Genomic DNA, 57,671 nt, shown 5'->3' with positions numbered 1-57,671 from the left:
CTGCTTAGCGCCACTATAGGCAACACCTTGGGGGCCTTGAGCAGCTATCTACTTGGGCTCTTGGGGCGCAAGGCGGTCACGCCTGAGCAACTCGACAGCGGTCGCCACAAGCAGGCGCTGGCGTTGCTGAAGCGCTACGGTTATTGGGCCTTGTTACTTTCCTGGGTGCCGCTTATTGGCGATATTCTGTGCCTTTTAGCAGGTTGGATGAAACTTCCTCTTACAAAATCCACTCTGATGATTTTGACAGGCAAGGGCCTGCGCTATTTGATAATTGTGTTGTTGGCTTTAGAGTGGCTGCAATGAGTTTTTTGAGTTTGGTTTCTGGTTGAAGGAGTAACATTTTGAAGAAATGGTTATTGGCAGCGGCAATTTCGGCCGCATTGGCGGGTTGCTCAGTGCAAACCGACACAGGATTGACTGAGGTTTCCTCGGTACAACTGCCGGCAGGAGTGACTCTAGTCGAGTCGGTCACCCCAAAGGCCGGTGAAGTCGGTATCCCTTACAGCAAGTATCGCTTGGCCAACGGCCTGACCGTGATACTGCATCAGGACAATTCTGATCCTCTGGTGCATGTGGATGTCACCTATCATGTGGGCTCGGCCAGAGAGCAGGCCGGACGCAGTGGTTTTGCCCATCTGTTTGAACATATGATGTTCCAGGGCTCTGCGAATGTGGCCGATGAACAGCATTTCAAGATAGTCACCGAGGCCGGCGGCACCTTGAATGGCACCACCAACACAGATCGCACCAACTATTTCGAAACTGTTCCCAGTAATCAATTGGAAAAAATGCTTTGGCTGGAGTCGGATCGCATGGGTTACCTGCTTCCGGCCCTGACCGACAAGAAATTTGAAGTGCAGCGGGAAACCGTGAAAAACGAACGGGCCCAGCGTATCGATAACCGTCCTTATGGGCGGATGAATGAACGTTTCAATCAGGCGTTTTATCCCGCCGGTCATCCTTATTCCTGGCCTGTTATCGGTTGGCCCGAGGATCTCGACCGCGCCACGCCTGATGATGTAAGACACTTTTTTCAGCGCTGGTATGGCCCCAACAATGCCACTCTGACCATAGGCGGCGATATAGATACCACGCAAACATTGGCCTGGGTCAGCAAGTACTTTGGCGATATTCCCAAAGGGCCTGAAGTCGCAGCCGATGCCAAGCCTTTGGTAACGCTGGACAAGAGCCGCTATATCTCGATGGAAGATAAGGTCCATCTGCCACTCATCCGCATGGCTTTCCCAACCGTTTATGCCCGTCACCAGGATGAGGCTGCGCTGGATCTGCTGGCCAATATTCTCGGTGGCGGCAAGACCTCGCTGGTTTACAAGAATCTGGTGAAAGATGGTTATGCGGTGCAGGCCGGGGTCAGTCATCCTTGCCAGGAGCTTGCCTGTCAAATGTCCATCTACGCCTTGGCCAATCCGGCCAAGGGCGGAGCACTGGCGCCGATAGAGGCCAAGATCCGCGAATCGATCGCCGAATTTGAACAGCGGGGCGTCACAGATGAAGATCTGCAGAAGGTCAAGGTGCAGTTCCGCGCCGACAGTATCTTCTCGCTGCAGAGTGTCTCGGGTAAGGTGTCCAACCTGGCCTATAACCAGACATTCGCCGGTGATCCCAATCAGATAGCCAAAGATTTAGCCCGTTATGATGCAGTGACCAAAGAAGATGTGATGCGGGTATTTAAGCGCTATATCAAGGATAAGCCCAGTGTGGTGATGAGTGTGGTGCCCATGGGTGCCAAGGCGCTGGTGGCCAAGGCCGATAATTTCACCCCGCCTGAGCCAAGGGTTGCCGCCGAAGCCGTTGCCGGGTTGCAGCAGGCCGTAAGTGCCAACAGCAGTTTCGATCGCAGTAAGATACCCGCTGCTGGCAAGGCGCCCTCCATGCAGGTGCCCAAGCTTTGGTCTGCCCAGCTGAACAACGGTATCAGTGTCATGGGCACCGAAAGCCATGAAACGCCTACTACCGAGCTGGTTATCTATCTCAACGGCGGTCACAGACTGGTGCCGGTGGAAAAGGCCGGGCTCGCCGGTTTGACCGCGGCCATGCTTAATGAGTCCAGCGCTAAACGCAGCAGTGAAGAACTGGCCCAGGCGCTGGAGTTGCTGGGATCTTCCGTGATGTTTGACAGTAGCGGCTATCAAAGCAGCATCCGGATCTCGGCTTTGACCGAAAACCTGGATAAGACCCTGGCGATAGTCGAAGAAAGGCTGTTTGAGCCAGGCTTCAAGGAAGCCGATTTCGAGCGGGTAAAACAGCAACAGTTGCAGAGCCTGCAACATCTGGCATCGGATCCCAACTATCTGGCCGAAGAGGGATTCAGCAAGTTGCTGTTTGGCAGCCAGACCAGTCTCGGTGTCAATGATAACGGCACGCTTGAGAGTGTCAGCCAGCTGACGCTCGATGATATCAAGGCTTTCTATAAGGAGCAGTATCGCGCCGGTAACGCTCAACTGGTGGCGGTAACCGACCTGCCACGCGAGCAGTTAATCGGCAAGCTCAAGGGATTAGAGTCTTGGGGCGGTCAGGCGGTGTCTTTGCCGGCCTTGAGTGAGCTGCCCGAGAGCAAACCCGGAGTGGTATTCCTTATCGATAAGCCGGGAGCGGCCCAGTCGGTTATCAGCATAGGCAAGCGCGCCCTGCCTTACGATGCCACGGGCGACTTCTTCAAGGCTTACTTGATGAACTATCCTTTAGGCGGCGCCTTCAACAGCCGTATCAACCTTAACCTCAGGGAAGACAAGGGCTACACCTATGGTGCCCGCAGCTTCTTCAGTGGTGGGATTGAGCAGGGCTACTTCAAAGCGGGTGCCAGCGTTCGCAGTGATGTCACCGACAAGGCGCTGGCCGAGTTTATCAAGGAGCTCAAGGCTTATCATGATAAGGGGATGACGACACAAGAGCTTAACTTTATGCGGGCCTCCATCTCTCAGGGTAAGGCTTTGGATTATGAAACGCCTTATCAAAAGGCCGGCTTTATCCGTATGATCCAGAAGTACGGTCTGAGCGATGATTTTACCGCCCGTCAGGATGAGATTATCAATGATGCCACGCTGGGCAGCCTCAATGAATTGGCCAAAGAATGGTTGGATCCTGCCAGCATGCAGATATTGGTGGTCGGGGATAAAAATCTTATTGAGCCCGGGATTAAGGCAATGGGTTATTCAGTGATCAATCTGCCCTTGTAAAACGGCCACTTTGACCCCATATTGATCTTAACCGCAGCGGGTTACGACTCGCTTGCCACTACGCAAGGCGGTGATGCTTGAAAGGGCATCACCGCCTGTGTCTTTTAAATTACACTTGCCTGAAAGGCCGCTTAGGCTTTATTTTTGGGCAACCGTCACACAGAGCAGTCCTGTGCCTTTTGGTGCTGAATACCAAAAGATGAAAGCGGAGCAGGTATGCCCGGGTCTATTGGCCAGATAAAGGCTTAGGCCGCCCAAGCAGAGAACAAGAATTTGAAGTCATTTACCGAATCTGTCGCAATGCTCAAAGGAGCCGAAGGTCGCGCCGCACTTAAGGATATGCGCCGTGGGATTGAGCGAGAAGCCTTGAGAATTGATGCCAGCGGGCACCTGGCTATGGATGGTCACCCCAAAACTCTGGGCTCGGCCCTGACTCACTCGCGGATCACAACCGATTACAGTGAGGCGTTGCTCGAGTTCATTACGCCGGTCACCCACAGCATAGATGAGCTGCTCACCGGCCTCACCGAAACCCATGCTTTTACTCTCAATCAGCTTAAGGGACAACAGCTTTGGCCCGTGAGCATGCCTTGCTATGTGGGCGACGAGAAGGATATTCCCATTGCCCAATATGGCAGTTCCAATGCTGGGCGGATGAAGACCCTCTATCGCAAGGGGCTGACCTACAGATACGGCGCCTTGATGCAGATCATCTCAGGGGTGCACTTTAACTTCTCGGTTTCTGATGAGCTTTGGGATCTGCTCTATGCCCAGAGTGATAAGTCGGTTTCCCGTTGTGATTTTATCTCGGAACGTTACTTCGGCCTTATCCGCAACTATCGTCGTTTGGTGTGGGTGCTGCCTTATCTGTTTGGTGCTTCGCCGGCGTTGTGCCACTCTTTCATCAAAGAGCAGCAGACAGAGCTGGATTTTGAAAAAATGGGCCTTGGCACCCTGTATCTACCCTGGGCCACCTCACTGAGAATGAGTGATTTGGGTTACACCAACAAGGAACAGGAGCGGCTCAGTATCAGCTATAACTCGCTGGCGGATTACCTTCAGGGGATCCGTGCCGCTATCAAGATGCCTTCGGACAACTTTGCCAACATAGGGGTGAAAGTCGACGGCGAATATCGCCAGCTCAACGCCAATGTGTTGCAGATAGAAAATGAGTTCTATGCCCCCATTCGCGCCAAGCGGGTGACCCGTAGCGGTGAAAAACCCTCCGAGGCGTTGGCAAGAGCCGGGGTGGAATATATCGAAGTGCGGGCGCTGGATGTAAACCCCTTCAGTGCTATCGGTATTGAAGCCTCTCAGGTGCGTTTTCTGGATCTGTTCCTGCTCTACTGTTTGTTGAGTCCTTCGGCGACCACAGACGCCGCCGGTGAGCAAGAGATAGGCGCCAATCTTAAGGCCGTGGTGCTGGAAGGGCGTAAACCTGGTTTGATGCTGAATCAAAATGGCGTGCCTGTGGCGCGCGAGCAGTGGATGCTGGCTCTGTTTGCCGAGTTGCAGCAATTGGCCGAGCTGCTCGATGGAAAAGATGACGACCAATATCAGCAGGCGCTGGCCAAGTGGCATCAAGCCGTTATCGACCCGAATGAAACCCTGTCTGGGCAGGTGATGAAGACCCTGGCGGACAAGGGGCTGGATCACGGCGCCTGGGTGATGGCATTGGCAAAAGAATATCAGCAGCAGCTGCTGAATTATCCGCTGAGTGCCGCGGCGCTGGCTTCTTTTGAAGCTGAAGCCCAGGCCTCAATCGAGAGTCAGTTGCAGTTGGAAGCCGCAGAAGGTTTGAGTTTTGATGATTTTCTGGTTCAGTATTTTGCCGATGAACCAGCCAAGGAAGCAGTCAGTCAGTGAAGTCTTTGTTGTTAATCTCGGCCGCAGCAGTGTTGCTGTCGGCCTGCGCCAGTGCTCCTGAGCCCGGGCGCGAATGTGGTACGGTTTCAGGTTATCTGGAGCCGGATCGGGAGCAGCAGTTTTATCGCCTGGTGGTCACCCATCTTGATGGCCAACCTGTGATCTCTAAACCCAACTATCAGTTACCACCGGGTGAACACAGTTTTACCGTCTCTGAGCTGATAGATTCACCTGAGCTCAAGGTACGGCTGTCGGCCCGCACACCCAAGGAACTTAAGTTGCAGGTGGAAGCCGGGCAACGTTATCACCTGGCGGCCAAGTTCAATACCGACAGGCGCTATACCGGCAAAGATACCGACTACTGGGAGCCTGTGGTTTGGCAACAGGAAGTTCATGAATGTGAACTGCCTAAGACACAATAAAGCTCACTTTTTCAGAGGCTCAGGTTGCATTTGATGTTTGACTCGGGCGACACTTGAGCTCAAGTTCAAGCAAAGGCCTGGCCTTTGAAAGCCGTGAGATTTCTCGTGAAGCAACAGTTGTTATCCAAATTTGCCCCGGCGCTTATGATTGCCGCTTCCCTGTTTTTGGGCGGCTGCGCCACTTCGCCTCCCAAAGATCCCGATAATATCTGCGCCATCTTCAAAGAGCACAGATCTTGGTACAACGCCGCCAAGGATGCCCGCGAAAAGTGGGGCGTTCCCGTGCATGTGCCCTTGGCTATGATGTATCAGGAGAGCTCCTTCAAGCATAATGCGGCGCCACCTATGGAATATTTCTTGTGGATCATTCCCATCGGGCGCGCCAGTGACGCTTATGGTTATGCCCAGGCCAAGACCATGACCTGGGACGATTATGTGCGTGAGACCGGCAACAGCTGGGCCAGTCGCAGCGATTTTGATGATGCAATGGATTTTATGGGCTGGTTTATCTACAAGAGCCATAAGATCAATGGCGTGTCCAAGTGGGACGCCCGTAACCAGTATCTCAATTATCACGAAGGCTGGGGCGGCTACAAACGTGGCAGTTACCGCAGCAAGGCCTGGCTGGTGCGGGTGGCCGATAAGGTGGACAATCGCTCCCGTCGTTATGCTGCCCAGTACAATCAATGCAAGGAAGATTTGGACGCCTCTTGGCTTTGGCGTTTGTTCTTCGGTTAACGCCCTGAGAATACGAGTCGATAATTATTGGATAATCATTGCAAAGGATTGACCGCTTATCTGGGTTACTGCAACTGAAGTTGCAGTAACCCTTGCTATAACACAAGAGAACCCAGCTTAGCTGGGTTCTCTATTTGGGCGGGTTATGGCATCAAGTGTTTTCCATGTCATTTCTCAGCCTTTACTTTTGCCGAGACTTCCTCATTTCTCAGACTTTGAAGACACTTATCTGTTTTTTCAGTGCGGCGGCCAACTCTGTCAGCTCTTTGGCTGAGGTGACTGTTTCTGTGGCACGGATATCGCCTTCACGGGCCAGATCGGTTATCTGATGCAGGTTGCGGGTCACTTCCTCGGCTACAGCACTTTGTTGTTCGGTAGCGCTGGCAATACTGCTGACAGATACGGCCAGATCGGCAATTCGCTGGGCAATGGCAGTTAACTGATTGTTGGCTTCCTCTCCCTGCTCGGCGGAGCGATTACCCAACTGATGGCTCTGATCCATGCGCATAGCCGTATCTTTGACCTTGGCTTGCAGCGAAGTGATGGTCTGACCGATTTCCGAAATCGACGCCTGGGTGCGGCTTGCAAGGGTGCGCACCTCATCGGCCACCACAGCAAAACCGCGTCCTTGTTCACCGGCTCGGGCGGCTTCGATGGCGGCATTCAGTGCCAGCAGGTTGGTTTGTTCGGCGATACCATTGATAACTTCTGTAATGGTGTTAATAGCTTCACTTTCTTTGGCGACACCTTCGACCGCAATATGGCTTTCACTCAGTTGTATGCTGAGAGTTTCCAGTCCCTGTACTACCTGAGTCAGTTGCTGGTGACCTGCGCGGGAGGCTTCGTCCACCTGTTGGCTCTGGTTGGCGCTTTCTCCGGCGTGATTGGCGACATCGCGTATCGAGGTGGACATCTCCTCGATAGCGGTTGCGATTTGATCGGTTTGAGCCATCAGAGCCTGGGCTTCATCGCCGTTGAGACGGGCGACTTCCTGGGCTTGTTCTGCCTGGTATTCCAACGTCTGTACCGAGCCTTGCAGCGCCTGAAGCAGTTGCTTGAGCCCCATGGTCATTTCGGTGACGCTGTTGCTTATCCGCACCACTTCGTTTTCGCTGCGGCTGTCGAGTTTTGGCAGTGCTTGGCTGAAATCGCCTTTGCCCAGGTTTTCCATATGACGTTGCAGAGTTTGTAACGGCCTGACGGTGCGTACCAGTACGACAGAGAGCAAAATAGTGATAACCAAAATGCCAACCACGGCGACCATGGCATTGATCAGCAGCAGAGTTTGGCTCTCTTCATTCAGCTCGGCGGCCTTAACCTGACCAATAAGCTCCCAGTTCCAGCCGGGGATTGTGGCACTGTAGGCAATCATCTCCACGCCTTTGCCATTGAGGTAGCTTTTAACTCCCTCACTGTTCATTAGTTCATCAAGTGGCATGCCGTCCAGATCGGCCTCTGTGATGGTTTGACCCTGAGGTAAACTTGGATGAGCCACTACCACTTTGTCGGCGCGGCGCAGCAGCAGATAGGTGCCACTTTCCTCCAGGCGAAGCTGTTTGACCGATTGCTGCAGCTGAACCAGGGAATCGCTAATGTCGAAACCTATGTAGAGAATACCTATCACCGAGCCCTGAACGTCTTTGACCGGACGGTAAACTGTCATATAGTCGCGGCCGAACAGCTTGGCATAGCCCTCATAGTCCTGACCCTGAATAAGTTTTTGATAGCCCGGGTGTTTTGTGCCTAGATAAGTCCCCAGCGCGCGGCTGCCATCGGCCTTTTTCAGTGAGGTTGCTATACGAAGGAAGTCATCGCCGTCACGAACGAATACTGTGGCATTACCGCCGGTGAGGTTGGCATATCGGTCAACTTTACTGCGGGAAGAGTTGAGCTGTTCCTTTTCATGCATCAATGCAGGGGTATCCATTCCAAGAACTCTAACCGTCTTGTTTTCCGGTTTATGGAATTGGCCCGGATACATGGCCCTGAATACATCGGCATTGCGATGAGCCAGAGATAGCAAGCTCTCGTATTGCAATGCCAGCAGATCATCGACTCCATGGACCTGTTGCTCCATGGCGGTTATCGCTTTCTCTTTCAGGGTAGATGAGGCTGTCAGGTAGGAGATGCTACTCAGAACGCCAAACACCAAAATTGTCAGCACAAAAGCCAGTGTGCCGATCTGTTTGGCGATAGGCCAGTTGCGGTAATTCATTATCGTTATTCCTGTTTGACCGGTTTGTTGAACTTTATCTCATTCAGGTTAAACAAGTTTTGACCTGAATCTAACTATGGACCCGACCTTTTATTTTAGAAGATGCTTTATTATAGCGACGCCGCAAGGATAACTTTTTGTTTTTTATATTACATTCGCAAAATGTGTTACATGACGCTTGCAACTTTGTTTGCGCTGTTGATTAAACCATAAAGTGGGTAAATCAGATGATGGAAATAAGTGGTTGTAACTATCTGATTAATAAAAGAAGATTCCCAAGAAGTACGAGTATTACTCATGGGGCAACATACATTCCTGTCTGCAGAGACTTGGGAGAGGCTCGAACAAAGCGCTGCCGAATAGTTTGAGGCGCAAGCGGGTTGATACTAGGGCGATACGCGCAACATCAATAGCGACGACGATCCGGCCCGCGCTTGTCTTTTGGGGTTAATATTCATTTTTCAACGGCAAGTTGCGGGAACACTCGGGCTGCGGCTTCAACCACAGGGAGTAGACCACAGGTACCCAAACCAGAGACAAGAGGGTGGTCAGCGCTGTGCCCCCGGCAATGGCGATGGCAAAGGGCGGCCAAAAACCACCGCCGGCCAGGATCAGCGGCAGAAAGCCGCCCACTGTGGTGATTGTAGTCGAAGCGATATGGCGACTGCAGCGCATGACCCCTGCAAGAATCACGTCTGTGTTGCCCAGGCGCGCCATAGGCTCGGACTCGAGCTCCGCCAGGATCACTATCGCGGCATTGATGGCCAGGCCCATCAAGCCCAGCAGACCTATTATCACGGTAAAGCCAAAGGGATAACCCAGAGCCCAGACCGCCAGCAATCCGAGCCCTGCCGATTGCAGGGCGCTGAGCAGAATGATCCCTGTGAGTCTGAAAGAGTTAAAGGAGAGCACTAAGACGCTCAGCAATAAGGTGATTACCAAGACGATATTGGAGAGTAGATTACCCACGGCTTCATCGCGTTTGGCACTCTCACCGCCTATCTCTATCCGGTAGGAGGCGGGCAGATTGAGCTCGGCAAGCTTGGGTTTAATCCGCTCCAGTACTTTTTGCGGCAACACTCCTGAGGCGATATAGGCTTCGAGTATATTAACCCGCTGGCCATTATAGTGAGGAATGGCGCCGCGACTGGCATTGACATGGCTTTGACTCACGGCCGAAAGCGGAATCGACTCACCATTGGGCGACAGCAGGCTTATTTGTGACAGCCTGGATTGCTGTTCGCCGACACCGGCACCGAGCTTGACCCTCACCGGTAGCGATTCGGTTTGCTCCAGCAAACTGCCACCTGTGATGCCTGTGGTGGACATCTGGATCTGTGAGGCGATCTCACTCAAACTCAGGCCGGCCATCAGGCTGGCATCTTCATCGAGCTGCAGCCACACCTTGGGCGCCCCCGGGCTCAGGGTCGCCCGGGTGTGGATCACATCCCGGGTCTCTGCCAGCAGTCGCCGCACCTCATCTCCAAGCTCGGCCAGGCGGTCGAGGTTGGGGCCATAGAGCCTTAGCTCCACAGGGGCGTTGAAGGGCGGACCCTGCTCCAGTTTACGCACCAGGATCTGCGCATCCGGATAGTCTCTATCCAGCTGCTGTTGCAACTCGGGAATTAAGCGGTTAGCGGTGCGAAAGTCGCGGGTTGTTATCATTGCCTGGGCGTATTGGCTGGCGCCCTGCTGTTTTTGAGTCAGGTTGTAGTAAAAGGATGGCACGTTCCCGCCTATGACCCAATTGACGCTTTCTATGCCGTCAGTGCTGCGCAGCTCTCTATCGAGTTGTTTGACTCTCTGCTCTGTCCTCGCCAGGCTGGCATGGGGCGAAAGATAGAGCTCCAGCTGGAACATGTTTCTATCCGATGGCGGGAAAAACTGCTCTGTCATCTGCCCGGAGGCCACAAAGCCTGTCAGTGGCAAGATACCAATCAGCAGCGCGGCAGTTTTCGGGTAGTTGAGCGCCAGTTGCAGAGTCTGACTATAGGCTCTGGCCAACCTTGGCAGGTTTACCCCGTGGTGATACCAGCGATTGTCGTCCTTGGCGCGGCTGAAACGCCCGGCGAGACCGGCTATCAGGGTGTGGGAGATGAGGTAGGAGCCGAGCAGGGCAAAGATCACTGAAATAGCGATACCACTGACAAACTCGCCGGCGGCGCCAGGCATCAGCACTATCGGCGCGAATGCCAGCATGGTGGTGATGGTGGAGCCGGCAAGCGGCAGCCACAGGTGCCTGATGGTGGTGTTGACCGCCTGCAGCTTACTCATGCCCTCGCGGCGGCGCTGGGCAATGGCATCGACAATCACAATGGCGTTATCCACCATGATCCCCAGTGCCACCACCAAGCCGGTGACTGACATCTGATGAATGGGCAGGCCGGTAAACTTCATGCAGGCCAGGGTAAATAGTGCCGTCAGTGGCAGTGACAAGGCGACGATAAGCGCATTGCGCATGCCGACAGTCACCAGCAGCACCAGGAGAATGAGCACAAACCCCTGCAGCAGATTGAACAGCAGTTCTTGCAGGCGCTCGTTGGTGTAACCTTCCTGCTCAAACAGCCATTGCATGCGGATATTGGCGGGAAAACTTTGTTCCAACTCGGCTGTGATCCGGCGCACTTGTTCACTCCAGATATCCACCCGGGTGTTGTTGAGCATGCGGGCGGCCACCATAATACCGGGCTCACCGTCAAGCAGCGCCAGATTATCCCACGGATCTTTGGGCTGGCGGTTGATTGTTGCGATATCGCCAAGGCGGATCAGTTGCCCGAAACGGTCGGTTTTCAGCGGCACCTGACGGATTCGCTCCAGCGAGTCGAGCTCGCCGGAAACCTCTACCAATGCCCGGAAGCTCTGGTTGTTAATTTCACCGGCCGACACCTTGGTATCGGCGCGATTGAGAATGTCGGCTACGGCTCCCGGTGTCAGCCCGAGCCGATTGATACGTTCGCCATCCAGCGTGACCAGAATTTCCTCCGTCGGCGCGCCATAGAGTTTGACAAAGTCTGTGCCGCTCAAGAGCCGTAGTTTGTTTTGCAACTCTTTGGCGTAACGGCTGAGAATGTCGGGACGCGCTTCACCGCCGCCGTGCCATCCCAGGCCTATGATGGCGGTGTAGGCGTAACCCAGCTGATCGTCGAGTACCGGTGGATTGACACTTGCCGGCAAGCGGCTGCCGCTATCGGCCAGCAGATCTCTGGCTCTGGACCAGACCGGCTCGGTTACTGTGACGTTATCTTTGAGCTCGAGTTGAATCACCGAGACCCCGGGTCTTGAGGTGGACTGGACAAGCTTGAGCTCTTCCAGTCGTCTCAGCTCATTTTCCAGTACTTCAGTCACCAGTGCCTCGACCCGTTCGGCGGAAGCGCCCGGATAGCTGGTGATCACAGAGGCAAAGCGGTTGGTGATATGGGGGTCTTCGGTGCGTGGCAGGCTAGATATGGCACCTAGCCCGGCAACCAGCAACAGGGCTATCAATAGACTGGCGAGGCGGCCATTCTCGACAAAGGCCTTAATAAGAGGGTTCATTGTCCACCTCTAACCGCCAATGCGGCGCTTGGCGCGACTCTTTGCCCGGCAACCAGCTTATGCAGGCCCGTGGTGACAAACTGCTCTCCCGGGCTGATGGCGCCGCTGATAAAGGCGTTGTCGCCTTCGGTATAGAGAATTTCCACATCACGGCGCTGCAGTTTAAACCCATCGGTATCTTGCTTGAGCACATACAGATTCCACAGACCACGAATACCGTCGGTGAGCGCCGACACCGGGACCCAGTAGCCTTCACGGAGAACTTCACGGCGGTACTGCAAATAAGCCAGTTCGCCATTGATAGGTGTGGTTTCAGAGGCAGAGTCGATACTAAACCTGAGTTGTACTGTGCGGGTGACGGGATTTATTTGGCCGCTGATCCCTTTTAACTTGGCTTGGTAATAGTGTTCGGCGACTCTGAGCTTGAGAATTACACCAGGTTGCAACTGCTCGGCAATATTCAGCGGCACCCCTATCAGTGCTTGCAGATTGTTGCTTTGCACCAGGGTAAAGACCGGGCTGCCCAGGGCAATGACTTCACCGAGATTATGCTCTCTGGCGGCTATCACCCCGGCGAAGGGGGCGATGAGAAGCGATTTTTGCCGTTTAAGTTCATTGGCTTTCAGTGAGGCTTTCAGCCTAGCGTGCCCGGCTTCCAGACTGGCCAGCTTGCCTTTGAGCTCATCGAGTTGCTGCTCGGAAAGGTATTGTTTGGCACTGAGTTCCAGTGAGCGTTTCAACGTTGCCCGGGCCAGTTTGATATCGGCATTATTCTGATCCAGTGCCGCCTGTAATTCGGTCTGCTCTGCTTCCAGCAAGCTGGTATCCAGCCGTGCCAGCAATTGTCCTCGCTCGACTCTATCGCCGGTATCTACCAGGATTTTTTGCAACTTACCGGCGAGCTCGAAACCTATGCCTGTGGTATTGCCGGCGCGCACGCTGCCACTGAATTGCTGCAGCTTGGTGTAACTTGGCTTGAGTACAAGAGCGGCACTGCTGACCACTGCAGGTTTGGTTTCACTTTGCTCAACGGGCTGTGGTTGGCAGGCTGACAGGCATAACATCAAGGTAAGGGCAACCAACAGCGCGGCGCGACCCTGGCCTTGGAGGTGGGTAAATTTGATTTTTAGCCCTGAAGCATTTGGTTTTTTAACTTCCTTGATGCGCTGTTGCAATGACGTCTCCCTGTGCTGATTACCGATTGTTAGCAATAAGTTAAACTGGACTTGCTAGTCTAATTTGGCTGAACTGGACTGTCTAGTCTATTTTATGTTCTAATGCCTTCCAAGACGTTGCCGAACAAGGTGTAAGTCATAAGGTTATGAATAATCAGCAATTAACTCGTAGCGAGCAGAAGCGGGCTCAGATACTGGAGGCCGCTATCGAACTTTTCTGCGCCCAGGGGTTTCCCCATACCAGCATGGATGAAGTGGCCAAGAGGGCCGGGGTATCGAAACAAACTGTTTACGCTCATTTTGGCTGCAAGGATGAGCTGTTTGTGGCAGCTATCGAGTCCAAATGTGTGGTGCGTCAGGTTGCTGAAGAACTGTTGGCCGACGCCGCCCGGCCGGAGCAGGCGCTGGCGGTGTTTGCCGAGTATTTCGGCGAGCTGATCGTCAGTGAAGATGCTATTACCGTTTATCGCGCCTGTGTTTCCCAGGTCGATACTCATCCGGAACCGGCGCAGCTTTATTTCGATGCCGGACCCGAGTACATGTTGGGGTTGCTGGTGGATTTCTTTACTCAGGTTGAGCGTCATGGCGGTTATCACTTCGGCAATAAGCGCCAAGCAGCGGTGAGGCTGAGCCTGATGTTATTTGGTGAGCTACGGCTCAGAAAAGAGTTGGGGCTGGACACGGGGCAACTCGAGGCGCAGCACAGGGATTATTGCCTTGAGACGGCCGGATTGTTTCTTAAAGCGCATAGGTTGGGGTAGCGTACGGTTATAATTGAGTTTTTATTTAAACGGCAAAAGGACATGAGATGAACAAAACGGCTACAGTTATCTTGCTGAGCACTTTGAGTGCCAGTGCAGGGTTGCTTGCCGCAGAGGCTTCGACATCCCGCTATAGCCTGAGTCTGGCCACTTTTGAAAATGCCGACTCGGATATTGATGGTGGCGGGGAACTGGGGCGTCGCAGTTATCTTCTGGGAGCGCGGGCTGACTGGCAACTGGATAAACGTTGGGGGCTGGGTGTCAGCCTGGGTTATGACAAACTGGACTGGGATTTTTCCGCTTTACCTGACAATAGTGTTGCCGATAGGATTTTTGCTGCCAGCCAGTTTGACTCTGCTCAGCGTTATTCAGCTTCCATCAGCCTGAGATATAAGCTGAATAGACACTGGAGCTTGATGCTAACGCCTCAGTTACAGTATGCCTACAGTGATGAAGTCTCCTCTTCGGATGCCGAAAGTTATGGTGTGATAGCCGGTGCTGTTCACAGGTTCAACTCGGGTAATATGTTGGGTTTTGGTATTGCATATCTTAATGATATCAGTGAGGTGCGTACGGTTCCTTATCTGCTTATCGATTGGCAACTCAGTGATAGATGGCGGGTGGGCAACCCGTTTCAGGCAGGTTTTACCGGTCCTGCCGGGATAGAGTTCAGTTATCGGATCTCACCGGATATGGAGTTGGGGCTGGGAGCCTCCCAGCGCACTGAGCGGATTTTGGTGGGGGAAAATGAGCAAACGCTGGAATTGACCGAAGTCAGCAGCTTCGCCCGTTTGGGTTGGCAGCTGGGACAAGGATTCAATCTCAACGCCTATGTGGGTTACTTCATCAACCCGGAACTTGAGTTGAGTGAACCTGAGATCAAGCGCGAGTTGGATAACTATCCGGCAGGCGCTGTTCATCTTAGCTATCGTTTTTGATTGAGTTGCCCGCCGTGGCGGGCAACTTCTCCCTTTCGATTGAGCGATTTTCTGGCTGAGGAGTTCAGTCGGCCAGCATCGCTTTTTTCAGGCTGCTCTGCGCCGGTTTGTCACCGAGCCAGATATTTAGCAGCGCGCGGCGAAAGTTCTCTCCGGCGATAGTGTCTTGCAGCTCACCGTTCTTGTAGGCACTGACACCATTTTCCTGGCTGGTATACAGGAGGAAGCTGTCGCCTTGTTTGATCTCTTCCTGAAACAGGCTCATAAATCGGTCGATATCGGCTTGTATAGCTTCGGTTTTGCCGCCTGTGGCGTCATCGAAACCTTCAGTTATCGCCGAGCGCATCTTATCTGCGGTGATAAGACCCGAGACTATTTTCAAGCTGACCGCCGCCTGAGGCTGCGCCAATACTTCGGCTGTAGTGGTCGCTTTTATTGGCAGATAGAGACTGCCTATGTAGAGATCCATAAAGAACTTGCTGCGTACCCCGGCACCATTGAGCTTAAGCGGCGTTGCCGCCTGAATGTTTAGAGTATCTGGAATATTTTCACCGGCAATTTCGCGGGCATCCACTGTGGCAGACAGCGATAAGCCAAGTAATAGAGCGGTTAAGATTATTTTTTTCATCTTGTTCTCTTGGTATTGGTCGTTCTGAGTGGCTGAACCGGCAAGGTTCTTCTTGCTCACTGAATGTTTGCCAAAAACCTTCCTTAGCCTCGCAGACCCATTTTGAAGTTGCCATCTTGACTGAACCAGACGGCTTGCTTGTGTTTGGGACTTATCAGCAAAGGGCCATCATCGAAAAACAGAAAGCATTTCCAGTTACGGGCAAAGATTTCCCAGCGAGTTTGGATCACCTGATACTTTTCATAGCAGAAATACACAGGGGTATCTGCCGGCCAATCAATAAAATCGGCCAAGGGTTCCGGTAGGCTGTTGTCTTCGCTGTCCCAATGGCTTTGCCAGTATTCGGTCTGGTGCCAGGTGGAGCTGCGGCTGGCCCAATCGCCCTTGGTAAAGTCTTCGGCGCAGCTGCTTTTGTTGCTTATCCAGCGATTCCACACTTCCATGGCGCTCTTTTGATCCAGCGGCAATATAGCCGTCTTATCCTGGTCACTGACCGGCAGATCCTTATGGTTGAAGATCCATTTACGGCGATACTGATCGAGTGGAATATAGCTGTGATTCAAGTTTTGTTCTCCGGAACTGCGCTTATTTGCCGGGGCATTATAACGGTGGCGAAAGGGGAAAAGAAAGGCCGCATGCGGCGGCCAGGGGAAGGCGAGTCTATTGTAAAGGACTTGAGTCATTTGCTGCGAACCACGCCTTGCATCCCAGACTGTAAGCCACATACAAGTGGCTTGCTTGCACCATCTCTATTTCTGGGTTTGTAGTTCGGCTAATCCCTGCTTGGCGCTGAGATTATTGGGGTCGAGCTCCAGGACTCTGGAAAATGCGGTGATGGCGGCATCATTTTGTTGTACTGCTCGCATGAACTGCGCCAGTTTTAACCATACCTGCAAGTCTTGCGGGTACTTTCCCAGGTAATCCAGATAGGTTTCCAGTGCCTGTTGCCCGTTACCGCCGAGGCGCAATATGTGCGCATATTGCGGTAGAAAACTGTCGTTCAAGCGGCTTAACTCAGCCAGAGTGGTTTCGGCTAGGGAGGGCATATTGAGCTGCAGAGCCAGTATGGAAATCATTCTGAGCTCGGTTTCGGTTGTTTGGTCCTGACTGTCATAGGTTCCTGTCGTTGGGGCGGTTACTTTTGTTGGGTTTATTTGTGATTTGAGTCAAAAGGTTGATTTGATGTGATTGTTATCATTGCGCGCCGTGAGGCTCGGCACCGAACTACACCTATTTATTTGGGCTGACTGTTTCGGCTCAAGTGCATTCCAAAGGAAATGACATGCGACTTAAATTCAGATTTATCAAGTTGTTATTATGCTCTGTGCTGGCGGTTCCTGCTGTTGGCATGGCGTCTGAGCTCGATCGCTTTGAAAACTTGTCCGGTACCTTGAACATTGCCGGTGGTACCGCGCATATCCCTGTGATGAAGCAGGCGGCAAAAACTATTATGTCTGCCAATAACGATATTCGCATTACTATTGCCGGTGGCGGCAGTGGTGTGGGGGCGCAGCAAGTTGCCAAGGGACTGGTTGAAATCGGTAATACCGGCCGCCCTCTGAAGCCGGGTGAACTGAAATACGGTCTGCTTTCTTTCCCATTTGCCATCGATGGCGTTGCGGTTATCGTCAATCCGGCCAACCCCATTCAACAGCTGAGCTCGCAACAGGTGATGGATATCTATTCCGGTAAAATAACCAACTGGAAGAGCCTGGGTGGTGAAGATCGGCAGATCAATATTTTCACCCGTGACGAAGCCAGCGGTACCCGCTCGGTATTTGTTAAAAAGTTGCTGAATAAGTCGCCGGTTTCGGCTCAGGCCAATGTTGTACCTTCCAATGGTGCGATGAAAACTGCGATTGCCCGCGATCCCGGTGCCATAGGTTACAGCAGTGTCGGTTATATCGATCAGACAGTGAAAGCGCCGATATTGGATAATGTGCTGCCCACCAATGAAGCCTGTGCTTCCGGCGAATACCCTGTAGTGCGTAAGCTGTATATGAATACCAAGGGACAACCTAAGGGGCTGACCCAGGCGTTTATTGACTATATCTATGGTCCAGACGGCGCTGAATTTATCCGTGAAGCCGGATATATTCCTGTCGGACATTAATGACTCATGACCACACAGATCTCCGCTGAGCGGATACTGCAACTTCTGGCCGCATCAGTATTATTGCTGATAGTGCTGCTGTTTGGGTTTCTGATGTGGTTTGCATTGCCGGTGTTTTTCAACCCGCAAACCAGCGTGTTGTCGTTACACTGGCAACCGGAGCAGGGGCAATTTGGCATAGTTGCCATGATTGCCGGCTCCGGTTTGTTGGGACTGCTGGCCTTACTGTTGGCATTTCCTATCGCCCTTGGCATCACAGGGTTTTGTTTATTACCTCGCTATCGAAGGCCTGCGCGTTTTATCCGGGCGCTGATCCGCTTGATGGCCGGGATCCCGACTGTGGTGTATGGGTTGGCCGCTGTGTTTTTGCTGGTGCCGCTGATCCGGGAAACCTTTCGAACCGGTTCGGGGTTCAGCCTCATCAGTGCCACTCTGGTGATAGTGCTGTTGATCTTGCCTGTGATGGTGATGATGTTGGACAGTCAATGTCGCCCTTTGGCCAAAGAACTCAGAATGGTGTCTGCTTCTCTGGGGTTCAGCGATCTCCAAACCCTGTATCATCTGGTATTACCCAATGCCCGCCGCGCCATGGCCAGCGCCGCCTTACTCGGTTTTGGCAGGGCCATAGGCGATACCTTGCTGCCTTTGATGCTGGCCGGCAATGCGCCGCAGCTTCCGGACAGTGTATTTGATTCGGTTCGCACCCTGACGGCGCATATTGGCTTGGTGCTGGCCACGGAAAATGATAGCGCCATGTACAACTCACTGTTTGCCGCCGGTTTGTTGCTGCTCACTATCAGTGTGCTGGTGACTCTGTTGATCCGCTATATGACTTCGTCTGCCAAGGCCACCACCGAGGGTTCTGGGTCTTGAAAGCCAAGTGTTTCCATTATTGGTGCTTATTCTGCAGCGCCATGCTGTTGCTGTGTCTCTTGTCACTGCTGGGATTTATTCTATATCGAGGCGTTCCCACGCTCAGCCTGTCGCTCTATTTTGGTGATACTGAACCCTTAAAAGGTTTCTTGGGACAGGCGCCTATCTGGGATGGTATTTGGCCTGCCTGTGTCGGAACCCTGGCGGTAGTTGCCAGTGCTTTGATGATCGCCTTGCTGCCCGGACTGGCAACCGGAATTTGGCTGGCAACGGCGAAAACATCCAAGGCAAAGGTGCTATTGGAGCTGGCGGTCGATATCCTGGCCGGCGTTCCCTCGATATTGATGGGCTTATTTGGCTTTACCCTTATTCTGTTACTGCGCAACACCTTGCTGCCTTCTGCCAACACTTGTTTGGCACTGTCGGCATTTTGCCTGGCGATGTTGATCATTCCCTATCTGGCCGTTTCTACCCGCACGGCGCTGCAGGCGCTGCCTGTGTCTTTGAGTTTAACCGCACTCTCACTCGGCATGACACAGTGGCAAGCTTTGCGCTTTGTATTGTTGCCCCAGGCCGAGCGCGGGATCCGCGGCGGCATCATGTTGGCCATTGGCCGGGCCGCAGAAGATACCGCGGTGATCATGCTGACCGGCGCCGTTGCCAATGCGGGGTTACCTGGCGGGATCTTTGAACGGTTTGAAGCCCTGCCTTTTACGATTTTTTATTACAGTGCCCAGTATCAGAGCGAGGCCGAATTGCAGATGGCGTTTGGTGCCGCGCTGACACTCCTGTGTTTAACTGCCACGGTATTTTCCATGGCCAACTGGGTGACACGTTTTCCCGGAAGGAATCATTAGTATGGCGTTATCAAAGGCTGCGGATGTCGCGGGCACTGTGTCTAACCTCAGTGTGTATTTTGGTCAACAAGCGGCACTCGAAAACATCAACATGCAGATCCATCGGCGGCGGATCAATGTGCTCAGCGGGCCGTCAGGCTCGGGGAAAACCACCCTGTTACGGGCGCTCAATCGCCTCAATGACGAATATCAACATAGTCGCACCCGGGGTGAGATAACGCTTTGCGTGGCAGATAAGCCGCTTTCGGTCAATCAACTGAAAACCACAGAGTTACCCTATTTGCGCCGTAAAGTCGGTATGGTGTTTCAACATCCGCAACTGCTTCCCGGCAGTGTGGCGCAAAACCTATTACTTCCCTTGAAAGTGGTCGGTAACCTGCAGGGGGAGGCCGCGCTGAAACAGATGCAGCAAGCTTTTGAGCAGGCGGCGTTGTGGAATGAGGTCAAAGATCGCCTGTCGGCACCGGCCTCAACCTTATCTGGCGGGCAACAGCAGCGCCTTTGCCTGGCCCGCACCCTGATTTTTGAGCCGGATATCTTATTACTCGATGAGCCTACATCTTCACTCGATCCCGAAGCTACTGCACAAATTGAAGCCTTGATAAAACGCCTCGCCGGCCATTGTACCCTGGTGATGGTTTCTCACTGTGAACATCAAACAGCCAGATTGGCCGATCATCTCTATCGTTTTGAGTACGGGAGATTACGACCTGAGTCGGCATGAGTGCGCCGAATCACTCTTTGTCTGGCTTAACCAAAGAGAGATTCAGACACGCTTTTGCAATTGCTCGGCTTAATCGTCGAGATACTTGGTCTGCTCGGTGTAATTCGGGGTCAGCAAGTTTTGATACAGCTTGGGGTTCATGTTGAAACCACCGAATTTGCTTATGGTGTAACAAAGGACTTTCAGCTTGAGCTTTCTGAAGCTGGGAGGGATGGGTTTAAGGAATTTGCAGCAATCGATACTCAAGCGTTCCAGCTTCTCAAGCGCCAACATGGACTCGGGTAGAGACTCAGTGACAAAATCCTCCAGAGATAAGGTATCCAACTCAGTAAACTCACCGATAAAATCAGGGATAACCTTGATATCGCCGCCTCTCAGAGAAAGCCGTTTTAACGGTAGTGCCTTAAGCTCTATGGGGAAATGATCCAGGCTCTTGTGCATTCCCATCAGTTTAAGGTGATGCAAGCGGGTATATTTCACCAAGGCCTTGGTGGCTTCCAGACCAAACTCATAACACAGGACCAGTTTCAAGGTTTCCAATGCCGGCGCATCGAGTGAGGCCAGGGTTTTAAGATCACTGCGTGAAATCAACAGGGTTTTCAGCCGTGGCAGCGAAACATTGGCAGGGAAATCGTTGAATTTGTTGAGTTCAACTGTTTCAAGCTTGGGGCTACTCGTTAACAATGGGCCAAGGGTAACGACGTCTGTATTGTGCAGCTCCAGCGAGGTCAACTGGGTAACGGCGGGGCAATTCAAACCAGGTAAAGTCTCCCTTGGGTTTGCGCATCCATCCTCAAGCTCAGTCTCAACTTGGGCCGGGTCAATATTGAGCGACACTAGATTGGGGCAATGCATTAATAGATCGGCGATTTTAGCTGTCGTCAGTCTAGTGGTGAAGGAGGTGAGTCGCTCTGGCTGAGGCAGGTATTGAGACAGCTCTTCCCCCGTGTCCGGCGTGTCATCGTCAGGGTAGTATTTCATCACAGCTGTAGAAATATTGCTGAACAGCTGCCGTTCATTGTCCACCGGGCAATGGCTTAGAATGAGTTCATCCAGGGTTAGTCTCTCGGTTGGGGCAATAAGGCGATGACAACGGTCGATTTCCAACTTTTTGATGTTTCGCGGCAACAATGACGCATCTATGGTGAGTTTTTGGCCGTTTATTATGCTGAGGCTGTCCAGCGCCGCTATCTTTTTAAACGACTCGGGGATGGTTTCCGAGTTGGTCGAATTAAAACTAAGGTTTTTAAGGCATTGACATAGAGGCAGTTCATCCCAGAAGCCGTCGTCGCCGAAATCTGCCCCCCAGATGCTCTCCAGTTGCGAAAACGCCCCAAAAGGGAAGCGAATGCCGGTTAAGTCTCTGGTATAACCCAGGTGCAACTCTTTGAGATGAGGAAAACATGCAGCATGCTCACAGACCAATGCCAGCAGTTTCTTTTCTTGGATTTTAAGCCGGGTTATATCTTCATATACCTTTGGGGCAAAGCGGATATCTATGCCATTAGTGAAAGATGTTTTTTGATTGCCAAGCACCGTATTGGCATGGATTGAACTCAATAACGGGTTTTTCCATAGTGTCAGCTTATTGAGGTTGGCTAAGGTCAGTTGCTCATCAATAGATGCAAGTTGGGGACAGCATGAGATTTTTAAGTGTTGCAGCTGTGGCAGCTTATCCAGATTAGTACCAAGGCGTTGTAAATCCGGGACTAACCCCAAATCAATCTTGGTCAATCCGGCCGGTAAATCAAACAGCTCGGCGCCGCAGATAGGGGTATCGTACCAGGTTAGGCTGCTAAGGTTTGTCAGTTGGCGAAAATCAAGATCTAGACTTTCCAGCGGCACAGAGTCAATTTTAAACTCTTGCAGTTTCTTAAGCTTTTCAATGCTCTTGGGTAGTGTCTTGTAATCGCCTTCAATGTTGAGCTTTTCAAGCAGTGGCAGACTACCGATACTTTCAGGCAACTGTTGTCCACAAAAGGGCACTTCTTCGATGGCCAGAAAAGTCACCGAGGGGAAACGCGCCAACAGCTCGGGGCGCTCGCAGAGTGCCTCCAGCGGCTGACCGGCTCGAATATCTATGATGGTATGTCCAAGCCTGGCATAGAGGTAATCGACATCCAGCTCGGCCGACAGGCTGGCATATTCGCAAAGGACACAGAAGACATCTCTCATATCAGGCTCTTTCTCGCCTTTAATCAGTTTCTTGCGGCACTTGAAGGCATTTTGAATATCCTGGCTCGCATGCTGTTTCAGCAGTTGGCGGATCTCTTTCACGCAGTCGGTATCGGCGCTGCATTTACCAATCAGGAAAAGGTCGTTGATGAACTTTTCAGGAAAGCCGTCACTGTTTTTAACAGCATTAAAGTAGTCGGGGAGGGATTCTATAAATTGGGACATAATATAAACAACTTATTGTAGGGTATGGTTATTAGCCTGTTGGCCACTGCAGATGCTTAACGCCGTAGTTTTATCGTTCTGATGAACTTGGGCTTAGGGGGACACAAGCCCTGGATTTGGCTAGATTCGCTGTCGATAGTGCGCCGGAAAATGTAGAACGAGATGGATTGCAAGATGCTCGGTAAAGTGCATCGAAAAGTGCACCGAATATGGCATCGAAAATTACAGATGGAGGCGCAGCATAAGATGCCGCGCAATGCGAAGAGCTGACTAATTCCATTTACCGATTTTCCTTCCAGTGACCACAAAAGTGGCCCGCACTCAAGCCTGCTGACGGATTTTACAAGAGTTGAAGGCCCCGTACAATCAATGGGATAGATATAGGCCAGTAATACTGGAATGATGTTTATGCGGATAACAGCCTTACAGGCGGTGTGACCGAAAAATCCAGTCAGGGCAGCTTCTAGGACCGGATCAGTGAAACCTGCCAAGAATTATGGGTGTCCCCATTTTGCTCCTCAGAAGCTGACAGCCCCTGATGCAACATCAACATCGCCATCAGACGCCTGGCAAAGCGCTTATCATTGGTTTTTTGAATCAGTTTTTGCATGCGCTAACACTCAGCGCGGCAAAGTGGTGCTAAGATGGCCATTATCAGTCCTTGGACGAGTGGTGGGTTTGTTTGGCGATAGATCTGAACGCTCAAACAGGACTGAGTTCCCTTCCTGTGATCTACTATTTGGAACAGTTATTTAGTCTGAAGGGCTTGGGCATTAACGAAGGAGATGCCTTAGCTTCTGGGAAATTAACTCCACAAATACAGGACAGCCATATCTTTTTGATGTTTCACACAGCCTCGACTAGGCTTTGAAATACCCATCAAAGCTCAGTCGAGGTTGGTTATGACCACTGCCCGTCGCCAGTTGATAGATGTTGAAATAAGTCAAATACAGGACAGCCATATCTTTTTGATGTTTCACACAAGTCAAATACAGGACAGCCATATCTTTTTGATGTTTCACACAGCCTCGACTAGGCTTTGAAATACCCATCAAAGCTCAGTCGAGGTTGGTTATGACCACTGCCCGTCGCCAGTTGATAGATGCTGAAAGTACGCCCTTTTATCACGTGATTAACCGTTGCGTGAGAAGGGCATTTTTGTGTGGTGAAGATGCACTGTCGGGGCGCAGTTACGAGCATAGACGTGGCTGGATAGTGGATAAAATCAGGCAGTTGTCGTCAATATTCTGCATCGACGTTTGCGCTTATGCGGTCATGAGCAAAAATACAGGACAGCCATATCTTTTTGATGTTTCACACAGCCTTGACTAGGCTTTGAAATACCCATCAAAGCTCAGTCGAGGTTGGTTATGACCACTGCCCGTCGCCAGTTGATAGATGTTGAAATAAGTCAAATACAGGACAGCCATATCTTTTTGATGTTTCACACAAGTCAAATACAGGACAGCCATATCTTTTTGATGTTTCACACAGCCTCGACTAGGCTTTGAAATACCCATCAAAGCTCAGTCGAGGTTGGTTATGACCACTGCCCGTCGCCAGTTGATAGATGTTGAAATAAGTCAAATACAGGACAGCCATATCTTTTTGATGTTTCACACAAGTCAAATACAGGACAGCCATATCTTTTTGATGTTTCACACAGCCTCGACTAGGCTTTGAAATACCCATCAAAGCTCAGTCGAGGTTGGTTATGACCACTGCCCGTCGCCAGTTGATAGATGTTGAAATAAGTCAAATACAGGACAGCCATATCTTTTTGATGTTTCACACAAGTCAAATACAGGACAGCCATATCTTTTTGATGTTTCACACAGCCTCGACTAGGCTTTGAAATACCCATCAAAGCTCAGTCGAGGTTGGTTATGACCACTGCCCGTCGCCAGTTGATAGATGTTGAAATAAGTCAAATACAGGACAGCCATATCTTTTTGATGTTTCACACAAGTCAAATACAGGACAGCCATATCTTTTTGATGTTTCACACAGCCTCGACTAGGCTTTGAAATACCCATCAAAGCTCAGTCGAGGTTGGTTATGACCACTGCCCGTCGCCAGTTGATAGATGTTGAAAGTACGCCCTTTTACCACGTGATTAATCGCTGCGTGAGAAGGGCATTTTTGTGTGGTGAAGATGCACTGTCGGGGCGCAGTTACGAGCATAGACGTGGCTGGATAGTGGATAAAATCAGGCAGTTGTCGTCAATATTCTGCATCGACGTTTGCGCTTATGCGGTCATGAGTAATCACTACCATTTGGTGCTCAAAATCGACCTTGCTGCGCAACAATCGTTGTCACCATTTGAAGTCATCGAGCGTTGGACATTGCTCTTTAGCGGCAATCCTGTGGCGGCAAAGTTCCTCAAGGGCGATAGTCTCTCAGAAGGTGAGCGAATACTGTTGGATACGCTGATTAGCGATTGGCAGGAACGCCTTGGCAGTATCAGTTGGTTTATGCGCTGTTTAAACGAAGATATCGCCCGCAAGGCCAATCGAGAAGATGGTTGCAAGGGCGTATTCTGGGAAGGACGCTTTAAGTCGCAGGCGCTGCTCGATGAACAGGCGCTGCTGGCCTGCATGATGTACGTGGATTTAAATCCCATTCGCGCAGGTATTGCAGATTCGCTGCAAACTTCTGATTATACATCCATTCAGGAGCGCATAGAAGAAGTTGCTGAGCCTGCAACTGCCAACGCTTCACTTAAGCCGCTGCTGCAATTTGATGGTGCAGCCACTGCCGCCGAACAAAGCGGTATCCCGTTTCATTTTGCCGACTATCTGGAACTGATTGATTGGACAGGCCGGGCGATGCGGGAAGACAAGCATGGCTTTATTGCCTGTTCCAGGCCCAAACTGCTGCTTGAGCTTGGTATCAGCGATGATGCCTGGATAACTTCCGCCAAGGAGTTTCGCCGTCAGTACAGTGGCATGAGTGGCCGATGGGATGCAATGTGTGCCATGAAGGCCAAATATGGCGGTAAATGGTGCCGGGGTAAGCAACAAAGCCAAGCAATACATCCCCATTAACTTTAAGCCGTTGGAAATTTTGCAGAAACAGGCTTAAGCCTGCCGTAGGCATGCCTAGCAACCGCAGTTTTTGTATGAAGCACGCAGATTACTCGTCTTAGAGAGTCTACTTCCAATAATTCATCGTCATTTATAAGAGATTGAGACCGCAAGGTATGCTTCCAGGTGGTCCGTAAAATGTTTAGGATGTCCTGTGGTTCAATGTTTAGGATGTCCTGTGGTTCTTGTATGAAGCACGCAGATTACTTGTCTCAGAGAGTCTACTTCGAATAATTCATCGTCATTTATAAGAGATTGAGACCGCAAGGTATGCTTCCAGGTGGTCCGTAAAATGTTTAGGATGTCCTGTGGTTCAATGTTTAGGATGTCCTGTGGTTCTTGTATGAAGCACGCAGATTACTTGTCTCAGAGAGTCTACTTCGAATAATTCATCGTCATTTATAAGAGATTGAGACCGCAAGGTATGCTTCCAGGTGGTCCGTAAAATGTTTAGGATGTCCTGTGGTTCAATGTTTAGGATGTCCTGTGGTTCTTGTATGAAGCACGCAGATTACTTGTCTCAGAGAGTCTACTTCGAATAATTCATCGTCATTTATAAGAGATTGAGACCGCAAGGTATGCTTCCAGGTGGTCCGTAAAATGTTTAGGATGTCCTCTGGTTCTCTAGTGGTTCTCAACTATGCCACTACAATAGATGGAGCAACGCCTCTGTAAGTTTAACTCACTGACCTATGGATATATTTTCGGATCCCGTTGGCAAGACGGCGTGTGGCTTCATTGGTTTCGGCTTCAGGTTGTAAATGGAGTGCAATTTCCGTCATGGGTAGCGTGGGCATTCCATGCTCAGATGTCAGGATCTGCAAGCCTGAAGGCACCATGGAAGGAGTGAGGATCGTCACAGCAAGCCCCGCTCTGACAGCAGCAGTTAACCCTGACAGACTGGCACTCGTATAGGCGATCCGCCACGGAATACCTGCACTCTTGAGCGCATCGATCCCTCGTTGACGAAAAATACAGAGCCCATCTTTCGAGACCGCCAGCGGCAGAGGTTGCCGTTTTTGGATCTCAAGTCGGTCTGCACCGACCCAGACGGTCTGCTCTTGGCAGAGCACTTCACCACCCGGACTTTTAGGTTGTCGAGTGGTGATGGCTAAATCGAGCATTTTCGCCTGCATCTGATCGAGCAACTCGACACTCAATCCACAATAAACCTGTAGCTCTACATCTGGAAAGCGACGCTCAAACTCCGACAAGACCGTTGGCATATAGACTAAATAATCATCGGGGATCCCCAGCCGCACGCTCCCATCGATCCTCGGCTCAACGATATCTTGCCATGCCAATGCATTTTGGCTGAGCAATCGCCTAGCGTGCAGTAAGACCTTCCGTCCCACTGGGGTCGGGAACGGGATCCGCTGACCTTTCTCTAGCAGAGGCGTTCCAACCTGACTTTCGAGCCGTTTCACATGAGCACTGATGGTGGACTGTGCCAGATGCAAGGCTTCAGCAGCAGCAGTAAAACCTTGGCTATCGATCACTTGCACAAAGGTTTTGAGCAGCACCAAATCAAAAGGACGACTTTTCAACGGTTCTATTATCACGTTTCATAATACCTCTATCGGAAATTATTGTTTTCATAATATCGGCTCATCTTTCACAATACCAGCCATATGAAACAAGCTGCCCTTCGCCCTGAACCACATGTTTTCGCCAGCACTCACAATCGTGACTAGGTTTTCACGTTCACGTTTGCTGCATCGTCCATATTTGCCCACCTTTTCAGCATCTCATCGATGCAAGCTCGGCGCACAAGAGCAGATCAGGCTGCGAAGCGACCATCCACCCACAATAAGGTGAATAAAGCCATCTGATTATGAGTAATCCAACTGAAGTCACGAAACCCCGTATGGCGGGGATCAACCCACCTGTTTTTTATCCATCCGCAGGACTCATTGTCCTGTTCGTCCTATTTACCATCGCGATGCCTGAAACCGCAGGCCGTTGGTTTGGTTCGCTCCAATCATGGATCATTGAGACATTTGGATGGTTTTATCTCCTCTCAATGGGGTTTTACCTGATTGTCACACTGATCCTCGCGTTTAGCCGATTTGGGAAAATCAAACTGGGACCAGACCACAGCAAACCCGAATACAGCTCTCGCTCGTGGTTTGCGATGCTGTTCTCCGCTGGGATGGGGATAGGATTAATATTCTATGGGGTGGCCGAGCCCGTCTTTCACTTTGCAAACCCACCAGAGGGTGAGCCGCAAACCGTTGAGGCTGCACGTCAGGCGATGACCCACACCTTCTTCCACTGGGGTGTCCATGCCTGGGGCGTTTACGCCATTGTGGCCCTGGCGTTGGGCTATTTTAGTTTTCGTCATGGTTTGCCACTGCGGATCAGCTCAGCACTCTACCCGATCATCGGCAAACGAATTTACGGCCCGATTGGGTATGCCGTTGATATTTTAGCGGTCTTTGGAACCATGTTTGGGATCGCAACCTCCCTTGGACTGGGCGTGTTACAGATCAATTCCGGCTTAAACTATCTGTTTGAGATCCCCTTTGGCACGTTCACCCAATTGGTTCTCATCGCGATTGTAACCGTCATGGCAACCCTCTCGGTGGTGACCGGATTGGATAATGGGATCCGCCGTTTATCGGAGTGGAACCTAAATCTTGCTGCCGTGTTACTGATCTTCGTGGCCATCACGGGCCCCACACTCTTTATTTTCCAGTCACTGGCCCAGAATGTCGGGAGCTACATCTCCTCGCTGGTCGAAATGACTTTCAATAGCTATGCCTACATCAACAGTGACAAAACCAACTCTTTTTTAGGCGGATGGACGCTGTTCTATTGGGCCTGGTTCATTGCTTGGTCACCCTTTGTCGGCATGTTCGTGGCCAGAATTTCACGCGGACGGACCATCAAAGAGTTTGTCTTGGGTGTCTTATTTGTGCCTGTCGGGGTCACGATTATTTGGCTGACGGTCTTTGGGAATACGGCGCTGCACGGTATCATGACAGAGCGCATGCCGCAGTTGGTTGAGCAAGTGTTTGCGAACACCCCCACCTCGCTGTTTCGCTTCTTAGATACCTTACCCCTCGCTAGCATCTCGTCGGTGGTTGCTACCCTGTTGATTTTTACTTTCTTTGTGACGTCTTCCGATTCAGGCTCTCTGGTCATTGACACCTTAACTGCCAAAGATGGCGATGAGACACCCGCAAAACAGCGGATCTTTTGGGCTGTTTCTGAAGGTTTAGTGGCCGCGGCATTGATTTTAGCCGGGGGGCAGAATATCCTTTCTGCTTTACAAGCGGCCTCGTTAGCTTCTGCACTGCCCTTTGCACCCGTATTAATTCTGGTTGGCTTTGGACTGCTGAAGTCACTCAGACAAGAGATGGTCAAAATTGATAGTGCCCATCACCTCAGTCAAGCAACACCGAGTACTTTAGCGCGGATCCAGGAGATCGGCTGGCAGCAACATCTAGAGCAGCTCATCACGATCCCAGAGAAAACAGAAGTGCTACAGTTTTTACAACATGACATTATGGCGGTGATGCATGAAGTAGCCGACGTCTTCAAACAAAACGGGATCAACACACACATCACATCACATGAACACGCGTGTTCATTGATGGTTGACCACGGAGATGAACGTAACTTTGTCTATGGTGCTTGGGCACGAGAAGCGAGCATTCCGTCCTTTATTGGCGAACGTAGTCAATCTCGTCCCAAATCGCAGTTATACATTGAAGTCTATTTGAATGAAGGCGCTCAGCAATACAACATCTGTGGTTACAACCGCAATCAACTGATTGCTGATATTCTTGACCAATATGAGAAACATCTTCATTTCCTCAATCGGGTACGTTAGTTCCCTTTGCCCGAGATGACCACATCTCGGGCTTTGCCGCGGGAGGTAGTCTCTCCGAAAAATAACCGCAGCAATAAGTAGAATTTTCTCTGACCTCTCCCCACGGGCCAGCTAAAGCTGTTCAAATTTATTTCGGATAAATTTGTGGGAAAGGTCATAGGTATACACCTAATTCCCAGGCTCAGGCGGAACTGTGACCGTCGAAAACAGGGCCGAATTTTGTTCCCGACAAATTCGGCATTTCCTACCTCCTTGTAGGTCAGATGTTTTCGTCGAGGCTACTATCGAATTTGTTCCAGACAGATGTCGGCATACACTCCATCCATGGAGATAAGGGATGGGGTCACAACAACTTCCCAGTTTAACGGTCAGCTCACCATCCATGACTCGCGCTCGAAAGCATGTTACAGCGCAGCTCTCGTCATGTCACAGGAGAGCCTGTGCCAAAAGGACCGTTCTCGGACGTCCTGTCCTTCACGGCATTTGAGCTTCCTGCCCATCCGCACCGCAGGTGATGGGTTATTGCTTAGCGGGAAGCTAAATCCAAGTTGGTTGGCTACTTTGGGCTTTAAAACAACGATGGCTACATCACCAACTCAATGTTTTTAAAAGAGAAAACTATCAGAGAACAAAATCATTAATTTGAAGCGCCTGAATCGGCAGAGGATGGGTTCTAAAAAAGCTTGAGACTTATGCAAGCAGGCACAAGAAGAAAATGCTGGTCTCCCCACAGGAGAGATTTTTCACTTTTACCGACCTTAATCAAAATTAACGAAATTATATAATACAATGAGTTACGTGATTTTGACTTGTATTGACTTTAACCAAAATTAGTCTAATTTACTCCCTAAGGCGGCACATAGGCGGCACAGGATTTGGAGCTAAGTGTAAATGGACGCAGAAATTTCTTTCACTAAACGTGCTTTTGAACAGCTTAAAGGCGGCACAAAGAGGTATCGTTTGGCCGATTCCGGCCATTGGGACTCGGTGAACGGGCTTATTTTGGAGGTTATGCCCAGCGGGAAGAAGTTTTTCCGCTTCCGCCGCAAGCACTTGGGGAAGGACACTTCTGTCACCATTGGCGAGTTTCCAAACGTCACCATTGAGAAAGCACGCAAATTTGCCAAGCAGATTGCCTTGCAGTTTGCCGAAGGGGAAAACCCCAACGAAGCCAAGCGGCTTGCCAAAGAAGAAATGGCCCGCCGTGATGCGCTTACCATGTCGGTACAGGATCTCTTCGATGGCTGGGAAGCCGAATTCTTGCTTAAGATAAAAACCGGCGAGCGGCGGCCCAAGTCATTGCAAGATGCGCGCTCAACATGGGTAAACCACCTCCAAGCCCCCATAGGGCATATAGAAGTCAGCAGTATCGATCCAATCGGGGCTGAGAACCTGTTAAAGCGCATTCTTACCAAAAGCTCGGCAGCGGTTCGCAATAAATGCCTAACCCTGCTCAAGTCCATGTATGCCGGACAAGAACACAATCCCTTTATCAAAGTCAGAAAACTGACAGAGGTGAAGCGTGAACGGATTTTGAATCAGGATGAAGTGCGCAGGCTGCTTGAAAGCCTAAACAGCGAGCGGCCCCTGTACCGCGACATAGTGATGATGTTGCTGCTCACCGGGCAGCGCAAAAGCTGTGTGCTCAGTATGGAGTGGCGTGAGATAGACAAAGACCGGGGCATTTGGCTTATCCCTACCTCTAAGATGAAGGCCAAAAAGGCCCATGCCGTGCCCCTGACCAAAGAGGCCATGGAAATTCTCACCCGGCGCAGTGCAGAAGCCGTTGCAGGGCAGCGGTTTGTGTTTCCCTCAGAAAACAGCCTTACAGGCCATGTGACAGAAAAGTCCAGTCAGGGCAGCTTCTGGCATCGGATAACTGACAGGGCAGGTTTACGGGGCGAAGGTAAGGGCGAGAGCGTCACCATTCACGACCTAAGGCGAACCATAGCCAGTTGGAGCGTAATGCGCGGCGGCAACATCCAAACCACCAGTAAGCTGCTGGGACACAGTGATATCAGTATCACCGCCAGCACCTATGCCCACTTGGACATTGAGCAGGTACGGCGAGAACTTAGGATCACCACAGCGGCCTTGCTGGGTCGGAATGTAAAGGCAGAAGAAAGCAGGGTAGAGCGGCTGGTTAGAGAGATAGGTGAACTCTCGCCGGAAGAGCGGCGAGAGTTGCTTAAGAGATGCGGTTTGGCGAGATGAATAGTCAATAAATCTTGATGTTACAGTTCTGCAGTAAGTGAGAAGCTGTTCAATGTTGTAATAGAAAAACAAAGGATGTACGAAAGGTTAGGGCCAATCATTGAACCGCAAACATATGATTGTTATGCTTAGAGTGCTCTTTAGCGTTTTGGGCTTTTAAGGTGTTCAATGATCAATCTAATCAGCCTAGTCGGGTGTATAGCCAGACTGAAACTTATTGAACGGGATTTAGGTTGCGAAAGCAAGAAATTGCTACGTTGCCTAAATCTTAGTCGATTTAGGCAACGTAGCAATTTCTTGCTTTCGCTTCCTCCAGTAAAGAGCATTGACCCGCCCTCCTTATGAGGGCGGGTCTTCTCAAGGTTTCCCATGGAAGAACTACAGAAAAGCCTTTTGGCATCTAACCCAGTGAAAGAGTTCTTTTCACAAAAAGCATCCCATATTTTTGGAGAGTCAGGCCAAAAATTGCCAATGGCCGCAGAATCACTTGCTCTTGCAGCTTTACAGAATGTCAAAGTGCAGGGCTTTAAAATGTACAAAGTATACACTATCCCTAAAAGAAGTGGTGGGAATAGGGTTATCGCGCATCCTTCAAAAGAATTGAAAGCTTTTCAACGTGGGCTGGTTGATATTCTTGAAAGTGAGTTACCGATTCATTCATGTGCACATGCTTATGTTAAAAGAAAAAGCATAAAAAGTAATGCGATGGCGCATGCCAAAAATCAATATTTGTTAAAAATGGATTTTCTTAATTTTTTTAATAGTGTTGATATTGAACTTTTGGCGAAGGCTTGCTCAGGAAATAAAAAAATAGAAGAAGTGGGCTTAATGCAGTTTGCTAACTTGGTTTTTTGGTCGCCGACTAAACAACGAGATGGAAAATTAGTGCTAAGTGTTGGAGCTCCGACATCACCATTGTTATCAAATTTTGTACTATACGAATTTGACAATCTAATTTCTTTAGTATGTAACTCTATGCATGTTACATATACAAGATACGCTGACGATCTGTTCTTTTCGACTAACGAAGCGGATATTCTTAAAAGTGTACCCAATATAGTTAAATACTTTCTTGATTATATATATGGTGATAAATTGCGAGTGAATGACGCAAAGACCGCGTTTAGTTCGAAAGCTCACAATAGGCATGTGACTGGGTTGGTAATAGCAAACTCTGGAAGAATATCTCTCGGCCGAGAAAGGAAACGATTTATCAAGTCGTTGGTTTATAAATCGACAAAAAATGAATTGGATGTCGAGGAGTTAAACTCCTTGATGGGACTCTTGTCATTCAGCCAACATGTTGAACCTGATTTCATCATGAGACTCGTGTGTAAGTTTGGTCAAGATGCTGTTGATTATATAGTAAATGCTCAATGGAGGGGCTAGCCGTGGAGCGCACTTATACACATAGAAAAAGAACATTTGAGGATATTAAAAGTGGCGCTGATAAGGGGCATCTAGGTGACCAGTATACGGCTAGCCAATGGTATCGAGATGGTCGCTTTTCTGTTGAAAAAAACGAAATTCTTTACAAGGAATATTTTTCAAGTATCCATGAAAATATTTTAAATTGTAGGCCATACTTTACCTTGTTGGATATTGATGGTTACAAAGGTATAAAATCTATTGATGGTGCTATTGAATTTGATAGTAGAATAAATTTATTGATTGGTAAGAATGGAAGTGGAAAAACAACAGTATTAGAATGTTTGACACTTGCCTATGGCTGGATTACTAATACAATTAAGTCAGGTTCAAATGGAAGGCCGATAAAGAAAGAAGATATTAATAGTGGGTTAAGTGTTAAAGATGCTTTTGTACAAGCAAAGTTAAATGTTGGCGTACATTCTGATTTTGAATTGGTATTAGCGAAATCCAAAGCTGAAGATAGTTCAAAGGCCAGAAGTTACCTAGAGGAATTTAAAAAGCTAGGTAGCATTTATGCAGATTTGAATTCAACTTACGCTGATTTGTCGCTGCCTATTTTTGTGTTTTATCAAGCAAGTCGCTCTTTCGATGTTAATGCTGAAAGTACAAAATTTGATTTTGAATCGCCACTACAAAAAGCAAATAAGCTATCTGCTTATGATAATTGTTTTGGTGAGCTTGGGAATTATAAGAAACTACTGGAATGGTTAGTCTCAACTAAAAGTAAAAAAAGTGATTTTAATGATGAGGTTATTGGCAAGATATCATCAATCACTGCTCAATTGGAGCAAGTTAGAAAAACCAAAAATAGTTTGCCAGAATATGCCCTGTTGGATGAAAGAATTGTTGGAATATTGAAAGGGCAAGAAGATAGTCTAACGCTTGAAATTGAAAAACTAAATACGAAGCTAGATACATCTGTAACGTTGGTTGATTTAATAAAAGAAGTGGTTTCAAAGTTTTTTCGTATTGAAAATTTAAGAACTGTTGTTACAAGCGATTCAGTAAACATTGTTTTCGATAAGGATGGCGCGACTGTTAACGCATCAGAATTATCTCATGGTGAAAAATCATTGTTTGCTTTAGTCTCTGATATCGCTAGAAGATTGTATTTGCTCAACCCTATGGCAAACGATGTAGAAAGTGTTCTTTGCGGCTCAGGTGTTGTTCTTATTGATGAGATTGAAGTACACCTTCATCCTAGATGGCAGCAGATGGTCATCCCAAAACTGTTGGAGATATTTAAGAATATCCAATTTATTGTCACTACTCATAGTCCGCAAGTAGTAACAACAGTTCAAGAAAATTGTATTACCATTCTGACAAGTGAAAGAGGTGAAATTAAACTATCTCGTCCTAGTTTTTCATATGGCTCTGAAGTGGACGCTGCCTTAGAAGATATCTTTGGTGTTGAATCTAGAGCGGAAGAACTGGAAATTGTTAAAAAGCTTGCCAAATATAAAGAACTCATCAAGCAAAACAATTTTGATTCAGAAGAGTTTTCTAAACTTGAGAAGGCATTAACACTTTGGGCTGGTAATCATGATCCCGTCATCAAAAAGCTCAAAATGGATGTTATTTTGAGAAAGCGCAGGGCAAGTGAAAAAAAATGAAAAGGATTGTGAAAGACATTGAGCCGGAAATTCTTCGTCAATATCGCGAGAATAACCCAGCTGACGACTGGAAAAAAGGGTTTTACAAGAACTCTGGTAAAGATGGTTATCCTAGCGTAAGGGATTGTTTAATTGCTGAGCAAGGTGGGTTGTGTGTTTATTGTGAAATTGATTTGAAAATCGATGAGAATGCAAATAACGATTTTAGAGTAGAGCATTTTTACCCTGATAATCCACGGGATGATGCTTCAAGAGTTGGGGATGGAATAAACTACTCCCTTCACTGGGATAACTTATTCGGTTGCTGTCATGGTGGTAATGTTGAAACGGTTGTAGATAAAGCAGTAAGGTATACAGCGCCGAACGTACATTGTGATATTGATAAGGGGAATCAAGATTGGACTGGTATTCTATTAAATCCCATTTCAGATATCCCTAGCTATCCATCAGTATTCATATTTGATGAAGATGGGTTGGTCAATGTCAATCAAGCTGATGAGCTTATACCTCTTAGAGAAAAAATCAGTAATTCTATTACGCTGCTCAATTTGCACTCTAAGGAGTTGTGTAAGCTGAGAGCTGCTATTGTTGACAAATTAAGAGAGGAAATAGAATTAATGTTGGAGTCGGGAAATAGCATTGAGAACGCTACGTATTACCTTGCTCAAACTTATATGAGTAAGAATGAAAATGGACTGTTTAATTCACCCTTCTTTTCAACGATACGCTGGTATTTGGGCCCAGAAGCCGACCGGTATTTGAAGTCTGTTGGCTATTGATTTTTTGTACACGTACACTTATTGACAGCACTCCAAGGAAAAGCGGTCTGTGCTCCCTACTTGCGAGAGCGTCCATTGGTGGACTCGGGTGATTATTTCCACCCCAAAGCTGACAATGCCTCTTAGGCGGGTTAGGGCTTCATCACCGTAGCGGTTGGTTTTGATTGGCGGAATTTCCTGAAAATCCCGGATTACGTCCAGAGTCGTTCCCGCATTTAATTCCGCGATTCCCCGGAACTCGTCCGGGCCTGAACCCGGAATCCCGGCTCCAATTCCAGCAAGTGTTTCTGAACTTTCGGGGATGGTTCCGAGGCGTGTTTCTGGTGCTATTTCCGGGCTATTCCGGGAATGTTCAGGATTTCCGGGAATGGTTTCCGGAAGTGCCTCCGGATTTTTCTTGGCTTCCTGCACCTGTTCATATAAGGGGCGGATCACTTGCTCCTGCCGTTTGCAGAATACGCCGCCCATTTGTTCGGTGTAGCTTTGCCAGTCGCCTTGGTCTGCGCTCTGGCGAATTGATTCAATCCAATTCAGCTCAGCGGCCTTAATGGCTTCCATGCGTCTTAGTTCCCGCCATACGGTGACACTGGCCCCGCCCAATTGTTGAAACTGGCGAATGCCCCACAGCGAGGCCCAAGCGCGAACCCGGACGGCTGAGTCTTTGGCATCCTTGCCATACAGGTCTTGGTCTATGCCTTCACCATCGATGTTCTTGGAGATGTACTTGGCGATATAGCCAGTTGCAGAGCCTTTGCTTGGGTCTATCTTTTCCACCTTAAGGCGGTGTTTGGCTGCGCCCGGCTCATTGCCGTCTTCTTCAAAGGCGTAACGGTGAAATATTTTTAGCAGGGCTTGGGATTGCTCGGGTTCAACAAACAGTAGCAGGTGCCAATGGGGCGTGCCGTCATGGTGGGGTTCGGCGACTCGAAAGCCAAAAATACTAACGCCCTGATTGCCAAGGGCGGCGCGAATACGCTCAAAGGTGCGGCGAAGGTATTGCTGACCATCGAGCGGGGTTGCGCCGTTCCAGTTGGGATTTTTGCTGCCGGATTTGGACAGGCTGCGATGATACTTCGACGGACAGGTGAGGGTGATAAACAGCGCCTGATGGCCCATGGCTTTGCTGCATTCTTCAAAGCCTCGGGTTCTGACCATCAGTTCTTGTCTGCGAATGCTGGGATTGGACACATTCAGGCTTGAGAGTTCGGCAAGGCTGGCACTGTAACCCAGCTCATTGGTGGCTATGGTGCTTTCCAAAAAGCTTTGGTTTTCCTGCCAGCGGTGACGGATTTTGCCAAGGCCCAGGTTGCTGATGTAAATCCCCTTGGCACGGTTTACCTGGTTGTAGCGCCGTGAAAGGGTTTCACCTTCCCTGATGTGTTTGGTTTTAAGCTTTCTGCGCCACCACTGCTCGTCTTTGGCGCGATTGATTGCGCCTTTAACCTTTATGGCGTCATCCTCAGCAATAAGGCCCAAGGCGATGGCTTTCAAAACCCGCTTGGCAAGCGGTGGCGGTGTGATGCCTTGGCTTTGGATGTAGCCAGCAATCAGTGCATAAAGCGTGGCCAAATTCAGGCGCGGATTGTTGGCAAGAAGCCTTAGCACATGGCGGGAGTGGATCTTGGCTGCCTGTATGCAATCTCTGTCTTGAATGTTGATGTGATAGAAGCGCTCAGACTTTCCCATAACGGCGGCAATGACTTTACGCTCGCCCAGTACATGCAGGTTTGCTTCCCGGCGAGAGTCTTTGGCGGCATAGTCGGCCATGATTTCCTGCCGGAATACCTCGGGCACACCATAAAGCTGTTTGTTCAGCCATTCGCTATCGTGGGGATGGACTTCAGGCATGGTCGGCCCCCATTAACGAGTTGCTTTTAGGCAAAGCAGTTTTCGCAAACAGGGCGGCAAGCTGTTGCCCCTTGGGGCTTAGACTGACCCGGCCCCAACGCATTCCGGCAAAGAAGCAATCCTGCTCCAGTGTCAGCCCTTCCCGTTTGAGCGCAAACAGGCTGCGCTTATTGAAGTGGCCGGGATAATCCGGCATTTCGGCGACCTTACCTAAATCAGGGCAAAGTTCGGTGCAGACCTCCACCGAACGGCCCTGTGCCAGCCATGTCAGCAAGGTCGCCTGTTCGGTACTGAGTTGGGTATCTGCTTTGGTGAGGTACGGTGATGCCGTTACCAAATTCGGTAAAGGCTTTCGGTTGCCGTTATGGTGCTTGTTCCGCTTCGCTTTGCTCATGGCTGCGCCTCCCCAAGCTGGGGTGCCGAACTATGGCAAGTAGAGTAGGGCCAATTCGGGATGGATGTTTCGGCCCCCGTTAGGTAACGGGCACCGAATTTGGTCATTGAACCGTACCCATTAACGGTGCCTGTACCCGTTGGGATTTTGGGGTGCGTACCCGTTAACGGGTACATGGGGCGAATAGTCGTTAACGGGTACATGGCCCCGTTATGTAACCTAATGGGACGATTGCAGCGGTTGGGTAAACGCCCCTTAATTGATTTTGAGTTTCGCTTAAAGAGTGTGCTCATAGACCCTCCCGTTAACGAAGGTGTCTATGTCGATTTGGCGGTACATCACCCGCCGCCCAACTTTGACGAACTTGAGAGGGTAGCGCCCGGTACAGCGCCAAACGGATAGGGTGCCTTCAGTCACGCCAAGCGTCTTGGCAACTTCGGCAGGGGTTAACAATGGATTTGTCATGGTTGCTCCTGATCAATTTGAATGAGTCAGGAGCAAGGTTAGGGAAGGGCGGTTAGGATTTATTCACGGATAGCTGCTTGAAGGTACATTCTAGCCGCTTGAAACTACATTCTAGCGGCTAGAATGTATTTTTTTGGCTTTGTCTTAGCCAGTTATAGAGTGTGCGAGGCCCATTAATATCGCTCGTAAAGTGGAAGCCATTTTGAATGCCAATACTTTTGACCTGTGGGTAAAGCGTATCAGCTGCTTGACTCATGTTTTTAAACCTGCCAGCTCGGAAAAGCTCAATTGCTGCCGCTTTGGTTTTTTCGGCGGGTTCGTGACGTTTAGAGGCTCCTGCTTTGCCTGCTTTTGCTGCATTTTCCGTTATTCCCTTAACCATCAACACATGATCCCTAGTGGCCTTGGTGGACTCAGCAGCATGTCCAACCATGTTCTCCACTAAAATGTCGGTAAAGAGTTTGGCTTGGTCAGTCAAGCCAGCGATCTGACAGGCCAACACACTTTTTAAGTAAGTGAAGGCCGTATCACGTTGGGCGTTGGTGAAGTTCCTAAACAAGACTTGAGTAAATGCCTTTACGGGAGCCAATGACGTCTCTTCAAAGTCCGGGTTATAGATTCGGATAAGCTCAATCAGGGACTGAGACGCTGAAACGCGCTTTGCAAGTTCAACATCATCGATGCCGTCAATCATGCTGAGAAACATCCGAGCAAGAGCGCCAAAGGACTTGGCTCTTGCTTCGTATAGTTCATCGAAAGTTTGTAGCCCGTTGTCCACTTTGCCTAAAGCTTCCATGTTTCCTTCAGGTGCAAGGCCGCCTACTAAGGATTCACTTTGTTGGACTCTTTTGATGAATAGGAGTAAGCCATCAATGACTTCATCGAACTCTTTTGGGAGTTCTCCATCTTTGATTGCTTGGGCTAGAGGATTGTCCGGATAATCACTCATTCCGTCCAACAAGAAGGCGATCAAGAGTTCCCTTTCAGTTGGGAAATTGAATGCTGAATCTGTGGTCATTCCGTTTACCTGTTCATTCATTTGGCATTGAACAAAAACTAACGGAAATCAGCGGGATAGTCCAGAAAACGGGCGAACAGTACAAAAAGGGGATTTTTACAAAAGGGGCGAAATTTTTTTTGAAAAAATGCCTGTTCTGAGGCGGCACATAGGCGGCACAGGATTTGCCTGATTTTGTAAGTGATTGGTTTAGAAGTGAAAAGAGGTCTATCTGGTCTCCCCACAGGGACTCGAACCCCGATCGGTCGCTTAGGAGGCGACTGCTCTATCCTGTTGAGCTATAGGGAGACGCCAGTGATTATACTGGTTTTCACCCGGATGAAAAGGCTTTGGATTTAATTGCTTAAATCTTAATCGCGATGTCATTCACCTGAATGTTAAGGGCGGCATTTTCACCACTGAGCACTGCGATGGCACTTTCCTCTGTGACTTGATCTATGGTGATTTTCGCCCGGGTTTCTCCGGCCACGGCGCGCATCTGGTTCATGCGGTCGGGCAGGTTTTGTTGCAGCACTATTTGGAACTGATCACCCACGCGGATGCCGTTGCGTCGCCCCAGGTTGAGTATCACTCTATCCTGTTGGCGCACGACTATCTGTGCCAGCAGCGGTCTGCAGGCCAGTGCCATATCGATATCTTTACTGGCATTGGCCAGCACCTTGTCTATGGCTTGTCCATAACTGGCGCGCCAGAATCTGTCGCTGTTGGGAGGGACGGATTCATTTTTGGCAAACTCCCAGGGGGCGGAAATGCTGTAGTTCTGATACCAGATCTGCTCGCCGCTGATCCCATGATAGAGGCTGAGCTGCAACTGAAATAGCCGCAGCGGCTCGTTGTCCCATAGGCCCATAAAGCCGGATTCGACCGGTTCGGTGGAGATATCTATGATTTGCGGCAGCAACAGATATTGGCTGTCGGTAATTTCACTTATCCAGGTCGGCAGGCGGTAGCCGCGGATATTGATAAGCTCCTCTTTGATATCCAGCCGCTCGTTGGCGTGCAGGTGAGCAAAGCTGGTGGAGGATTGTTTATCCAGAGTTGCTGCTATCCGTTCGGACAGGCTTCGCTGGAAGTTTTCCAACTGACCATAACGCAGTTGGCTTCTGTCTTTAATGGCGGCCTGGGGGACCAGGATAGCGGCCTTGATGGCTGAGCTTTGGCACTTGCTATCCGGGCCGTCGAGAATATCGAGCCGCATAACCACTTTGAGCTTGTCTCCCTGGCGCATTTCGCTGACCAGTTCGACACTGCTTATCTGCGCCTGGCTGGAGAGGCTGAAATCGTTTTGGGTCAAGCGCCCCTGGCTGACACTCTGGGTCGATTGAAAACTGCCACCACGGGAGAGCAGTGCCATGTTGATGGCGTTGTCCATTGCCGCTTCCCGTGCCTGGGTTAGATTGCCATTGATTATTTTGGCTTCACCTCGGGCCTCGGTCCACTCTGCCATGGCGTTGAGGCTGATGCCCAGCAACGGCAGCAAGAACAAGGGGCACAATCTCATAAGGCGGTTCCTCAAAATGGAAGTCAGGGTGACGGAATTTTGCCGCCACTTAAGCTGGTATCGCTTGGTATTCAAATTTTATGCCAGAGAGAGGCAGGGGGTACTGTGTTATTTGTGAATGCCAGGCTAAAGAACGGCAAGCATTTGCCGATAAAGCCAAAGAAGCTTTCGACAAACCTTGTTGTCCGAAAGAGCAAGGCTGGATAAATAAGTAATACAAGTGGTTCGGCCACTTTATGTCAGTTACTACGGCCAATGAGATGCTCAATTAGGCTTATTTCTCAAGGTTGTTAAACACGACTAAACCTGAGAACTCGCCGGTGGACGCTGAGGGCTAAGGAAGGTGCGAATAAGTTCTCGTGGCACTTTCTTGATGCAGTGAGTCGGTTGCTGTGTGGCTTACTGGCCTGCCTGCTGTGTTGTGCTTCTTGCAAAGGCCTGGGGGCATTTGCCGTTGCATCCAGACCTGTAAGCCGAAGCAGAGCACATATGGGGCTTGTTCGCACCTTCCCTAAGTTCTTGGTTGGTATTTTATTTGCATAGTTTTATTGCAAATAAAAAGAGCTTGGCATTATTGGCGCTGACGATGTTACCGACACTATTACTGTCTGCAGCGTCATTGGGTCAATCCTGCAGGTATTGTATGACTGACGAAGTAGAATAAGCCTGCTGGTTCAAGGTTTACGTCAGGCTCCTGAATGAAGTTAACAGCCCACTCCGGCAACAGTGAGACGGATATTATGTATAAAGCCCTGTGTATATTGCCTTTACTTCTGCTGTCTGCCTGCAGTACGACATCACAGCAACCGCAAGCTGAGTTTAAGCCGCAACAAGCACCAGTCAATCTATTGGCGCAGCAGTTGGTGGATGAATTGGTAATCCATAATGATGCGCTCAAACCGACTCAGCCGCTATTGGTGATGACGCCTGCGATAGTGGAGGATATGCAAGGCAGTAATGCACTGGCCTCACAGCTACAGCAGAGCTTAATGACGGCTTTTCATCAGCGCGGCTTTAATCTGGTGGATTTGAACCTGGCCGAAGCGGTGCGGGTAACGCCACAGGGGGATTTTATTCTTACCCGCGACTGGCAACAATTGCCGACGGATATTGCGGTGGATCATGTACTGGTCACCAGCATGAGCCAGGCTAAAGGTGAGATCTTGTTCAACAGTCGGATTGTTAACGTCAATAACAATCGGGTGCTTTCGACGGCCGGGGCGCGGGTGCTTGAGGCGCAACTACCGGGTTATCTGGCGCCATCCCACAAGGTGGTGTCAAAAGAAGGCCTGCTTTATCGCTATGAAAACCGCGGAGAAGATAAGAGCCGGATAGTGGGAGACAAGTAATGAAGTATTGGAACAACACACTGACATTGGTCACGCTGGTATTGGCGTTAGTTCTGGGTGGCTGCGCCGATAAGGACAGATATGTGCAGTGGGAGACAGAGGCGCCAAGCAGTTTTCCCAAATTGACGGCAATAGGCTATGCCCCGCTGGCCAGCCAACCAGCCAAGGAACAGTCGCAAAAGGTGCTGATGGCGATGCAAGCATCCAAGATTGCCGCTTATCGGGAACTGGCCGAACAAGTTTATGGCCAACGTTTGTCGGCTGATAGCAAGGTCAGTGACTGGATGTTGAAAGGCGATAATATCCAGGCCTCGGTTTCCGGGGTGATCCGCGGCGCCAGGGTTGTGCGCAGTTATCCGACCGGCGATCATTATGTGACCGAGCTTGAGCTGGACTTCGCCCAGGTGTGGGATCTGTATCAGCAACAAAACCGCCCCCAGAGAGTGAAAGAGATCACTTATTTTTAGGGTTATGGGTATAAGTCAAAAGCAGCCTTCTTTGGCTGCTTTTTTGTGGCCTTTTTGTGGCTTAAGAATCTTTGCTGAATTGAGAGCAGGGTATACGTTCTGTTCTGGGGGGCATCTTGTATTTGACCCCCTTGGCTTTAGCGCCCTGAGTTTAGTCGGGGGAAGGCAAGGGGGGACAGGAGTTTGGGTCGCACCAAGAAGCCGAACTTACTGAATTAGCTTAAGTAATGGAACAGCAGCAGGGCTTTAAATCAAGCCTTGAGATCGTTGCCCAGAGTGGCGATGGTTGAAGTCTTGCCTTTGCCGTCATAAGTCAGACTGGAGGCATTGCGGCTCACCTGCAGCGCCTGTGCCAGGCGATTGATACTGGCCATACTCAGCTCTATCAGGCCGGCATTTTCCTGATTGCGTAGTTGGCAAGTAGCCAATAGTTCGCGGGCTTCACTGACCTGTTCGGCCAATGGCGACTGACTGAGTTTAGCTTGTTCAGGATGAGAGGAGAGCGCCTCATCTACTGCCTTGACCTCATTGAGCAGATTGCTCTTGTCTTGGGCCAGTTGCAATAGATTATCGGCATTGCGATCGAGCAGGGCATTTTTTTCCTGCTCAATCAAGTTCAGCAGACGCTCGAGTTGAGTCATCTGCTGTGTTATCAGGCTGGTTATATCCGGGGTATCAGGCATCAGGACCCTTTATTGAGTGCGTTCAGTTCTGATTCAAATTGAGAGATGTTGGCTGCCAGTTTTTCCGGATCAACCTTGTATCTGCCTTCGGCGATCGCCAATTTGATTTCGCTGATCTTCTTTTGATCTATTTCCGGCAGTGAGGTCATCTTACTCTGAACTCCTTGCAACTGCTGCGCTTGCTGCGACACCACAACCGAGTCAGTTTTCAGCGGAGCAGCCCCTTGCTGAGCTGTTTGATTGCTCTGAGCCGTGTTCTTGGGGAGTGAACCTGTATTCACTCTGGGTTGATTTTGCAGTTGTTTAATATCCATAGCCATCGCGGCTCCAGCCTTTTCTCTGATTACCTTGCTGTCTTATCGGCATAGCCAAGGAGAACTTTAGCATTTTTTACATTCGAACTTCCACTTCGCCCACATTGGTGACAGTAGCCTCCAACACTTTGTCTGAGCGAGTGTTTTTTACCCGAATCTGTTCCCCAAGGTTACCATCATGCAGGGCTTCACCAACAGTTTTTATTTGAAACTTCTCGTTACCTGCATAAATAGAGACTCTGTCGCCTTTGCAAACAAAACAGAGATTGGCGGCAAATAACGGATAGTCTTTGGCTATGCGCCGCTTGAGGCGGGTACCCGTCACTGTGGCAATATCCTCGAACTGCTGGCCGCGCAGACTGGTTTCATCTATGTAGCGCAGCGCTAGATTTTCAGGCCCCAGCACAGTGCCCGGGGCCAGAGTTTGGGTGGCCACTACCACAGGATAACTGATATCTACCCGTACCGAGACATAGATTTGCCACGGGTAGCTGAGCTCCGGGCTGTTGCAACCTATGCGTACCGTATTGTTGCGGCTTATCTCCCGGTCGCTGGCAAGTTCTGCCGTTAAAGGCGAATTACATCTAGGGGGAGTGAGCCTGGAATCCAGCCGCTGCGGGGTGATGGTAATTTGTGCATCTGTGCCCGCCAGCACTTTTTTGGCCACTGCCTCTTTAGCCAGGCTTTCCATGGCCGATATACTGGGAACAAAGCTGCTCTCTGCCGCCATTGTTGCGATGGGCATTAAAATTGTAGCCAAAAGGTATGCAATATTTACTTTCATAATGAACAGGCTAGCTTGTCTCGCCAGATTACACCTATACTTTCAATGATTCGCGGTTCCCAGTACTGGCTTCACCATAGGTTTAGTCAGAAATTTGACTGGGCATCAGTGTCTTGGATAAAGCAAATAGTATGCCTGTCTGTGGGACAGCGGGTATTTCTCAATATAAAGACAACAAGGCAGCCTTATGTCGAGCATTCTTGAATCAGTCAATAAACGCACTCAACTGGTCGGACAAAATCGCCTCGAACTTCTGTTGTTCAAACTTAACGGCAGACAAAGATTCGGTATCAATGTATTCAAAGTCAAAGAGGTTTTGCAGTGCCCACCACTGACGATATTGCCCAAGTTGAACGCCTTTGTTAAGGGCGTGGCCCATATTCGCGGTACGACTGTGTCGGTTATCGATCTCAGTGCGGCGACCGGTGGTAAACCCATAGATGATGTCAAGGATTGCTTCATCATTATTTCCGAATACAACCGCAGCGTGCAGGGGTTTCTGGTTCGTTCAGTTGAGCGGATCATTAACATGAATTGGGAGTCTATCATGCCGCCGCCGGAAGGCGCGGGACGATACTCTTACCTGACTGCAGTGACGGAAATCGAAGGTGAACTGGTTGAAATACTCGATGTGGAGAAAATTCTTGATGAAATTTCACCGGTAAAGACAGATATCAGCCAAGAAATGGATGAATCTCTCACAATCGACAGGGAGCAGCATTATCATATTATGGTGATTGACGACTCCTCTGTGGCGCGCAAACAGATCATTCGCGCATTGTCTTCGTTGAATCTGCAGATAGATACCGCTAAAGATGGTCGGGAAGCATTGGAAAAACTGAAGAGTATAGCGTCTGGTATGGACAATGTTGCCGATGAAATCCCGTTGATTATTTCGGATATCGAAATGCCGGAAATGGATGGTTACACTCTGACTGCCGAGATCCGTGATGATCCCAAACTGAAAAATATCAAGGTAGTGCTGCATACCTCGTTGAGCGGGGTATTCAATCAAGCCATGGTACAGAAAGTGGGCGCCAATGATTTTATTGCCAAGTTCAACCCCGACGAACTGGCTTCTGCTGTTAACAAGCATCTGAGTCTATAGCCTTTGTCTGCTGTGACTTTTTATGGCTATAGTGAGTTGGTCTGCTTGTGTTGCAAATGGGGCTGGGGTATAACGCAGCCCCAGTTTTTAAATGTTGCTGCCTCGATTCGCAGTGACGTTTTTACGGATAGTTAGGACACTAAGGTGCCAGATAAATCTCTCGCAGAAACTGAGTACAATCAATTCAGGCTGTTTCTTGAGCAGCACAGTGGCATTGTATTGGGTGAGAACAAACAGTATTTGGTTCGCAGCCGCTTGGCGCCTTTGATGGGGAAATATGGTTTGCCATCCCTGTCGGACGTTGTTAAGCAATCGATGCGACCCACAGAGCGCCAATTACGGGCTGAAGTCATTGATGCCATGACGACCAACGAAACTCTTTGGTTTCGGGACAAGTATCCTTTTGAATTACTTGGCAATACATTGTTGCCCGGTTTTGCCAAGTTGGGGCGGCCATTGAAAATTTGGTCGGCGGCCTGTTCTTCCGGACAGGAGCCCTATTCACTGGCGATGACAGTGCTCGAATATCAACAGCGTAAGCCAGGGGCGTTGCCGGGTGGGGCGGTAATCCAGGCCACAGATCTATCGCCGTCCATGCTCGAGCGTTGTAAAAATGCCGAGTATGATAAGCTGGCATTGGCCCGGGGCCTGTCCGAAGAGCGCAAGCGTCAGTTTTTTGAAGCTATGCCCAATGGTAATATGCGGGTTAAAGACAATGTGCGCCGTTTGGTCAGCTTTAGGGCTCACAACCTGCTTGAAAGTTACACCTTGCTCGGCAAGTTCGACATCATCTTTTGCCGTAACGTACTTATCTATTTTGCCCCGGAGGCAAAGGCAAAAATACTGCGGCAATTTGCTGCCGCTCTCAATCCCAAGGGGATACTGTTTTTAGGGGCCAGCGAGTCGATTGCCGGGTTGACCGATGAATTCGACATGGTGCGCTGTAACCCAGGCATCTATTATCAAAAGAAAAATTAACAACCTAATTATTTGATTTTTAATTAAATAATTTGAAAGGCTCGTCAGTTTTAACGGGCCTTTTCTGTCTTACTTTTCACCCTAACGGCCATCATCTTCGTATCTGTTATCCTCCACTCTACATCTGGCACAAAGCTTGCTTTGTTTTTATCGAGTCATTGGAGGAGGCGGTTTTATGGCGATCAGTTTCGATAAGGCCCTTGGCATACATCAATACACTCTGGGTATTCGCGCCCAGCGTGCCGAAGTGCTTGCCAGCAATATAGCCAATGCCGATACCCCACACTACAAGGCTCGGGATGTGGACTTTTCTTCGGCGTTGCAGGCGGCCAAAGGGCGGCAACAGGGAATGAATATGGCGGCAACGTCTGAAAAGCATTTCGACCTCAAGGCGCTGACAGCCCAACATGTGCAATATCGGGTGCCGGATCAACCGGACACTGGGGATGGCAACACAGTCGATATGCAAAAAGAGCAGCAGGCCTTTATGCAAAATGCGCTTGAATATCAGATGTCGCTCGGATTCCTCGACGGTAAGTTCGCCGGCATGAAAAAGGCATTGAAAGGAGATTAACCATGAGCTTGTACAATATCTTCAATGTTGCGGGTTCGGGAATGTCGGCGCAGTCGGTACGCTTGAATACTACCGCCAGTAACATAGCCAACGCAGATTCTGTTTCTTCCAGTATCGATAAGACCTACAAGGCACGGCATCCTATTTTTGAGGCCGAGCTGGCCAAGGCGAACGGCCAACAGCAACAAGGCGCTGCGGTAAAGGTAAAGGGTATAGTGGAAAGCGATAAACCTTTACTGAAAGAGTATTCGCCGGATCATCCCATGGCCGATGCCGACGGTTTTATCTACAAACCTAATGTCAATGTAGTGGAAGAGATGGCCGATATGATTTCCGCCTCCCGTTCCTATCAGATGAATGTTCAGGTAGCCGATGCAGCCAAGTCCATGCTGCAACAAACCCTGAGAATGGGCAAATAACGGAGGCATAGCCCATGAGCGTCAATTCAGTTAACCCTTTTCTCGACAGTATCCAGGTGCAATCGGGTACTGAAACCAAGAAAAGCAATAATCAACAACTGACCCAGGAAGACTTCTTTTCGCTGCTGAGTCAGCAGTTGTCGATGCAGGATCCTTTTAAGCCGGTGGATAACGATCAGATGATCGCCCAGATGGCGTCGTTTGCCACAGTGGATGGTATCTCTAACCTGAATGAAGAAATAGTTAACCTCAATTCGTTAATGACTTCGAGTCAGGCATTGCAGGCATCTGGCCTGGTAGGGCAAAAAGTGTTGATCCCGGCGGGCACCGGCTATGTTTCCGAGGAAGACCCAACGCTTAAAGGGGTAATCACATCACCGGAAAAGATCCCTTCAATTAAAGTAACGATTGAAGATGAAGCCGGTCAGGTGATCAAAACCTTCGAGGTCGACGGTAGTGCCGGCGGCAATATAGATGTGGAATGGGATGGCCTGGATAAGGACGGAAACCCTGTCGATAAAGGCATCTATACCATGAAGGCCAGCGGGGTTGTTGATGGAAAGTCCCAGGATCTTATCGTCAGTTCCTATGCCCACGTGACCAGTGTATCACTCAACTCTGCCACCGGCGCCGTGTTGAATCTAAGAGGTATTGGCGGGATCAGATTGGCCGATGTGCTGGCTGTTTCCGAAGTTTAATTCTGTTTCTGCCCCGGCTGCGCCGGACAGTATCTGAAAATCATGAGGTGAATTATGTCTTTTAACATTGCTCTGAGTGGGATTGCTGCGGCGCAGAAAGATCTCAATACCACGGCCAACAATATTGCCAACGTTAAGACGATAGGCTTTAAAGAATCCCGGGCCGAGTTTGCTGATGTGTACGCCAGCTCGATTTTCTCCAATGGTAGAACCACTGTGGGCGGCGGTGTCACCACCACTCAGGTGGCACAGCAGTTCCATCAGGGTAACCTGAACTCCACCAACAATGCGCTGGATATGGCGATCAACGGTGGTGGTTTCTTCGTGACATCATCCAGTGTCGGCAGTCAGGATTACTCTTTCACCCGCGCCGGAGCTTTTAAGCGTGATGACAACGGCTTTTTGGTCGATGCTGCCGGTAATTATCTGCAGAGCTTCCCGGTCGATAAAGATGGTAACTCCACTTCTGTGAGTCTGACTACCACCAAGCCGGTGCAGATCCCGGATACTGCCGGTAGCCCGCAGAAAACCAACAATGTTGGCATTAGCATGAACCTGGACTCCACTCAAGAAACTAAAGATCCGGCGCTGTTTGACCCATCCAAGTCAGATACTTTTAATAACTCCACTGCAGTGACCATTTATGACTCTTTGGGTAACTCCCACACTTTGACCACTTATTTTGTGCGTCCGGAAAATGGTGCTCATACCGGTGAGAGTAACTGGGTGGCCTACTACGCCATTGACGACAAGCCGGTCAATCTGGGCGGCGGCGCCGGAACCTACAACACGGACACTAACGGTGACGGTACTGCGGATGGTACAGGCACAGCACAAACTGCAGGTGGCTGGACTGGTGCCGTGCTTAAGTTCAACGATGTCGGCGGTTATATAGGTTCCGATCCTGCGGTGATCACCACAGAGCAGTTGGGGGGTGGTGGGGCCAACGTTCTTGGTCCTGCTGCTGACGGCACTCAAGCGATAACCATAGATTTCAACAATCCGACCCAGTTCTCGGAAAAGTTCAACGCCACGGAATTGACGCAGGATGGTGTAACAGTGGGCCGTTTGACTAATGTGGAAGTGGGTACAGATGGTTTGATCTCTGCTAAGTATAGCAATGGCTCAACAGTGCCTCTGGCACGGGTGGCGTTGGCACGCTTCTCCAATGAGCAGGGACTGAGCCAGGTGGGCAACACCTCCTGGAAAGCCAGCCTGGATTCAGGCGCGGCGCTGGCCGGTGAGGCCAACAGCGGTGTGTTTGGCAGTATCCGTTCATCAACACTGGAGCAATCCAACGTCGACCTGACCACTGAGTTGGTGGACCTGATTTCGGCCCAACGTAACTTCCAGGCCAACTCCCGTACTTTGGAAGTGAACAATACACTACAGCAAACCGTGCTGCAGATCCGCTAAGCCTTCCTGCGCAAGACATTGCCGCCCGGCAATGTCTTGCCGCATCTTTGTCTATTAACTCCCAAGTCACTGAAGTTCTTCTGCTGTCCTTGTGCTCAACTGCTCATTTTATTGGCACGATGTTTGCTTTTACCTGAATAGGTAAAAAGATTGACGGAGCAGCAGGTGGACAAACTTCTCTATGTCGCCATGACTGGCGCCAAACAAAACATGAATGCGCTGGCGGTTAGGGGTAACAACCTGGCCAATGCCAACACAGATGGTTTCAAGTCCGACATGGCTCAGGCCCGTGCGATGCAAGCCTTCGGTGAGGGCTTGCCGACCCGGGTGTTCGCCATGACAGAGTCGCCCTCGGCCAACTTTCAGTCCGGCCCTATCAAATCGACCGGACGGGATCTGGATATTGCCATCAAAGATCAAGGCTGGATTGCGGTGCAGGCCGCCGATGGCAGTGAGGCCTATACCCGCTCCGGTAGTCTGAGTTTTGACACTACAGGTTTGCTGCGTAACGACAGGGGCAACCCGGTAATGGGTGATAACGGCCCGATAGTGTTGCCGCTGCCGATAGACAAAATTCAGGTTGCCACAGACGGCACTATTTCTATTCGTCCTCAAGGCGCAACCGCCGAGGTGATAGAGGAGGTGGGTCGCATCAAGTTGGTTAACCCGGGCAATCAGAACCTGATGCGCGGTGAAGATGGCTTGTTCCGTACTTTGGATGGCAATCCGGCCGCCGCCGATCCCTTTGTCAATGTGGAAAGCGGCGCCGTGGAAGGCAGTAATGTCAATGCCGTGGATGAGATGGTCAACCTGATTGAGCTGCAACGTCAGTTTGAGCTGCAGGTAAAAATGATGAAAACCGCAGAAGAGAACGACAAGTCGTCCGCTTCACTGATGCGCATTAGCTAGGAGTAATTGATATGCATCCCGCGTTATGGATAAGTAAGACTGGGTTAGATGCCCAGCAAACGGACATCTCGGTGATTTCAAATAACGTCGCTAATGCCAGCACCATAGGCTACAAGAAGGGCCGGGCGATATTTGAAGACTTACTGTACCAGACAGTCAATCAGGCCGGCGGTATCAGCGCCTCCAACACCAAGTTGCCCAATGGCCTTAACCTGGGCGCAGGTACCAAGGTCGTGGCCACCCAGAAAATTTTCTCCCAGGGTAACCTGCAAACCACTGATAACGCGCTGGACATGATGATTGAAGGTCCGGGATTCTTTGAAATCCAACTGCCGGACGGCACCACAGCCTACACTCGTAACGGCCAGTTCAGTTTGGATGATACCGGCCAGATAGTGACTTCCGGCGCCGGCTATGTGTTGCAGCCTGCCATTACCATTCCGGACGATGCCACCAGTATTACCGTTTCCGCCGAAGGCGAAGTATCGGTTAAAACCCCGGGCGCCGCCGAAAACCAGGTGGTCGGGCAGTTGACCATCTCTGATTTCATCAATCCGTCCGGCCTGGATCCCATAGGGCAAAACCTCTATCTGGAGACGGGCGCCAGCGGTACCCCAATTCAGGGGACTGCCTCACTGGATGGATTGGGCTCTATTCGTCAGGGATCGCTGGAAACTTCCAACGTTAATGTGACCGAAGAGCTGGTCAATCTGATTGAAAGTCAGCGGATTTATGAAATGAACTCCAAGGTTATCTCAGCCGTAGACCAGATGCTGGCCTATGTGAACCAGAATCTGTGATGAGGTGATGTGATGAAACCCTTATTCCTTATCATTCCGGCTTTATTTCTGGGGGCTTGCAGCTCTACCCAGAACAAACCGATAGCCGATGATCCCTATTTTGCGCCTGTGTATCCTGAAGCGCCGCCGACCCGAATCGCACCGACCGGCTCTATCTATCAGGACAGCCAGGCATCTTCACTTTATTCGGATCTGCGGGCGCACAGGGTAGGGGACATCATCACTGTGGTGTTGGTGGAGTCGACCCAAGCGAAAAAGAGCGTCGGCAACAAGATCAAAAAAGGCTCGGACATGTCAGTGAACCCGCTCTACATGGGCGGCAACAATGTCACCATCAAGGGCAACCCGTTGGATTTTCGCTACGGCGACAGCATGGATACCAATCGCGAGGCCGATGCCGATCAGAGTAACAGTCTCTCCGGGCAGATCTCGGCCAACGTGATGCAGGTGCTGGGCAATGGCAACCTGGTTATTCGCGGTGAAAAGTGGATCACCATCAATAATGGCGACGAATTTATTCGGGTAACCGGCATTATTCGGCCGCAGGATATTACCCCTGAAAACACCATAGATTCGCCCAAAGTCGCCAATGCCCGTATTCAGTACAGCGGTACCGGCACCTTTGCCGAGTCGCAAAAGGTGGGCTGGCTGAGCCAGTTCTTCCTCTCTGACTGGTGGCCTTTCTGAGGATAAGCTCATGAAAATAAAATTAATCATGGCACTTGCCTGTTTGCTGGTTTCTCTTCCGGGGCAGGCCGAGCGCATCAAGGATATCGCCGATATCCAAGGGGTCAGGGACAACCAGTTGATAGGCTACGGCCTGGTGGTGGGGTTGCCGGGAACCGGGGAGAAGACCCGTTACACTGAGCAGACCTTCAAGACCATGCTGAAGAATTTTGGCATCAATCTGCCGGATAACTTCAGGCCCAAGATCAAGAATATTGCCGTGGTGGCTGTGCATGCCGATATGCCGCCCTTTATCAAGCCGGGACAAACCCTGGATGTGACTGTATCGAGTCTTGGGGAAGCCAAGAGCTTGCGCGGCGGTACCCTTCTGCAGACTTTCCTCAAAGGGGTGGATGGCAATGTTTACGCCATCGCCCAGGGGAGTCTGGTGGTCAGCGGCTTCAGTGCCGAGGGGCTGGATGGTTCCAAGGTTATCCAGAACACGCCAACTGTGGGCCGCATTCCCAACGGCGGCATAGTCGAGCGTGAAGTGGCCAGCCCCTTCGGTAATGGCGATCATCTGACTTTTAACCTGCACAGAGCCGATTTCTCCACCGCAAAGCGTACCGCTGATGCTATTAACGGCTTACTCGGCCCGGGTATGGCGCGGGCGCTCGATGCTTCTTCCATTCAGGTCAGCGCCCCCAGAGATGTGTCGCAGCGGGTATCTTTCCTGGCCACCCTGGAAAATATTCAGGTTGAGCCTGCCGATGAATCGGCCAAGGTGATAGTCAACTCCCGCACCGGCACCATAGTGGTGGGTAAGGACGTCAAACTCTTGCCAGCGGCTGTGACCCATGGCGGCCTTACCGTCACCATTGCCGAAGCAACTCAGGTTTCTCAACCCAATGCCCTGGCCGGCGGCCAGACTGCGGTGACCAGCAACAGCACCATAGATGTGGCTCAGGACAACCGGCGTATGTTTATGTTCAACCCGGGCACTTCCCTCGATGAGTTGGTGCGGGCGGTGAATATGGTGGGCGCGGCGCCATCGGATGTGTTGGCAATCCTCGAAGCCTTAAAGATGGCAGGGGCTTTGCATGGTGAACTCATCATCATCTGATTAATGGCACATTGGTTTATCGACTATGAACAAAATGGCTGATGCTTCGCAATTTCTGGATCTCGGTGGGCTGGACAAGCTCAGAGCCCAGGCGCAGCAGGATCAAAAAGCAGCGCTTAAAGAAGTCGCGCAGCAGTTTGAAGGCATCTTTGTGCAGATGTTGATGAAAAGCATGCGAGATGCCAACGCGATATTTGAATCCGACAGCCCGATGAACAGCCAGTACACCAAGTTCTACGAGCAGATGCACGATCAGCAGATGTCGGTGGAGCTGTCCTCCAAAGGTATGTTGGGGCTGGCGGATCTCATGGTGCAGCAGTTGTCACCGGAAAATTCCGGCATTACCCCGGCCTCAGTGCTCCGCGGCGATGTCGATAACCGCAATGTCACGGCTTTGAACGGCGGCCAGACAGAGAAGATATCCGGTGTTGAAGCGACTGCGGCCAAAGCATCCGCGCTGCCAAGCAGTGACAGTCTGCAGCAGGTATTGAGCGGCAAAGTATTACCGTCATGGCGGCAGGCGCGGCCGGCAATCGGCAGTCAGGAAGAGTTTGTCAGACAGCTTTATCCTCATGCCAAGGTTGCCGCCGATGCCTTGGGGACTCAACCCGAAGTCTTGCTGGCGCAATCGGCGTTGGAGACAGGTTGGGGCCAGAAAATGGTCCGTGGTCATAAAGGTGAGTCCAGCAACAACCTGTTCAATATCAAGGCCGACAGACGTTGGCAGGGTGAGAAAGCGGCGGTGTCGACCCTGGAATATGAGCAGGGCACAGCTGTGCGGCAAAAGGCTGACTTCCGGGTGTACGACAGTTTTGAGCAGAGCTTTGATGATTTTGTCAGCTTTATTTCCGATAACGATCGTTACAGCCAGGCGCGCAAGATGGCCGCTAATCCCGACGAGTTTATCAAGGCACTGGCCGAGGCGGGATACGCCACGGATCCTCAATATGCCAACAAGGTGATGAAAGTGCTGGATACCATCAAGGCCGATTTTGGTCAGTTGTTGCAGGAGTTCGGCTCAAAGCCGGGCCAATAAAGGTGCAGGAGCGATAACCCATGTCTATGGATCTGTTCAATATAGCCCGCAGTGGGATCCTGGCTGCCCAATCACAATTAGGGGTGACCAGTAACAATATTGCCAACGTCAATACCGAAGGCTATCACCGCCAGGTGGCTATTCAGGGCAGCTCCACCTCAATGCGTCTTGGCAATAACTTCTATGGCACAGGTACTTATGTGCAGGATGTAAAGCGTATCTACAATGATTATGCTGCCAGAGAGCTGCGTATCGGTCAGACAGGGCTCAGTGCTGCCGAGGCCAGCTACACCAAGCTCAGCGGGCTGGATCAGCTGTTCTCCCAAATAGGCAAGGCGGTGCCAGCCTCATTGAATGACTTTTTCTCCGGCCTCAACAGTCTGGCTGACCTGCCAGCGGATCTGGGGATCCGCGGCTCTGTGCTCAATTCGGCCTCGCAACTGGCGCAGAATCTCAATCAAATGCAGAGTCATCTGACAGGTCAGGTGCAGCAAACCAATGATCAGATTGAAAGCATTACCACCAGGATCAATGAGATCAGTAAAGAGATGGCGCAGATCAATCTTGAACTGATGAAGTCACCCGGTAACGATGCGCAGCTGTTGGATAAGCAAGATGCGCTGATTAAAGAGTTAAGCCAGTACGCCGAAGTCAATGTGATCCCGCTGGAAAACGGTGCCCGCTCCATCATGCTGGGCAGCTCTTTTATGTTGGTATCCGGTGAAGTGGCCATGACCATGGGCATGACCGCAGGTGACCCCTTCCCCAATGAGCCAGAGCTGACCTATAGCCTCGGGGGCAACGAGTTGAAGGCTGACCCCGCCAAGCTTGGGGGGCAACTGGGCGCCTTATTTGATTTTCGTGACAACACCCTGATGCCCGCCAGTCATGAGCTGGGGCAGTTGGCGCTGGGAATTGCCGATGCTTTTAACGAGATGCAGTCCCAGGGTTTTGATCTCAATGGCGAGCTCGGACAACCCATTTTTACCGATATCAATGACCCTGTGATTGCCGCCGGCCGTGTCGGCGCCTATTCCGGCAACGTGGGCACAGCTTCTTTGAGCGTTAATATCGATGATGTCGGCGCCCTTTCCGGCAGCAGTTATGAGCTGAACTATACCAATGCCGGTACTTATGAACTCAAAGACATGAAGACGGGGGCGGTGACCAATTTGACGCTCAACGGCGATACCCTGGAAGGCGCCAACGGCTTCAGTATCAAAATTGATGCCGGTGCCATGGCTGCCGGTGACAGGTTTGAAATACGGCCAACGGCCAATGCGGCGGCCAACATAGATGTAGTGATGTCCGATCCCAAGGGTATTGCCGCAGCGGCGCCGAAAATTACCGCCAACGCAGGTAATTCAGGCAGCACTTCAGTGAAGCTGGTCAGCATAGACGACAGAAGCGCGGCTAACTTCCCCGTGACTGACAGTGAACTGACATTCACCCTGGATACCAGTGTCAATCCACCTGGCTATGAAGTATTTGATGTCAACGGCGCTTCTTTGGCAACCGGGACGGCTGCGGGCACTCCGCCGCAGATCAGCGCCTTTGGTTTTACTTTTGAAGTTGATGGCAGCAGTGGCGGTAGTGAGAGTTTCACCTTTGATCTCAGCTTTGCGCCGGGTGACAACACCAATGCCGTGGCCATGGCCAAACTCAGTGACAGCAAGATAATGAATAACGGTAAGTCGACCCTGGGTGATGTGTTTGAAAAGACCAAGCTGGATATTGGCAGCCAAACCAAATCTGCCCAAGTCAGGGCCGGTTCGGCGGAGGCCATTTACAACCAGGCCTATGCCAGGGTGCAATCGGAATCCGGGGTTAACCTGGATGAAGAAGCGGCCAATTTGATGCAGTTCCAACAGGCCTATCAGGCATCGGCACGGATCATGACTACGGCCAATGCCCTGTTCGACACCCTGTTCAGTTCGGTTCGATAGGAGCTTGAGAGATGCGTATTTCAACTTCACAGATGTATCAGCAGAATTTAAACAGCATTCTGCAGAAGCAAACCGATACCAACAGGATCCTCGAGCAGCTATCCAGCGGTAAAAAGGTCAACACTGCCGGTGATGATCCGGTTGCAGCTATCGGCATAGACAACCTTTATCAGCAAAATGCGCTGGTGCAGCAGTATCTCAAGAATGTGGACTATAGCAAAAACCGCTTATCTTTGGCGGAAAGCAAGCTCGGCAGCGCCGAAACTTTGGTCACCGGCATTCGTGAACAGATGCTGCGTGCAGTAAATGGCACCCTTGGTCCCTCGGAGCGGCAAACTATTGCCGATGAAATGCGCAGCAGTTTGGATGAACTTCTAAGTATTGCCAATACCCAGGATGAGTCAGGCAATTACCTGTTTGCCGGATACAACACAGACACTCAGCCCTTTGCCTTCGATGCCAGCGGCAACATGGTTTACAGCGGTGATAGCGGCGTTCGTGATGCCTTGGTGGCACAAGGGGTTGCTATGGGCACCAATATTCCCGGGGACTCGGCTTTTATGAATGCTGCCAATGCCTTGGGTGACTACGGCGTCAATTATTTGGCCCCGCAAACCGGGGAGTTCAGGGTACTCAGCGCCAAAATAAGCCCTCCTGGGAGCCATGTGGCTGATACCTACACCTTTAACTTTACCGATAACGGTGCTGGTGGGGTTGATTTGCAAGTATTGGATTCAAGCGGCACGGCTGTCAGCAATGTGGCTAACTTCGATGCCAGTAACCCAGTGAGCTTCAACGGTATTGAGGTGAAGCTGGATGGCACGCCGGCTGGCGGGGATTCCTTCACCATGGAGCCTGATGCCGAGGTGCCGATTTTCGACACCATTCAACAGGCGATAACCCTGCTGGAGGATCCCGATCTGGTCAATACCCCCAACGGACAAGCTGAGTTGGCACAGTTATTGGGTAATCTTGATAGTGGTATGACTCAACTCGGTGTAGCCAGAGGTGTTGCGGGCAATAGTCTCAAAAGCCTCGAAAGCTACAGCAGCAATCATGCAGAAGAAGAGTTGGTGAATAAGTCGGCATTGTCACTGCTGGAAGATCTCGATTACGCCGCGGCGATTACCGAATTTCAAAAACAGCAGTTGGCCTTGAACGCCGTTTCAAATGTGTTCAGTAGAGTGGGTTCTGTTTCCCTGTTTGACTTTATTTAACAGTAAACAAAGACCTACCCGTCTGTCAGATAAGTTGTTAACAATTTTAGCCAAGCTCCGAGTCTTGGCGCTAAAACTAGGAAGAGGAACTCAACATGGCTATTACCGTTAATACCAACGTAACTTCAATGAAGGCGCAGAAAAATCTTAACGGCGCCAACAATCAGTTGCAAACCTCCATGGAACGTCTGTCCAGTGGCCTGCGTATCAACAGCGCCAAAGACGATGCAGCCGGTCTGCAAATCTCCAACCGTCTGACCAGTCAGATCAACGGCCTGGATGTGGCCCAACGCAACGCCAATGACGGTATTTCTATCGCCCAAACGGCCGAAGGCGCCATGCAGGAGTCCACCAATATTTTGCAGCGTATGCGTGATTTGTCACTGCAATCGGCCAACGGCTCCAACTCGGCCGAAGACCGCGCTGCCATGCAAAAAGAGTTGTCGGCCCTACAATCTGAATTAACCCGAATTGCAGATACCACTTCTTTTGGAAATCAGAAACTGTTGGATGGTAGTTATGGTAGTCAAGCATTTCAGGTAGGTGCGAATG

49 protein-coding genes, 1 tRNA gene and 1 pseudogene (1 of these 51 running past the window's edge) are annotated in these 57,671 nt (G+C 50.4%); 34 read left to right on the top strand and 17 right to left on the bottom strand.

Annotation, left to right across the window (positions count from 1 at the left end; translation table 11 throughout):
- The 5 genes from RC73_RS09325 to RC73_RS09305 all read left to right on the top strand — a co-directional run.
- A protein-coding gene (locus RC73_RS09325; RefSeq protein ID WP_039034390.1) for a YqaA family protein crosses the window boundary here: on the top strand, positions 1-306 show its 3' portion. Its footprint begins 120 nt before the window's first position; 306 of the gene's 426 nt are visible here — the last part of the coding sequence; the start codon falls outside the window, past its left edge; its stop codon occupies positions 304-306.
- A 38-nt stretch (positions 307-344) separates the two neighbouring features.
- Positions 345-3,200, top strand: a complete 2,856-nt coding sequence (locus tag RC73_RS09320; protein ID WP_039034389.1) for a M16 family metallopeptidase — start codon at positions 345-347, stop codon at positions 3,198-3,200.
- Between the two features lie 300 nt (positions 3,201-3,500).
- Positions 3,501-5,066, top strand: a complete 1,566-nt coding sequence (gene gshA, locus RC73_RS09315) for a glutamate--cysteine ligase (RefSeq protein WP_082014288.1) — start codon at positions 3,501-3,503, stop codon at positions 5,064-5,066.
- Complete coding sequence (locus RC73_RS09310) at positions 5,063-5,488, top strand: hypothetical protein (RefSeq protein WP_039034387.1); 426 nt, start codon at positions 5,063-5,065, stop codon at positions 5,486-5,488. The genes gshA and RC73_RS09310 overlap by 4 nt, the downstream gene beginning before the upstream one ends.
- Positions 5,489-5,632: 144 nt before the next feature.
- The gene (locus tag RC73_RS09305) at positions 5,633-6,226 is read left to right on the top strand and encodes a transglycosylase SLT domain-containing protein (protein WP_039034419.1); all 594 of its coding nucleotides are present in this window, start codon (positions 5,633-5,635) and stop codon (positions 6,224-6,226) included.
- Between the two features lie 208 nt (positions 6,227-6,434).
- Here the strand turns inward: RC73_RS09305 and RC73_RS09300 are convergent, their stop codons facing one another.
- The 3 genes from RC73_RS09300 to RC73_RS09290 form a co-directional block, all read right to left on the bottom strand.
- Positions 6,435-8,441 (bottom strand): methyl-accepting chemotaxis protein, encoded by a 2,007-nt coding sequence (locus RC73_RS09300; protein ID WP_039034386.1) that lies wholly within the window; start codon positions 8,439-8,441, stop codon positions 6,435-6,437.
- A 447-nt stretch (positions 8,442-8,888) separates the two neighbouring features.
- Positions 8,889-11,975, bottom strand: a complete 3,087-nt coding sequence (locus RC73_RS09295; protein ID WP_039034385.1) for an efflux RND transporter permease subunit — start codon at positions 11,973-11,975, stop codon at positions 8,889-8,891.
- Positions 11,972-13,039 carry an efflux RND transporter periplasmic adaptor subunit gene (locus tag RC73_RS09290; RefSeq protein WP_052248115.1) on the bottom strand — a complete coding sequence of 356 codons (1,068 nt, stop codon included), beginning with the start codon at positions 13,037-13,039 and terminating at the stop codon, positions 11,972-11,974. Before RC73_RS09290 ends, RC73_RS09295 begins: the two co-directional genes overlap by 4 nt.
- 257 nt (positions 13,040-13,296) lie before the next feature.
- On the opposite strand from RC73_RS09290, the gene RC73_RS09285 reads away from it, so the two are divergent.
- Both RC73_RS09285 and RC73_RS09280 read left to right on the top strand, forming a co-directional pair.
- The gene (locus tag RC73_RS09285) at positions 13,297-13,911 is read left to right on the top strand and encodes a TetR/AcrR family transcriptional regulator (protein ID WP_039034384.1); all 615 of its coding nucleotides are present in this window, start codon (positions 13,297-13,299) and stop codon (positions 13,909-13,911) included.
- A 47-nt stretch (positions 13,912-13,958) separates the two neighbouring features.
- Positions 13,959-14,849 (top strand): DUF6268 family outer membrane beta-barrel protein, encoded by an 891-nt coding sequence (locus RC73_RS09280; protein WP_039034383.1) that lies wholly within the window; start codon positions 13,959-13,961, stop codon positions 14,847-14,849.
- Between the two features lie 64 nt (positions 14,850-14,913).
- On the opposite strand, the gene RC73_RS09275 is transcribed toward RC73_RS09280, so the two are convergent.
- From RC73_RS09275 to RC73_RS09265, 3 genes are all read right to left on the bottom strand, one after another.
- A complete protein-coding gene (locus RC73_RS09275) occupies positions 14,914-15,477 on the bottom strand; it encodes a chalcone isomerase family protein (protein WP_039034417.1) in 564 nt (187 codons plus the stop codon).
- 83 nt (positions 15,478-15,560) lie between these two features.
- Entirely contained in the window at positions 15,561-16,040 is a 480-nt protein-coding gene (locus RC73_RS09270) for a DUF2947 domain-containing protein (protein ID WP_039034416.1), read from the bottom strand.
- A gap of 186 nt (positions 16,041-16,226) precedes the next feature.
- Complete coding sequence (locus tag RC73_RS09265) at positions 16,227-16,553, bottom strand: tetratricopeptide repeat protein (protein WP_039034382.1); 327 nt, start codon at positions 16,551-16,553, stop codon at positions 16,227-16,229.
- 206 nt (positions 16,554-16,759) lie between these two features.
- On the opposite strand from RC73_RS09265, the gene RC73_RS09260 reads away from it, so the two are divergent.
- From RC73_RS09260 to RC73_RS09245, 4 genes are read left to right on the top strand one after another with little or no spacing between them, the layout of a single operon-like run.
- On the top strand, positions 16,760-17,590 hold the full coding sequence (locus RC73_RS09260) for a phosphate ABC transporter substrate-binding protein (protein ID WP_039034381.1): 831 nt from the start codon (positions 16,760-16,762) through the stop codon (positions 17,588-17,590).
- Between the two features lie 6 nt (positions 17,591-17,596).
- The gene (locus tag RC73_RS09255; protein WP_039034380.1) at positions 17,597-18,463 is read left to right on the top strand and encodes a PstC family ABC transporter permease; all 867 of its coding nucleotides are present in this window, start codon (positions 17,597-17,599) and stop codon (positions 18,461-18,463) included.
- The gene (locus tag RC73_RS09250; protein ID WP_039034379.1) at positions 18,460-19,320 is read left to right on the top strand and encodes a PstA family ABC transporter permease; all 861 of its coding nucleotides are present in this window, start codon (positions 18,460-18,462) and stop codon (positions 19,318-19,320) included. Before RC73_RS09255 ends, RC73_RS09250 begins: the two co-directional genes overlap by 4 nt.
- A gap of 1 nt (position 19,321) precedes the next feature.
- Positions 19,322-20,044, top strand: a complete 723-nt coding sequence (locus tag RC73_RS09245) for a phosphate ABC transporter ATP-binding protein (protein ID WP_039034378.1) — start codon at positions 19,322-19,324, stop codon at positions 20,042-20,044.
- 69 nt (positions 20,045-20,113) lie between these two features.
- Here RC73_RS09245 and RC73_RS09240 read toward each other — a convergent pair whose 3' ends face one another.
- Entirely contained in the window at positions 20,114-22,444 is a 2,331-nt protein-coding gene (locus tag RC73_RS09240) for a leucine-rich repeat domain-containing protein (RefSeq protein WP_039034377.1), read from the bottom strand.
- Positions 22,445-23,518: 1,074 nt separating this feature from the next.
- On the opposite strand from RC73_RS09240, the pseudogene RC73_RS20080 reads away from it, so the two are divergent.
- Positions 23,519-23,731, top strand: a pseudogene (locus tag RC73_RS20080) (alpha-amylase family glycosyl hydrolase); the annotation flags it as partial.
- 771 nt (positions 23,732-24,502) lie between these two features.
- Positions 24,503-25,492 (top strand): hypothetical protein, encoded by a 990-nt coding sequence (locus RC73_RS09235; RefSeq protein WP_039034376.1) that lies wholly within the window; start codon positions 24,503-24,505, stop codon positions 25,490-25,492.
- Positions 25,493-26,208: 716 nt separating this feature from the next.
- Here the strand turns inward: RC73_RS09235 and RC73_RS09230 are convergent.
- Complete coding sequence (locus RC73_RS09230; RefSeq protein ID WP_200887992.1) at positions 26,209-27,093, bottom strand: LysR substrate-binding domain-containing protein; 885 nt, start codon at positions 27,091-27,093, stop codon at positions 26,209-26,211.
- Positions 27,094-27,365: 272 nt separating this feature from the next.
- On the opposite strand from RC73_RS09230, the gene RC73_RS09225 reads away from it, so the two are divergent.
- The 5 genes from RC73_RS09225 to RC73_RS09205 all read left to right on the top strand — a co-directional run bounded on the left by RC73_RS09225 (position 27,366) and on the right by RC73_RS09205 (position 35,406).
- Positions 27,366-29,369 carry a BCCT family transporter gene (locus RC73_RS09225; protein ID WP_039034375.1) on the top strand — a complete coding sequence of 668 codons (2,004 nt, stop codon included), beginning with the start codon at positions 27,366-27,368 and terminating at the stop codon, positions 29,367-29,369.
- A gap of 891 nt (positions 29,370-30,260) precedes the next feature.
- Positions 30,261-31,583: a tyrosine-type recombinase/integrase gene (locus RC73_RS09220; RefSeq protein ID WP_039034374.1), complete on the top strand. Its 1,323-nt coding sequence runs from the start codon at positions 30,261-30,263 to the stop codon at positions 31,581-31,583.
- A 369-nt stretch (positions 31,584-31,952) separates the two neighbouring features.
- Complete coding sequence (locus RC73_RS09215) at positions 31,953-32,972, top strand: retron St85 family RNA-directed DNA polymerase (RefSeq protein ID WP_052248111.1); 1,020 nt, start codon at positions 31,953-31,955, stop codon at positions 32,970-32,972.
- A 2-nt stretch (positions 32,973-32,974) separates the two neighbouring features.
- Positions 32,975-34,627, top strand: coding sequence for an AAA family ATPase (locus RC73_RS09210; RefSeq protein ID WP_160289570.1), 1,653 nt, complete (start codon positions 32,975-32,977; stop codon positions 34,625-34,627).
- An 8-nt stretch (positions 34,628-34,635) separates the two neighbouring features.
- Complete coding sequence (locus RC73_RS09205) at positions 34,636-35,406, top strand: retron system putative HNH endonuclease (RefSeq protein ID WP_160289569.1); 771 nt, start codon at positions 34,636-34,638, stop codon at positions 35,404-35,406.
- A gap of 18 nt (positions 35,407-35,424) precedes the next feature.
- Here RC73_RS09205 and RC73_RS19870 read toward each other — a convergent pair whose 3' ends face one another.
- From RC73_RS19870 to RC73_RS09175, 6 genes are all read right to left on the bottom strand, one after another.
- Complete coding sequence (locus tag RC73_RS19870; RefSeq protein WP_052248110.1) at positions 35,425-37,254, bottom strand: replication endonuclease; 1,830 nt, start codon at positions 37,252-37,254, stop codon at positions 35,425-35,427.
- Positions 37,247-37,648, bottom strand: a complete 402-nt coding sequence (locus RC73_RS19865; RefSeq protein ID WP_052248109.1) for a hypothetical protein — start codon at positions 37,646-37,648, stop codon at positions 37,247-37,249. Before RC73_RS19865 ends, RC73_RS19870 begins: the two co-directional genes overlap by 8 nt.
- Before the next feature lie 276 nt (positions 37,649-37,924).
- Entirely contained in the window at positions 37,925-38,113 is a 189-nt protein-coding gene (locus RC73_RS09190) for a helix-turn-helix domain-containing protein (RefSeq protein ID WP_039034371.1), read from the bottom strand.
- Positions 38,114-38,231: 118 nt separating this feature from the next.
- Positions 38,232-39,131 carry a hypothetical protein gene (locus tag RC73_RS09185; protein ID WP_039034370.1) on the bottom strand — a complete coding sequence of 300 codons (900 nt, stop codon included), beginning with the start codon at positions 39,129-39,131 and terminating at the stop codon, positions 38,232-38,234.
- A gap of 212 nt (positions 39,132-39,343) precedes the next feature.
- A tRNA-Arg gene (locus RC73_RS09180) sits at positions 39,344-39,419 on the bottom strand.
- 55 nt (positions 39,420-39,474) lie between these two features.
- On the bottom strand, positions 39,475-40,632 hold the full coding sequence (locus RC73_RS09175) for a flagellar assembly protein FlgT (protein ID WP_039034369.1): 1,158 nt from the start codon (positions 40,630-40,632) through the stop codon (positions 39,475-39,477).
- Between the two features lie 698 nt (positions 40,633-41,330).
- Between RC73_RS09175 and RC73_RS09170 the strand changes: the two genes are divergently transcribed.
- Both RC73_RS09170 and RC73_RS09165 read left to right on the top strand, forming a co-directional pair.
- Positions 41,331-41,981, top strand: a complete 651-nt coding sequence (locus RC73_RS09170) for a FlgO family outer membrane protein (RefSeq protein ID WP_052248108.1) — start codon at positions 41,331-41,333, stop codon at positions 41,979-41,981.
- Positions 41,981-42,448, top strand: a complete 468-nt coding sequence (locus tag RC73_RS09165) for an LPP20 family lipoprotein (protein WP_039034368.1) — start codon at positions 41,981-41,983, stop codon at positions 42,446-42,448. The genes RC73_RS09170 and RC73_RS09165 overlap by 1 nt, the downstream gene beginning before the upstream one ends.
- Positions 42,449-42,699: 251 nt before the next feature.
- Here RC73_RS09165 and RC73_RS09160 read toward each other — a convergent pair whose 3' ends face one another.
- The 3 genes from RC73_RS09160 to flgA all read right to left on the bottom strand — a co-directional run bounded on the left by RC73_RS09160 (position 42,700) and on the right by flgA (position 44,229).
- Entirely contained in the window at positions 42,700-43,131 is a 432-nt protein-coding gene (locus RC73_RS09160; RefSeq protein ID WP_039034367.1) for a flagella synthesis protein FlgN, read from the bottom strand.
- The gene (gene flgM, locus RC73_RS09155) at positions 43,131-43,451 is read right to left on the bottom strand and encodes a flagellar biosynthesis anti-sigma factor FlgM (RefSeq protein WP_039034366.1); all 321 of its coding nucleotides are present in this window, start codon (positions 43,449-43,451) and stop codon (positions 43,131-43,133) included. Before flgM ends, RC73_RS09160 begins: the two co-directional genes overlap by 1 nt.
- Before the next feature lie 70 nt (positions 43,452-43,521).
- Positions 43,522-44,229, bottom strand: a complete 708-nt coding sequence (gene flgA / locus RC73_RS09150) for a flagellar basal body P-ring formation chaperone FlgA (RefSeq protein ID WP_039034365.1) — start codon at positions 44,227-44,229, stop codon at positions 43,522-43,524.
- Between the two features lie 187 nt (positions 44,230-44,416).
- On the opposite strand from flgA, the gene RC73_RS09145 reads away from it, so the two are divergent.
- The 14 genes from RC73_RS09145 to RC73_RS09080 form a co-directional block, all read left to right on the top strand.
- Positions 44,417-45,337: a chemotaxis protein CheV gene (locus tag RC73_RS09145; protein WP_039034364.1), complete on the top strand. Its 921-nt coding sequence runs from the start codon at positions 44,417-44,419 to the stop codon at positions 45,335-45,337.
- Positions 45,338-45,481: 144 nt separating this feature from the next.
- On the top strand, positions 45,482-46,315 hold the full coding sequence (locus RC73_RS09140) for a CheR family methyltransferase (protein ID WP_039034363.1): 834 nt from the start codon (positions 45,482-45,484) through the stop codon (positions 46,313-46,315).
- A gap of 175 nt (positions 46,316-46,490) precedes the next feature.
- A complete protein-coding gene (flgB, locus tag RC73_RS09135; protein WP_039034362.1) occupies positions 46,491-46,889 on the top strand; it encodes a flagellar basal body rod protein FlgB in 399 nt (132 codons plus the stop codon).
- Between the two features lie 2 nt (positions 46,890-46,891).
- On the top strand, positions 46,892-47,308 hold the full coding sequence (flgC, locus tag RC73_RS09130; RefSeq protein WP_025011047.1) for a flagellar basal body rod protein FlgC: 417 nt from the start codon (positions 46,892-46,894) through the stop codon (positions 47,306-47,308).
- A gap of 14 nt (positions 47,309-47,322) precedes the next feature.
- Entirely contained in the window at positions 47,323-48,006 is a 684-nt protein-coding gene (gene flgD, locus RC73_RS09125; RefSeq protein WP_039034361.1) for a flagellar hook assembly protein FlgD, read from the top strand.
- 54 nt (positions 48,007-48,060) lie between these two features.
- A complete protein-coding gene (flgE, locus tag RC73_RS09120; protein WP_039034360.1) occupies positions 48,061-49,422 on the top strand; it encodes a flagellar hook protein FlgE in 1,362 nt (453 codons plus the stop codon).
- Positions 49,423-49,587: 165 nt separating this feature from the next.
- Positions 49,588-50,331 carry a flagellar basal-body rod protein FlgF gene (gene flgF, locus RC73_RS09115; RefSeq protein ID WP_039034359.1) on the top strand — a complete coding sequence of 248 codons (744 nt, stop codon included), beginning with the start codon at positions 49,588-49,590 and terminating at the stop codon, positions 50,329-50,331.
- Positions 50,332-50,342: 11 nt separating this feature from the next.
- The gene (gene flgG, locus RC73_RS09110) at positions 50,343-51,131 is read left to right on the top strand and encodes a flagellar basal-body rod protein FlgG (RefSeq protein ID WP_039034358.1); all 789 of its coding nucleotides are present in this window, start codon (positions 50,343-50,345) and stop codon (positions 51,129-51,131) included.
- A 12-nt stretch (positions 51,132-51,143) separates the two neighbouring features.
- Positions 51,144-51,818: a flagellar basal body L-ring protein FlgH gene (gene flgH / locus RC73_RS09105; RefSeq protein WP_039034357.1), complete on the top strand. Its 675-nt coding sequence runs from the start codon at positions 51,144-51,146 to the stop codon at positions 51,816-51,818.
- 10 nt (positions 51,819-51,828) lie between these two features.
- Complete coding sequence (locus RC73_RS09100; RefSeq protein ID WP_025011052.1) at positions 51,829-52,920, top strand: flagellar basal body P-ring protein FlgI; 1,092 nt, start codon at positions 51,829-51,831, stop codon at positions 52,918-52,920.
- Between the two features lie 25 nt (positions 52,921-52,945).
- Positions 52,946-53,956 carry a flagellar assembly peptidoglycan hydrolase FlgJ gene (gene flgJ, locus RC73_RS09095; RefSeq protein WP_039034356.1) on the top strand — a complete coding sequence of 337 codons (1,011 nt, stop codon included), beginning with the start codon at positions 52,946-52,948 and terminating at the stop codon, positions 53,954-53,956.
- 20 nt (positions 53,957-53,976) lie between these two features.
- On the top strand, positions 53,977-55,902 hold the full coding sequence (flgK, locus tag RC73_RS09090; protein WP_039034355.1) for a flagellar hook-associated protein FlgK: 1,926 nt from the start codon (positions 53,977-53,979) through the stop codon (positions 55,900-55,902).
- Positions 55,903-55,913: 11 nt separating this feature from the next.
- Entirely contained in the window at positions 55,914-57,119 is a 1,206-nt protein-coding gene (gene flgL, locus RC73_RS09085; RefSeq protein WP_039034354.1) for a flagellar hook-associated protein FlgL, read from the top strand.
- A 95-nt stretch (positions 57,120-57,214) separates the two neighbouring features.
- A partial coding sequence (locus tag RC73_RS09080) for a flagellin N-terminal helical domain-containing protein (RefSeq protein WP_039034353.1) occupies positions 57,215-57,671 on the top strand: 457 nt, incomplete at its 3' end.

The organism is Shewanella sp. ECSMB14102 (assembly GCF_000813075.1).
GTDB lineage: Bacteria > Pseudomonadota > Gammaproteobacteria > Enterobacterales > Shewanellaceae > Shewanella > Shewanella indica.
Note: the sequence above shows the minus strand (reverse complement) of the source record. Positions and strands in the feature narration are given on the sequence as shown.

Coding starts and splice junctions, on each gene's coding strand:
- RC73_RS09255 (WP_039034380.1), top strand. CDS start 17,597: ATGACCACACAGATCTCCGCTGAGCGGATACTGCAACTTCTGGCCGCA.
- RC73_RS09165 (WP_039034368.1), top strand. CDS start 41,981: ATGAAGTATTGGAACAACACACTGACATTGGTCACGCTGGTATTGGCG.
- RC73_RS09265 (WP_039034382.1), bottom strand. CDS start 16,553: ATGATTTCCATACTGGCTCTGCAGCTCAATATGCCCTCCCTAGCCGAA.
- flgB (WP_039034362.1), top strand. CDS start 46,491: ATGGCGATCAGTTTCGATAAGGCCCTTGGCATACATCAATACACTCTG.
- RC73_RS09225 (WP_039034375.1), top strand. CDS start 27,366: ATGAGTAATCCAACTGAAGTCACGAAACCCCGTATGGCGGGGATCAAC.
- flgD (WP_039034361.1), top strand. CDS start 47,323: ATGAGCGTCAATTCAGTTAACCCTTTTCTCGACAGTATCCAGGTGCAA.
- RC73_RS09305 (WP_039034419.1), top strand. CDS start 5,633: ATGATTGCCGCTTCCCTGTTTTTGGGCGGCTGCGCCACTTCGCCTCCC.
- RC73_RS09290 (WP_052248115.1), bottom strand. CDS start 13,039: ATGTTATGCCTGTCAGCCTGCCAACCACAGCCCGTTGAGCAAAGTGAA.
- RC73_RS09170 (WP_052248108.1), top strand. CDS start 41,331: ATGAAGTTAACAGCCCACTCCGGCAACAGTGAGACGGATATTATGTAT.
- RC73_RS09300 (WP_039034386.1), bottom strand. CDS start 8,441: ATGAATTACCGCAACTGGCCTATCGCCAAACAGATCGGCACACTGGCT.
- RC73_RS19870 (WP_052248110.1), bottom strand. CDS start 37,254: ATGCCTGAAGTCCATCCCCACGATAGCGAATGGCTGAACAAACAGCTT.
- flgG (WP_039034358.1), top strand. CDS start 50,343: ATGCATCCCGCGTTATGGATAAGTAAGACTGGGTTAGATGCCCAGCAA.
- RC73_RS09295 (WP_039034385.1), bottom strand. CDS start 11,975: ATGAACCCTCTTATTAAGGCCTTTGTCGAGAATGGCCGCCTCGCCAGT.
- RC73_RS19865 (WP_052248109.1), bottom strand. CDS start 37,648: ATGAGCAAAGCGAAGCGGAACAAGCACCATAACGGCAACCGAAAGCCT.
- flgH (WP_039034357.1), top strand. CDS start 51,144: ATGAAACCCTTATTCCTTATCATTCCGGCTTTATTTCTGGGGGCTTGC.
- RC73_RS09245 (WP_039034378.1), top strand. CDS start 19,322: ATGGCGTTATCAAAGGCTGCGGATGTCGCGGGCACTGTGTCTAACCTC.
- RC73_RS09160 (WP_039034367.1), bottom strand. CDS start 43,131: ATGCCTGATACCCCGGATATAACCAGCCTGATAACACAGCAGATGACT.
- RC73_RS09280 (WP_039034383.1), top strand. CDS start 13,959: ATGAACAAAACGGCTACAGTTATCTTGCTGAGCACTTTGAGTGCCAGT.
- RC73_RS09220 (WP_039034374.1), top strand. CDS start 30,261: ATGGACGCAGAAATTTCTTTCACTAAACGTGCTTTTGAACAGCTTAAA.
- RC73_RS09215 (WP_052248111.1), top strand. CDS start 31,953: ATGGAAGAACTACAGAAAAGCCTTTTGGCATCTAACCCAGTGAAAGAG.
- flgL (WP_039034354.1), top strand. CDS start 55,914: ATGCGTATTTCAACTTCACAGATGTATCAGCAGAATTTAAACAGCATT.
- flgC (WP_025011047.1), top strand. CDS start 46,892: ATGAGCTTGTACAATATCTTCAATGTTGCGGGTTCGGGAATGTCGGCG.
- flgM (WP_039034366.1), bottom strand. CDS start 43,451: ATGGCTATGGATATTAAACAACTGCAAAATCAACCCAGAGTGAATACA.
- RC73_RS09190 (WP_039034371.1), bottom strand. CDS start 38,113: ATGACAAATCCATTGTTAACCCCTGCCGAAGTTGCCAAGACGCTTGGC.
- RC73_RS09145 (WP_039034364.1), top strand. CDS start 44,417: ATGTCGAGCATTCTTGAATCAGTCAATAAACGCACTCAACTGGTCGGA.
- flgA (WP_039034365.1), bottom strand. CDS start 44,229: ATGAAAGTAAATATTGCATACCTTTTGGCTACAATTTTAATGCCCATC.
- RC73_RS09275 (WP_039034417.1), bottom strand. CDS start 15,477: ATGAAAAAAATAATCTTAACCGCTCTATTACTTGGCTTATCGCTGTCT.
- RC73_RS09175 (WP_039034369.1), bottom strand. CDS start 40,632: ATGAGATTGTGCCCCTTGTTCTTGCTGCCGTTGCTGGGCATCAGCCTC.
- RC73_RS09235 (WP_039034376.1), top strand. CDS start 24,503: ATGACCACTGCCCGTCGCCAGTTGATAGATGTTGAAAGTACGCCCTTT.
- RC73_RS09285 (WP_039034384.1), top strand. CDS start 13,297: ATGAATAATCAGCAATTAACTCGTAGCGAGCAGAAGCGGGCTCAGATA.
- flgE (WP_039034360.1), top strand. CDS start 48,061: ATGTCTTTTAACATTGCTCTGAGTGGGATTGCTGCGGCGCAGAAAGAT.
- RC73_RS09100 (WP_025011052.1), top strand. CDS start 51,829: ATGAAAATAAAATTAATCATGGCACTTGCCTGTTTGCTGGTTTCTCTT.
- RC73_RS09240 (WP_039034377.1), bottom strand. CDS start 22,444: ATGTCCCAATTTATAGAATCCCTCCCCGACTACTTTAATGCTGTTAAA.
- RC73_RS09185 (WP_039034370.1), bottom strand. CDS start 39,131: ATGACCACAGATTCAGCATTCAATTTCCCAACTGAAAGGGAACTCTTG.
- gshA (WP_082014288.1), top strand. CDS start 3,501: ATGCTCAAAGGAGCCGAAGGTCGCGCCGCACTTAAGGATATGCGCCGT.
- flgJ (WP_039034356.1), top strand. CDS start 52,946: ATGAACAAAATGGCTGATGCTTCGCAATTTCTGGATCTCGGTGGGCTG.
- flgK (WP_039034355.1), top strand. CDS start 53,977: ATGTCTATGGATCTGTTCAATATAGCCCGCAGTGGGATCCTGGCTGCC.
- RC73_RS09260 (WP_039034381.1), top strand. CDS start 16,760: ATGCGACTTAAATTCAGATTTATCAAGTTGTTATTATGCTCTGTGCTG.